The organism is Vibrio superstes, assembly GCF_003569005.1.
Taxonomy (GTDB): Bacteria; Pseudomonadota; Gammaproteobacteria; order Enterobacterales; family Vibrionaceae; genus Vibrio; species Vibrio superstes.
In genome coordinates, this window is sequence record NZ_BCUR01000002.1 from 92,162 (window position 1) to 149,832 (window position 57,671).

General features: G+C 45.2%; 49 protein-coding genes (2 of these 49 running past the window's edge). 26 read left to right on the top strand and 23 right to left on the bottom strand.

The genetic code is table 11. The annotated features are described in order from the left end of the window. The 9 genes from D5I41_RS07605 to fis form a co-directional block, all read left to right on the top strand. A protein-coding gene (locus D5I41_RS07605) for a DUF294 nucleotidyltransferase-like domain-containing protein (protein ID WP_119009318.1) crosses the window boundary here: on the top strand, positions 1–1,148 show its 3' portion. Its footprint begins 673 nt before the window's first position; 1,148 of the gene's 1,821 nt are visible here — the last part of the coding sequence; the start codon falls outside the window, past its left edge; its stop codon occupies positions 1,146–1,148. Positions 1,149–1,150: 2 nt separating this feature from the next. Continuing rightward, positions 1,151–1,783 carry a 3'-5' exonuclease gene (locus tag D5I41_RS07610; RefSeq protein WP_119009319.1) on the top strand — a complete coding sequence of 211 codons (633 nt, stop codon included), beginning with the start codon at positions 1,151–1,153 and terminating at the stop codon, positions 1,781–1,783. 192 nt (positions 1,784–1,975) lie between these two features. Next, positions 1,976–3,925 carry an acetate--CoA ligase gene (gene acs, locus D5I41_RS07615; RefSeq protein WP_119009320.1) on the top strand — a complete coding sequence of 650 codons (1,950 nt, stop codon included), beginning with the start codon at positions 1,976–1,978 and terminating at the stop codon, positions 3,923–3,925. A gap of 365 nt (positions 3,926–4,290) precedes the next feature. Beyond that, on the top strand, positions 4,291–4,740 hold the full coding sequence (gene aroQ / locus D5I41_RS07620; protein ID WP_119009321.1) for a type II 3-dehydroquinate dehydratase: 450 nt from the start codon (positions 4,291–4,293) through the stop codon (positions 4,738–4,740). 54 nt (positions 4,741–4,794) lie between these two features. Next, positions 4,795–5,250 carry an acetyl-CoA carboxylase biotin carboxyl carrier protein gene (accB, locus tag D5I41_RS07625; RefSeq protein WP_119009322.1) on the top strand — a complete coding sequence of 152 codons (456 nt, stop codon included), beginning with the start codon at positions 4,795–4,797 and terminating at the stop codon, positions 5,248–5,250. 14 nt (positions 5,251–5,264) lie between these two features. Beyond that, positions 5,265–6,608, top strand: coding sequence for an acetyl-CoA carboxylase biotin carboxylase subunit (gene accC / locus D5I41_RS07630; RefSeq protein ID WP_119009323.1), 1,344 nt, complete (start codon positions 5,265–5,267; stop codon positions 6,606–6,608). Positions 6,609–6,735: 127 nt separating this feature from the next. Continuing rightward, complete coding sequence (gene prmA / locus D5I41_RS07635; RefSeq protein ID WP_119009324.1) at positions 6,736–7,626, top strand: 50S ribosomal protein L11 methyltransferase; 891 nt, start codon at positions 6,736–6,738, stop codon at positions 7,624–7,626. Between the two features lie 131 nt (positions 7,627–7,757). Continuing rightward, positions 7,758–8,723, top strand: a complete 966-nt coding sequence (dusB, locus tag D5I41_RS07640) for a tRNA dihydrouridine synthase DusB (protein ID WP_119009325.1) — start codon at positions 7,758–7,760, stop codon at positions 8,721–8,723. A gap of 45 nt (positions 8,724–8,768) precedes the next feature. Next, entirely contained in the window at positions 8,769–9,065 is a 297-nt protein-coding gene (gene fis, locus D5I41_RS07645; RefSeq protein WP_017027299.1) for a DNA-binding transcriptional regulator Fis, read from the top strand. A 465-nt stretch (positions 9,066–9,530) separates the two neighbouring features. Here fis and yddG read toward each other — a convergent pair whose 3' ends face one another. The 3 genes from yddG to zntR all read right to left on the bottom strand — a co-directional run bounded on the left by yddG (position 9,531) and on the right by zntR (position 12,405). After that, positions 9,531–10,406: an aromatic amino acid DMT transporter YddG gene (yddG, locus tag D5I41_RS07650; protein WP_119009326.1), complete on the bottom strand. Its 876-nt coding sequence runs from the start codon at positions 10,404–10,406 to the stop codon at positions 9,531–9,533. Positions 10,407–10,873: 467 nt separating this feature from the next. Then, positions 10,874–11,980 (bottom strand): SO_0444 family Cu/Zn efflux transporter, encoded by a 1,107-nt coding sequence (locus D5I41_RS07660; protein WP_119009328.1) that lies wholly within the window; start codon positions 11,978–11,980, stop codon positions 10,874–10,876. Then, positions 11,980–12,405, bottom strand: coding sequence for a Zn(2+)-responsive transcriptional regulator (zntR, locus tag D5I41_RS07665; RefSeq protein ID WP_235868894.1), 426 nt, complete (start codon positions 12,403–12,405; stop codon positions 11,980–11,982). Before zntR ends, D5I41_RS07660 begins: the two co-directional genes overlap by 1 nt. 436 nt (positions 12,406–12,841) lie before the next feature. Between zntR and purH the strand changes: the two genes are divergently transcribed. The 4 genes from purH (at position 12,842) to D5I41_RS07685 (ending at position 17,289) form a co-directional block, all read left to right on the top strand. Next, the gene (gene purH / locus D5I41_RS07670; protein ID WP_119009330.1) at positions 12,842–14,434 is read left to right on the top strand and encodes a bifunctional phosphoribosylaminoimidazolecarboxamide formyltransferase/IMP cyclohydrolase; all 1,593 of its coding nucleotides are present in this window, start codon (positions 12,842–12,844) and stop codon (positions 14,432–14,434) included. 87 nt (positions 14,435–14,521) lie between these two features. Then, positions 14,522–15,811, top strand: coding sequence for a phosphoribosylamine--glycine ligase (gene purD / locus D5I41_RS07675; protein ID WP_119009331.1), 1,290 nt, complete (start codon positions 14,522–14,524; stop codon positions 15,809–15,811). Positions 15,812–15,990: 179 nt separating this feature from the next. Further along, positions 15,991–16,815, top strand: a complete 825-nt coding sequence (locus tag D5I41_RS07680; RefSeq protein ID WP_119009332.1) for a helix-turn-helix domain-containing protein — start codon at positions 15,991–15,993, stop codon at positions 16,813–16,815. A 126-nt stretch (positions 16,816–16,941) separates the two neighbouring features. Next, positions 16,942–17,289, top strand: coding sequence for a helix-turn-helix transcriptional regulator (locus tag D5I41_RS07685; protein WP_119009333.1), 348 nt, complete (start codon positions 16,942–16,944; stop codon positions 17,287–17,289). Positions 17,290–17,305: 16 nt separating this feature from the next. Here D5I41_RS07685 and D5I41_RS07690 read toward each other — a convergent pair whose 3' ends face one another. Both D5I41_RS07690 and hbs read right to left on the bottom strand, forming a co-directional pair. Next, on the bottom strand, positions 17,306–18,001 hold the full coding sequence (locus tag D5I41_RS07690; protein WP_119009334.1) for a DUF1481 domain-containing protein: 696 nt from the start codon (positions 17,999–18,001) through the stop codon (positions 17,306–17,308). Between the two features lie 39 nt (positions 18,002–18,040). Continuing rightward, positions 18,041–18,313 (bottom strand): non-specific DNA-binding protein Hbs, encoded by a 273-nt coding sequence (gene hbs / locus D5I41_RS07695; RefSeq protein ID WP_017027289.1) that lies wholly within the window; start codon positions 18,311–18,313, stop codon positions 18,041–18,043. A gap of 256 nt (positions 18,314–18,569) precedes the next feature. Between hbs and D5I41_RS07700 the strand changes: the two genes are divergently transcribed. Further along, positions 18,570–19,685 (top strand): CNNM domain-containing protein, encoded by a 1,116-nt coding sequence (locus D5I41_RS07700; protein WP_119009335.1) that lies wholly within the window; start codon positions 18,570–18,572, stop codon positions 19,683–19,685. A gap of 48 nt (positions 19,686–19,733) precedes the next feature. Here the strand turns inward: D5I41_RS07700 and D5I41_RS07705 are convergent, their stop codons facing one another. Beyond that, a complete protein-coding gene (locus D5I41_RS07705) occupies positions 19,734–20,321 on the bottom strand; it encodes a YjaG family protein (protein WP_119009336.1) in 588 nt (195 codons plus the stop codon). A gap of 79 nt (positions 20,322–20,400) precedes the next feature. On the opposite strand from D5I41_RS07705, the gene D5I41_RS07710 reads away from it, so the two are divergent. Continuing rightward, positions 20,401–21,327 carry a D-2-hydroxyacid dehydrogenase gene (locus D5I41_RS07710; protein ID WP_119009337.1) on the top strand — a complete coding sequence of 309 codons (927 nt, stop codon included), beginning with the start codon at positions 20,401–20,403 and terminating at the stop codon, positions 21,325–21,327. A gap of 52 nt (positions 21,328–21,379) precedes the next feature. Here the strand turns inward: D5I41_RS07710 and pyrE are convergent, their stop codons facing one another. Then, positions 21,380–22,021 (bottom strand): orotate phosphoribosyltransferase, encoded by a 642-nt coding sequence (gene pyrE, locus D5I41_RS07715; RefSeq protein WP_119009338.1) that lies wholly within the window; start codon positions 22,019–22,021, stop codon positions 21,380–21,382. Between the two features lie 92 nt (positions 22,022–22,113). Next, complete coding sequence (rph, locus tag D5I41_RS07720; protein ID WP_017032929.1) at positions 22,114–22,830, bottom strand: ribonuclease PH; 717 nt, start codon at positions 22,828–22,830, stop codon at positions 22,114–22,116. Positions 22,831–23,018: 188 nt separating this feature from the next. Between rph and D5I41_RS07725 the strand changes: the two genes are divergently transcribed. Next, a complete protein-coding gene (locus tag D5I41_RS07725) occupies positions 23,019–23,885 on the top strand; it encodes a YicC/YloC family endoribonuclease (protein WP_119009339.1) in 867 nt (288 codons plus the stop codon). 383 nt (positions 23,886–24,268) lie between these two features. On the opposite strand, the gene D5I41_RS07735 is transcribed toward D5I41_RS07725, so the two are convergent. Both D5I41_RS07735 and D5I41_RS07740 read right to left on the bottom strand, forming a co-directional pair. After that, complete coding sequence (locus D5I41_RS07735; RefSeq protein ID WP_119009341.1) at positions 24,269–24,703, bottom strand: hypothetical protein; 435 nt, start codon at positions 24,701–24,703, stop codon at positions 24,269–24,271. Beyond that, positions 24,694–31,044: an RHS repeat-associated core domain-containing protein gene (locus tag D5I41_RS07740; protein WP_119009342.1), complete on the bottom strand. Its 6,351-nt coding sequence runs from the start codon at positions 31,042–31,044 to the stop codon at positions 24,694–24,696. The genes D5I41_RS07735 and D5I41_RS07740 overlap by 10 nt, the downstream gene beginning before the upstream one ends. Positions 31,045–31,322: 278 nt before the next feature. Here D5I41_RS07740 and gmk point away from each other — a divergent pair, with 278 nt between their 5' ends. Genes gmk through trmH form a run of 4 tightly spaced genes read left to right on the top strand, consistent with a single transcriptional unit; the run spans position 31,323 to position 35,125 of the window. Further along, entirely contained in the window at positions 31,323–31,946 is a 624-nt protein-coding gene (gene gmk / locus D5I41_RS07745) for a guanylate kinase (protein ID WP_119009343.1), read from the top strand. 60 nt (positions 31,947–32,006) lie between these two features. Then, on the top strand, positions 32,007–32,279 hold the full coding sequence (rpoZ, locus tag D5I41_RS07750; protein WP_017027279.1) for a DNA-directed RNA polymerase subunit omega: 273 nt from the start codon (positions 32,007–32,009) through the stop codon (positions 32,277–32,279). A 36-nt stretch (positions 32,280–32,315) separates the two neighbouring features. Beyond that, positions 32,316–34,436 (top strand): bifunctional GTP diphosphokinase/guanosine-3',5'-bis pyrophosphate 3'-pyrophosphohydrolase, encoded by a 2,121-nt coding sequence (gene spoT / locus D5I41_RS07755; protein ID WP_119009344.1) that lies wholly within the window; start codon positions 32,316–32,318, stop codon positions 34,434–34,436. 2 nt (positions 34,437–34,438) lie between these two features. Beyond that, positions 34,439–35,125: a tRNA (guanosine(18)-2'-O)-methyltransferase TrmH gene (trmH, locus tag D5I41_RS07760; protein ID WP_119009345.1), complete on the top strand. Its 687-nt coding sequence runs from the start codon at positions 34,439–34,441 to the stop codon at positions 35,123–35,125. A gap of 19 nt (positions 35,126–35,144) precedes the next feature. Here the strand turns inward: trmH and radC are convergent, their stop codons facing one another. Next, positions 35,145–35,819, bottom strand: coding sequence for a RadC family protein (radC, locus tag D5I41_RS07765; protein ID WP_119009346.1), 675 nt, complete (start codon positions 35,817–35,819; stop codon positions 35,145–35,147). A gap of 176 nt (positions 35,820–35,995) precedes the next feature. Here radC and coaBC point away from each other — a divergent pair, with 176 nt between their 5' ends. From coaBC to lpxL (D5I41_RS07790), 5 genes are all read left to right on the top strand, one after another. After that, positions 35,996–37,198, top strand: coding sequence for a bifunctional phosphopantothenoylcysteine decarboxylase/phosphopantothenate--cysteine ligase CoaBC (gene coaBC / locus D5I41_RS07770; RefSeq protein ID WP_119009347.1), 1,203 nt, complete (start codon positions 35,996–35,998; stop codon positions 37,196–37,198). Positions 37,199–37,208: 10 nt separating this feature from the next. Continuing rightward, positions 37,209–37,664 (top strand): dUTP diphosphatase, encoded by a 456-nt coding sequence (dut, locus tag D5I41_RS07775; protein WP_017027274.1) that lies wholly within the window; start codon positions 37,209–37,211, stop codon positions 37,662–37,664. Between the two features lie 53 nt (positions 37,665–37,717). Beyond that, entirely contained in the window at positions 37,718–38,308 is a 591-nt protein-coding gene (gene slmA / locus D5I41_RS07780; RefSeq protein WP_017027273.1) for a nucleoid occlusion factor SlmA, read from the top strand. A 17-nt stretch (positions 38,309–38,325) separates the two neighbouring features. Further along, positions 38,326–39,270: an LpxL/LpxP family Kdo(2)-lipid IV(A) lauroyl/palmitoleoyl acyltransferase gene (lpxL, locus tag D5I41_RS07785; protein ID WP_119009348.1), complete on the top strand. Its 945-nt coding sequence runs from the start codon at positions 38,326–38,328 to the stop codon at positions 39,268–39,270. Positions 39,271–39,472: 202 nt separating this feature from the next. Further along, positions 39,473–40,420 carry an LpxL/LpxP family Kdo(2)-lipid IV(A) lauroyl/palmitoleoyl acyltransferase gene (lpxL, locus tag D5I41_RS07790; protein ID WP_119009349.1) on the top strand — a complete coding sequence of 316 codons (948 nt, stop codon included), beginning with the start codon at positions 39,473–39,475 and terminating at the stop codon, positions 40,418–40,420. 16 nt (positions 40,421–40,436) lie between these two features. On the opposite strand, the gene D5I41_RS07795 is transcribed toward lpxL (D5I41_RS07790), so the two are convergent. From D5I41_RS07795 to nudC, 3 genes are all read right to left on the bottom strand, one after another. Further along, entirely contained in the window at positions 40,437–41,516 is a 1,080-nt protein-coding gene (locus tag D5I41_RS07795) for a BspA family leucine-rich repeat surface protein (RefSeq protein ID WP_119009350.1), read from the bottom strand. Positions 41,517–41,870: 354 nt separating this feature from the next. Continuing rightward, positions 41,871–42,938 (bottom strand): uroporphyrinogen decarboxylase, encoded by a 1,068-nt coding sequence (hemE, locus tag D5I41_RS07800; protein WP_119009351.1) that lies wholly within the window; start codon positions 42,936–42,938, stop codon positions 41,871–41,873. 243 nt (positions 42,939–43,181) lie between these two features. Continuing rightward, entirely contained in the window at positions 43,182–43,973 is a 792-nt protein-coding gene (gene nudC / locus D5I41_RS07805; protein ID WP_119009352.1) for an NAD(+) diphosphatase, read from the bottom strand. 172 nt (positions 43,974–44,145) lie between these two features. On the opposite strand from nudC, the gene rsd reads away from it, so the two are divergent. After that, a complete protein-coding gene (rsd, locus tag D5I41_RS07810; protein ID WP_119009353.1) occupies positions 44,146–44,640 on the top strand; it encodes a sigma D regulator in 495 nt (164 codons plus the stop codon). Between the two features lie 261 nt (positions 44,641–44,901). On the opposite strand, the gene rpoC is transcribed toward rsd, so the two are convergent. The 9 genes from rpoC to tuf all read right to left on the bottom strand — a co-directional run. After that, entirely contained in the window at positions 44,902–49,110 is a 4,209-nt protein-coding gene (gene rpoC / locus D5I41_RS07815; protein WP_102329643.1) for a DNA-directed RNA polymerase subunit beta', read from the bottom strand. Positions 49,111–49,196: 86 nt separating this feature from the next. Continuing rightward, a complete protein-coding gene (gene rpoB, locus D5I41_RS07820) occupies positions 49,197–53,225 on the bottom strand; it encodes a DNA-directed RNA polymerase subunit beta (protein ID WP_119009354.1) in 4,029 nt (1,342 codons plus the stop codon). A 230-nt stretch (positions 53,226–53,455) separates the two neighbouring features. Next, positions 53,456–53,824, bottom strand: coding sequence for a 50S ribosomal protein L7/L12 (gene rplL / locus D5I41_RS07825; RefSeq protein WP_119009355.1), 369 nt, complete (start codon positions 53,822–53,824; stop codon positions 53,456–53,458). A gap of 57 nt (positions 53,825–53,881) precedes the next feature. Further along, positions 53,882–54,376 (bottom strand): 50S ribosomal protein L10, encoded by a 495-nt coding sequence (gene rplJ, locus D5I41_RS07830; protein WP_119009356.1) that lies wholly within the window; start codon positions 54,374–54,376, stop codon positions 53,882–53,884. Positions 54,377–54,652: 276 nt separating this feature from the next. Then, complete coding sequence (gene rplA, locus D5I41_RS07835) at positions 54,653–55,357, bottom strand: 50S ribosomal protein L1 (protein ID WP_119009357.1); 705 nt, start codon at positions 55,355–55,357, stop codon at positions 54,653–54,655. Between the two features lie 4 nt (positions 55,358–55,361). Continuing rightward, complete coding sequence (gene rplK, locus D5I41_RS07840; protein ID WP_021714674.1) at positions 55,362–55,790, bottom strand: 50S ribosomal protein L11; 429 nt, start codon at positions 55,788–55,790, stop codon at positions 55,362–55,364. A gap of 144 nt (positions 55,791–55,934) precedes the next feature. Next, positions 55,935–56,483, bottom strand: coding sequence for a transcription termination/antitermination protein NusG (gene nusG / locus D5I41_RS07845; RefSeq protein WP_119009358.1), 549 nt, complete (start codon positions 56,481–56,483; stop codon positions 55,935–55,937). A gap of 12 nt (positions 56,484–56,495) precedes the next feature. Then, a complete protein-coding gene (gene secE, locus D5I41_RS07850) occupies positions 56,496–56,873 on the bottom strand; it encodes a preprotein translocase subunit SecE (protein ID WP_017026983.1) in 378 nt (125 codons plus the stop codon). Positions 56,874–57,130: 257 nt separating this feature from the next. Beyond that, positions 57,131–57,671 carry the end of an elongation factor Tu gene (gene tuf / locus D5I41_RS07855; RefSeq protein ID WP_119009359.1) on the bottom strand. 644 nt of this gene lie beyond the right edge of the window, so only the last 541 of its 1,185 coding nucleotides appear in the window; the start codon falls outside the window, past its right edge; its stop codon occupies positions 57,131–57,133.

Here is a 57,671-nt window from a genome sequence, read left to right on the forward strand (position 1 = left end):
CAACGTTTCCTGTATTTGAGGTGCATGAGGGCGACTTTGTATTTAATGCCATGCTCACCATGACTAGAAATAAGATGAAGCGAGTGATGGTGGTTAATGAAAAGAAAGCAGTAGGAATGCTAGATCTGACCCAGATCCTAAGTGCTTTTTCTTCTCATTCTCACGTCCTTAGTTTGAGCATTGCTAGAGCTAAAAATATAGATGAACTGGCTCAAGCCTCTCAGAGGCAACATGATTTTGTTAAAAGCCTACTGATTAATGGCATCCGTACTCGGTTTATCATGGAGCTTATTTCTGTACTCAACGAGCAAATCATTGAGAAAGCCTTCCAATTAATCGTTCCCGAGGACGCGCAACAGCATTGTTGTCTGCTCGTTCTTGGCTCAGAAGGCCGTGGAGAGCAGGTTCTAAAAACAGACCAGGATAATGCACTGATCCTTGAGGATGGATTTGATTGGCCTGAATGTGGCCAGACAATGGATACGTTCACGGAGACCCTGCTAGAACTTGGTTACCCTCTTTGCCCCGGTAAGGTGATGGTTAATAACCCACTTTGGGTGTCTAGCCAAAGCGAGTGGAAGAAAAAAGTGGCAAAATGGATCGAGGTCAGTAATGCCGATTCAGTGATGCAACTGGCCATCTTTTCGGACGCACTGCCCGTCGCAGGTAATAAACGGTTAGTAGAGCCCGTTTTGAATTCTCTGCACGACGCGCTCACTGGTCGCATGCTGACCCTTTCAGACTTTGTTAGACCTGCCCTGCAGTTCTCAGTGCCTCTAACTCTGTTTGGTAATGTCAAAGCGCGTAAGGAAGGGCTGGATATCAAGCAAGGGGGGATATTCTCCATTGTTCATGGCATTCGCGCGCTCGCACTGGAGCACGACCTTCGTCAGCGCAATACCTTTGAAAGAATCGAAGCCCTGCATCAATTAGGCTGCCTCGAAGATGATACTGCGGATAATCTCAGCGAGTCCTTAAAACTATTCTTCAAACTCCGTCTCGCACAACAACTGGCTCATCAAGACTCATCCAATAACCTAGATCTCAATGCGCTGGATAGAACCGAGCGTGACTTACTCAGACACAGTCTTCATGTGGTGAAGAAGTTCAAACAGTTCCTCAGCTACCATTATCAGATCAGAGACTGACTATGAATTGGCTGACGAGACACTATTGGCACTGGAAACTAAAGGGCTCCCCTTTTCAATCTCTATTTTCAGAGTCTGATAGCAGTGAGTACGTGTCTATCGACTGCGAGACCACCAGCCTAGAACCAACACGAGCCGAGCTGGTGACTATTGCCGCCACCAAGATCATCAATAATCGCGTCATTACTAGCACCCCCTTTCATGTCAAACTCAAGGCACCCCAATCATTGGATGAGAATTCCATCAAGGTCCATCAAATCCGCCATCAAGACCTTGGTGACGGATTGGAAGAGAAAGAGGCCTTACTGCAGCTGCTCGACTTTATTGGTAGCCGCCCCATCGTGGGATACCACATTCGCTACGATAAGCGAATTCTCGATATTGCATTCAAGAAGCATTTTGGGTTTCCTCTGCCGAATACCATCATAGAGGTAAGCCATATCTATCAGCAGAAGCTGGAAAAACATCTACAAAACGCCTATTTCGACCTTAGCCTAGAGGCTATTTGTCGACATTTAGACCTGCCCATTCGTGACCAGCACAACGCGCTTCAAGATGCCATCACTGCTGCGCTGGTATTCGTTCGTCTCACTAAAGGCGACCTGCCAAGTCTCAATATGCCACATATTAAGTAGCGATTGAGTTCTCAGTTATCGAAATAACCCTTTAATTTCACAGCGATAGTTACCTTCTCATCCTAAAGTCTAATTGTGGAAATTCCGCAGGTAATAGAGAGTTATAACAGTTACCTCGAAATGCCTAACAGACCGTCAGATATTGAGCGACTGTCACAACTAATAGCGGCAGAGTTCACAAGGAGATCAGCAATGAGTGAAGCCCACATTTATCCAGTTAAACAGAACATCAAATCCGTTACCCATGCAGACAACGATACCTACCTAAGCATGTATCAACAGTCCGTTCAAAATCCAGAAATATTCTGGGCAGAGCATGGCAAGATCGTCGACTGGATTAAACCCTTCACTAAGGTCAAGGAAACCTCTTTTGATACTGGCCATGTGGGTATCAAGTGGTTTGAGGACGGAACATTGAACGTGTCAGCGAACTGTATCGATCGCCATCTTGCCGAGCGTGGTGATGAAGTCGCTATCATTTGGGAGGGCGATGACCCTGCCGATGACAAAACCCTTACCTTCAATGAACTGCATAAAGAAGTCTGCTTATTCTCTAACGCTTTAAAGGCTCAGGGCGTAAAAAAAGGCGATGTCGTGTGTCTCTACATGCCAATGGTGCCTGAAGCAGCCGTTGCAATGTTAGCCTGTACGCGCATAGGCGCAGTGCACACTGTTGTGTTTGGTGGCTTCTCTCCAGAGGCGCTTGCTGGTCGTATTGACGACTCTGATGCCAAGCTTGTTGTTACTGCCGATGAAGGTGTTCGTGGTGGTCGCGCTGTCCCTCTGAAGAAGAATGTGGACGAAGCGCTTCGTAACCCTAACGTCACCACCATTAGCAAGGTGATTGTATTCCAGCGCACGGGCGCTGATGTTGATTGGAACGCTGATGTGGATGTTTGGTGGCATGATGCCGTGGCTAACGTCGACGCCAACTGCCCACCTGAAGAAATGAACGCTGAAGACCCGCTGTTTATCTTATACACCTCTGGCTCTACTGGTAAACCAAAGGGCGTACTGCATACCACTGGGGGTTATCTAGTGTATGCCACTATGACCTTCAAGTACGTGTTTGATTACCAGCCCGATGACGTGTTCTGGTGTACTGCTGACGTAGGTTGGATCACTGGCCACTCTTACTTGGTATATGGACCTTTGGCCAACGGCGCGAAAACCATACTATTTGAAGGTGTACCAAACTACCCAAATACCAGCCGTATGAGTGAAGTCGTCGACAAGCACCAAGTCACCATTCTCTACACTGCCCCAACAGCCATCCGCGCATTAATGGCAAAAGGCGACGAAGCCATTCAAGGAACCAATCGTAATAGCCTTCGTATTATGGGTTCGGTGGGTGAGCCTATCAACCCTGAGGCATGGGAGTGGTATTACAACACCATAGGTGACGCGAAGTCACCAATCGTAGATACATGGTGGCAAACAGAAACAGGTGGAATACTGATTACTCCATTGCCAGGCGCAACTGAGCTAAAACCAGGCTCCGCAACTCGCCCATTCTTTGGTGTACAGCCCGCACTAGTAGACAATATGGGGAACCTCATAGAGGGTGAAGCCTCCGGAAACCTAGTCATCCTAGATTCTTGGCCGGGACAAATGCGCACTGTTTATGGAGATCATGACCGCTTTGAGCAAACCTACTTCTCAACCTTCCAAGGCATGTACTTTACGGGTGATGGCGCAAGGCGAGATGAAGATGGCTATTACTGGATTACCGGTCGTGTCGATGACGTACTCAATGTTTCAGGTCACCGAATGGGGACTGCGGAGCTGGAGTCAGCGCTAGTCGCACACGATAAGATTGCGGAAGCGGCGATTGTCGGCGTTCCTCATGACATCAAAGGTCAGGCCATTTACGCTTATATCACTCTAAATGCGGGTGAATACCCAAGCGCAGAGCTACACAAAGAGGTGAAGGATTGGGTTCGAAAAGAAATTGGTCCTATCGCGGTACCTGATACTTTGCACTGGACAGACTCTCTTCCTAAGACTCGCTCAGGTAAGATTATGCGAAGAATACTAAGGAAGATCGCAACAGGCGATACCAGTAATTTGGGAGATACCTCTACTTTGGCAGACCCAAGTGTGGTTGAGAAACTCATTTCAGAAAAAGGTGAACTGGTTTAGAACTGGTTTAGAACTGTCCCAGAACTGGTTTAACCACTTGCTTCAAAACCATTAGCCGTCACATCGTGACGGCTTTTTTGTTTAAACACGGTTACAAATTAAACATAATGAAAATAGACAGTTAGCCTATATTCATTACGTGAAGATTTTTTAGCCGATTTAACATTGACCCAACATTAGGTCACAGCTAACTCTTCTCTCACTACTGGTGATTAGACCAGTAAATTGCTGTTAATTTCGTTGAATTAGCTATAATCATGCGCTAATTTGCTTTTTTACAGAAATCTGACTGGAAATTATTCAGGATTCGTAAAATAATTAAAGGCAACAGTGAATAACTCACAATTACGGAAGATAGCGACAAGATGGCAACAAAATCACGCGTTCTACTCCTGAATGGCCCAAATCTAAATCTACTCGGTAAACGAGAGCCAGAGGTTTACGGTCACGCTACATTAAATGACATAGTCAATAACCTGCATACACAAGCAGAGCAATTGGATGTAGAACTCACTCATGTTCAATCGAATCGAGAATATGAGTTAATTGAAGCTATTCACGCTGCAATGGGAGAGATTGATTTTATTATCATCAATCCAGCAGCCTTTACTCACACCAGTGTCGCTCTGAGAGACGCACTACTTGGGGTAAGTATTCCGTTTATAGAGGTTCATTTATCTAACGTACATGCCCGAGAGACATTTCGTCACCACTCCTATCTTTCAGATAAAGCAGTTGGCGTGATATGTGGACTAGGTGCACAAGGTTACCAATTCGCATTGTCTGCAGCGATAGAACAGCTACAGGCAAAATAAATCTGAGCTATCTCGACGAATACGAGAGGCCACACACAAGACAAGAGAAGAATCATGGATATTCGCAAAATAAAAAAACTAATCGAACTTGTAGAAGAATCAGGAATTGCTGAGCTAGAAATTTCTGAAGGTGAAGAATCTGTACGCATCAGCCGCCACGGCAATGCACCTGTAGCTCCGATTCAATATGCAGCAGCACCTGCTCCAGTAGCAGCACCTGCTCCAGCGGCGGCTCCAGCAGCAGTTGAAGCACCTGCGGCACCTGCAGAAGCACCAGGTCACAAGGTTCTTTCTCCAATGGTAGGTACTTTCTACCGTGCACCTGGTCCTGATTCAAAACCATTCGTTGAAGTAGGCCAATCGGTAACTGCTGGTGAAACTATCTGTATCGTAGAAGCAATGAAGATGATGAACCAAATCGAAGCTGATAAGTCTGGTGTTGTAACGGCAATCCTTACTGAAGACGGTAGTGCAGTAGAGTTCGACCAACCGCTTATCGTTATCGAATAATAGAGGTCGATATTATGCTAGACAAATTAGTCATCGCGAACCGAGGCGAAATTGCGCTTCGTATCCTTCGCGCATGTAAAGAGCTAGGTATTAAAACCGTAGCCGTACACTCAACCGCTGACCGTGACCTTAAACACGTACTACTAGCGGATGAGTCTATCTGTATCGGTCCTGCTCGTGGTATCGATAGCTACCTGAACATTCCACGTATCATCTCAGCGGCAGAAGTATCTGGCGCTGTAGCGATTCACCCAGGTTACGGTTTCCTATCTGAAAATGCTGACTTTGCAGAACAAGTAGAGAAATCTGGTTTCATCTTCGTTGGTCCTAAAGCAGAAACAATCCGCATCATGGGTGACAAGGTTGCTGCAATCAACGCAATGAAAAAGGCAGGCGTACCTTGTGTTCCTGGTTCTGACGGTCCTCTAGATGACAACGAATCAGCTAACAAAGCTCACGCTAAGCGTATTGGTTACCCAGTAATCATCAAAGCGTCTGGTGGCGGCGGTGGTCGTGGTATGCGCGTGGTTCGCTCTGAGCCAGAGCTAATCGAAGCCATTGCAATGACTCGCGCTGAAGCAAAATCAGCCTTCAACAACGATATGGTTTACATGGAAAAATTCCTAGAAAACCCTCGTCATGTTGAGGTTCAGATTATTGCTGATGGTCAAGGCGGTGCTATTCATCTTGGTGAACGTGACTGTTCTATGCAGCGTCGTCACCAGAAGGTTGTTGAGGAAGCTCCGGCTCCAGGCATCACTGACGATATGCGTAAATACATTGGTGAGCGCTGTACTCGCGCTTGTCTTGAGATCAACTACCGTGGTGCAGGTACTTTTGAGTTCCTATATGAAAATGGCGAGTTCTACTTCATTGAAATGAACACCCGTATTCAAGTAGAGCACCCAGTCACTGAGATGGTAACAGGTGTAGACCTAATCAAAGAGCAGCTTCGTGTTGCTGCAGGTCAACCTCTGTCATTCACTCAGGATGATATTAAGCTACGTGGCCACTCTATCGAGTGTCGTATCAATGCTGAAGACCCAGTGCGCTTCCTACCTTGCCCAGGCAAGATCGAACGCTTCCACGCTCCTGGTGGTATGGGTATTCGTTGGGAATCTCACATCTACACGGGCTACACAGTACCACCTCATTACGATTCAATGATTGGTAAGCTGATCACCTTTGGTGAGAACCGTGACGTTGCGATTGCACGCATGAAAAATGCATTGAGTGAGATGATTGTTGAAGGCATCAAGACGAACATCCCTCTTCAACTAGAGATCATGAACGACGAGAACTTCCAACATGGTGGAGCAAACATCCACTACCTAGAGAAGAAGCTCGGCCTACAATAAGTTTTAATACTTATTCAAAGGGTCAGAACCAGCCATGCTGGTTCTGACCCTTTTTGTTTGCGTAGATGAAGTTGGTTAAAATTACTGCTAAAATCCACGCCAATTATCAATACTCAGAGTGAACTCCATGCCTTGGATTCAAATCAAGCTTAACGCCACTGACAAAAATGCCGAGCAAATCGGTGACATGTTGATGGAACAAACGGGTGCCCTATCCGTTACCTTTCTTGACGCTAAAGATACCCCTGTATTTGAGCCTCTACCGGGTGAGACTCGTCTTTGGGGTGAAACCGATATCCTAGCTCTGTACGACGCAGAAGCAGACACACAGTGGATTTTAGGGCAAATAGCCTCTAGTAATCTTCTAGAACAAGGGTTCGCACATAAAGTTGAGCAACTTGAAGATAAAGACTGGGAACGTGAGTGGATGGACAACTTCCACCCAATGAAGTTTGGTGAGCGTTTGTGGGTTTGCCCTAGCTGGCGTGAAATCCCAGAACCCGACGCTGTCAATGTTATGCTCGACCCTGGTTTAGCTTTTGGTACAGGCACACACCCAACCACCTCTCTATGTTTAGAGTGGTTAGAAGGGCTAGACCTTGAAGGCAAAACCGTAATCGACTTTGGTTGTGGCTCAGGCATCCTTGCGATCGCAGCGATCAAACTAGGTGCAAAAAAGGTAGTTGGGATCGACATTGATCCGCAAGCGATCATCGCCTCTAAAGCGAATGCAGAGCGTAACGGTGTGAAAGATAAACTTGAGGTGTTCCTACCACAAGATCAGCCTGAAAATCTTATCGCTGACGTTGTTGTCGCCAATATTTTAGCAGGCCCATTACGTGACCTTTCTGATGTGATTAAGTCTCTAGTTAAAGACGAAGGCGAGCTAGCTATGTCTGGTGTACTAGATACTCAAGCCGAAGATGTTGCTAACTATTACCGCGATCAGTTCGATATTGCTCCTATTGCAGAGATGCAAGAGTGGTGTCGCATCTCCGGAAAAAAGCACACTAGTTGAGACACATCATATTTTGAGCAAAAAACACCCAAATTATAGAATATTTTTTTAAATGCTCAAATATTAGGCTTTTCACCGGCCAAAAAAATGCGTAAAATGCGCGCCCTTGCTGTTAATAATGTGACCATGATTTGAAAATCGGAAATTACCAACTTAAGAACAATTTGATTGTAGCACCTATGGCTGGCGTTACAGACAGACCGTTTAGAGAGTTGTGTCTACGATATGGTGCTGGTATGGCTGTCAGTGAAATGATGCTAGCCAACCCTAAAACATGGAATACATCGAAATCACTGCAACGAAGAGTACATGAAGGTGAATCGGGCGTTCGCTCAGTACAGATTGCAGGATCGGATCCAAAGTTAATGGCAGAGGCAGCGCAATTTAATGTTGATAACGGTGCTCAAATCATCGATATCAATATGGGTTGCCCAGCTAAAAAAGTGAATAAAAAACTAGCAGGTTCAGCACTACTTAAGCATCCAGAGATTGTTCAGCAAATTCTGAAGGCGGTAGTAGATGCAGTAGATGTCCCAGTGACACTAAAAACTCGAACCGGTTGGGATACAGAACATAAGAACTGTGTCGAAATCGCTAAAATGGCCGAAGACTGCGGCATACAAGCTCTCGCCTTACATGGTAGGACGCGTACTTGTATGTACAAGGGAGAGGCAGAATACGAAAGCATCAAAGCGGTTAAGCAAGCTATTTCGATACCTGTCATTGCCAATGGTGATATAGATAGTCCAGAAAAAGCGAAGCATGTACTGGAGTTTACCGGTGCAGACGCCTTGATGATTGGTCGCCCTGCCCAGGGTCGTCCGTGGATTTTTCAAGAAATCCAACATTATTTAGAAAACGGCACCACGATGCCCGAGCCTCCTATGCAGGAAGTGAAAGACATCATGCTTGGTCACGTTCATGAACTTCATTTATTTTATGGTGAGTTCTTAGGTCCGCGCATTGCTAGAAAGCATGTGGGTTGGTACTTAAAAGAGCATGAACAAGCACGTGAGTTTCGCCGTATCTTCAATGCCATCGAAGTTGCAGAAGAGCAATTAGAAGCATTAGAAGAGTATTTCAATTCCTATCCTTGATAGGGATATGGTTGCATCATAATTACGAGAAGAGCTAGACTGAATATGTTCGAACAAAACCTGACTTCTGAAGCACTAACGGTTACTACTGTAACTGCTCAAGACCAAATCGCGCAAAAACCACTTCGCGACTCAGTAAAAGTTTCAGTAAAAAACTATCTTGCACAATTAAACGGTCAGGATGTAGACGACCTTTATGAACTAGTGCTAGCTGAGGTTGAACAACCACTACTAGACATGATCATGCAATACACTCGCGGCAACCAAACTCGCGCTGCATCTATGATGGGTATCAACCGTGGTACACTTCGTAAGAAACTTAAAAAATACGGCATGAACTAATATAAATTAGTTTAAGCATCTGAATTGAAAGGGCTTACCATTATTTGGTAAGCCCTTTTTTTATACAAATACACCAAAAATGATCACCAAAATTACCACTTTTATAGTTATTGGGTTTATATAGTCCATAAGGGTATAGAGCTGTTCTATGGTCATATTCGGTGCGAACCATAAATAAAAACTCTTTTATCAATGTTCTATAGATCTATCCATACCAACTCCTAAACTATCATTTATGATCTATTTTCATTTCATAAATATAGTTATTGGGTTTGATATTACCAAAAGCTAGCACACCTGCTCAGGGATAGCCGGGAGCTTAGATACCTGATGTAACGTTGATTTCCCTTTGAGAAAACAAACCATTAATGATCTCTTGAGTTTTCATATATATAGTTATTGAGCTCTATAACCCCAAAAGGGTACACAGCTGTCAGCAAGTAAAACTTACTCTTATCTTTAGGGTTATTTAGTTACTCGCCAACACACCAATGAGCCAATCACAACCATAACAACCCCTTGCCAAAAGCTGCCCGATAGAGCGACACCTAAGATAATTGAAGAAAATAACGTAGAGAAGATAGGTGTAAAGTAGGACAAGGTAGCAAGAAGTAGCATATTGCCTTTCATGATGCCGCTGTTCCATAGCCCATAACCACTAGCCATGATCACGGCAGCAAGTAGCAGGTACAAGCTAGACTCTAGATTAAGAGAAATGCTGGGTTCAGCACTTAAGCCATAATGGATCCACAGAACAATAGCAGTCATAGCAAAGAATAAGGTAATTGCATTCTTACCATTTGAAAGGCGCTTGGTAATATTACAGTAGATCGCCCATAGGAAGGCACCAATAAACGCCATTGCATAGGTTGCAGGGTTGCTTTGTACATTCTCGGCTAACTGAGTGAAAGAGAGCGATTGGTCGCCAGTGATCGCCCATGCAACGCCGATAAAGGCAAGCACCACACTTGGGTACACCCAAGGGTTAGTTTTCTTGCTACTGCTAATTACCGCAATCAGCACCGTTAGTGCAGGCCATAGGTAATTTATCACAGCCATATCAAGCGCCTGTTGCCTGTCATTTGCCATACCGATGGCTAAAGATAGGCACACTTCGTAGGCCGCAAATAAGCCACCAGCGACGATGACATACCGCTTAGGTAATGTGTTCAGCTTTGGACTGCCAACAACAAACAGTAAAATGATCGTAGCGACCGTATAAATGCTAGCCGCACCACCAATAGGTCCGAGTTGTTCTGCGACCTTTCGAGCAACGCCTATCACGCTACTCCACAAGAGAATGGCCGCGATACCATAGAGAGTGTATTTATGTTGGTTCACGATTGAATCATCAGTAATAAATGGACAATCGACTATATTATGACAAAAACAAAAAAACGCGTATAACTCACTAATGGGTCATACGCGCTTTTTTAAGACAGTTCTTGAATATTCTTTTCACCTTACTCTAAGCAGTCCGACTTATCCGAAGCTAAATCCTGCACGCTTTCGTCTGCAGCGCACGTTAAACGCTCTGAATCATCAACACTAGCTATCTCATCTGACTCTTGATTAACCGCTCCTGTATCAGGGAACAACGGTTCAACTTCGATAAAATACTCATTCGGTTGTTCAACTGAATCCGTAGTTACATCAAAAATTAAGCACCCAACATTTGATACCAACTCGTACCATTGATGAAAGTAAGCCTATCGCGAATTGGCATTTTTTATTTGCACTAAGGCTATACATTCTAGAAATAAAAAAGGCTTGCCTAGTGCAAGCCTTTGAAAGTTTCAACATATAAATCAATGAGCTACCTTGGCTTTCACTGTCATCTTAGAATACTTTATCCAGTAATAGCGAAGCATTAATCCTGCCAGTAACACTCCGGAACTAATAGATAACCAGTATGGCAAGACTTCATGATTAATCGCAGACAATGGAGCAACACTCAAAGAAAACTCCTCAACTAAGTAGTCGGTCAACAACCCAAATACAATAGCCATTCCCACAACCCCTACCAAATAAGCCACTAACGAACGCTTACCAAGTTCCTTTCCTACTACGCCTAAAGTAGCAATATTGGTAGCAGGGCCCGCAAGCATAAACACCAGGATAGCACCGGGGCTAATGCCTGACATCAATAGACCAGCCGCGATAGGTGTTGATGCTGTCGCACAGATATACATAGGCACGCTGATAGCCACCATCACCAACATACTCCAAATGCTTCCTCCCCACTCTGCGAGAAAATCTGTTTCTATATAAGTTTGGATCAGTGCTGCAAAAGACAGCCCGATTAGTAACCAAGTACTAATATCTTTCACTAAATCCGTTGCCGCGAATTTAAGCCCACTTTGTAGTTTCTCAATCGCCGTTTTGTTGAGCGGGGCTTGGGGCTTACTGGAACAGCAACTGGTTTTGACCTCCTCTTTCTGCTGCGCTCGCTTACTGCTACAACAGGATACTGTGGGTGTTTTTTCTCTGCTTATTGCTTGTTTATTAACGAATTCTTCGTCTTCCTTGCCTACTAGCAAACCCGCTAAAATTGCACTAGAAATAGCGGCAATAGGGCGGATGATTGCCATATATGGGCCAAGAAGCGCGTAAGAAACCGAAATAGAATCGATACCTGTTTCAGGAGTCGCAACTAAAAAAGAGGTAGTGGCACTTTTCGAAGCACCACTGCGTCTTAACCCCATAGCCGCAGGAATGACACCACAAGAGCACAAAGGCAATGGAGCGCCAATAAATGCAGCTTTAATCGTTGTTTTAGGGCCTTTTCCACCAAGATGTTTTGTTAATAGGTCTGTTGGAATCCACTCTTTAAGCAGTCCTGCAATGACCAACCCTAGTAACATCCATGGTGCTGATTCTAAGAAAAGGTCTATAAAATTGAGTAATAAGCTCATCATGCCTCCTTCAAAGCATGGCTATCAGCACTTTCTAGCGCCTCTAGAATGGAGCAATGGGTCGCAGGTTCACTGCCACCGCAACATGATGCACTGAGCTTTTGTAAAGAGTCCTGAAAAATTTGTAGCTCTTTAATACGCTGTTCAACCTGATGACATTTCATATCAACAATATCACGAGCCTCTTTACAGCTATGGCTTTCTTTGTCGAGCTGAATAGAGAGTAAATCCGTTATCTCCTGCAATGAAAAGCCTACTCGTTTCGCACGGATGATAAAGCCAAGCTTATCGGCATCCTCGAGGGTGTATACGCGATAGCCTGATTCACTGCGTGAGCTAGGCTTCAACAGTCCATGTTTTTCATAGAAGCGTAATGTGTCTGGCTTTATATCGAATCGATTAGCCAGCTCCCCAATCTTATACATTCCAATACCCACTCAATGTTTTGATACCCTATTAGTATGAACCTTGGATATAACTCCAAGGTCAAGTGCTTACTTCAGCATATTTGCTAGAAAAATCTAAGTTACTTTTTTCTACCTTCATCGCCTTAACTTTCCCAAATGGCACTTTTTTGACAATAAAATGCAAATGCCAAACGATTGCGCGAGCTTTTTAGAAAATTATTCGCTAGAATACGCGCCATTCGAATTGATGTTTTTTTGCACGCCGAAGATCTTTGTCAAAGTTGTTTCATGGTCATGATGCAGACTCAACTTTGACAAACATCTTTTCATCCAACTTGATTCCAAAATCAGCAGAAGTTGTGAGTATGCACCAGACGATCGAGCTAATGATTCGGGGCTTCTCATTTATTCTGTCGATAGCGGATAATCTTAAGTACTTGAGGAATATGGAAGCATGAGTAACGCTCGCCCAATTCGCCGCGCTCTTATCAGCGTATCTGATAAAACTGGCATCGTAGAATTTGCTAAAGCCCTAGCTGAACGCAATGTTGAACTTCTTTCTACTGGCGGTACAGCTCGCCTACTTGCAGAACAAGGCCTAGCAGTCACAGAAGTGTCTGACTACACAGGCTTCCCAGAAATGATGGACGGTCGTGTTAAGACCCTTCACCCTAAAGTACACGGTGGTGTACTTGGTCGTCGCGGACAAGACGATGAAGTGATGGAAAAACACGGCATCAATCCTATCGATATGGTTATTGTTAACCTGTACCCATTCGCTGAAACCGTAGCAAAAGAAGGTTGTACCCTTGCTGATGCTGTTGAGAACATCGATATCGGTGGTCCGACAATGGTTCGTTCTGCAGCGAAAAACCATAAAGACGTAACTATCGTTGTAAACGCTCACGATTACGACCGCGTAATTACGGAAATGGATGCAAACGACACTTCTCTAACTCTTGAGACTCGTTTTGACCTTGCGATTGCAGCGTTTGAGCACACTGCTTCTTACGATGGCATGATTGCTAACTACTTTGGCACTATGGTTCCTAGCTATGGTGAAAACAAAGAAGGCGACGAAGAGTCTAAGTTCCCTCGCACGTTCAACCAACAGTTCGAGAAGAAACAAGACATGCGCTACGGCGAAAACAGCCATCAAGCAGCGGCATTCTATGTTGAAGCAAACCCAGAAGAAGCGTCTGTATCAACAGCTCGCCAAATTCAAGGTAAGGCACTGTCTTACAACAACATCGCTGATACTGACGCTGCTCTTGAGTGTGTGAAAGAATTTGACGAGCCAGCATGTGTTATCGTTAAGCACGCTAACCCATGTGGTGTAGCGCTAGGCGAAAACATCCTAGAAGCTTACGACCGCGCGTTCAAAACAGACCCAACATCTGCATTTGGTGGCATCATCGCGTTTAACCGCGAACTAGACGCTGCAACAGCAACCGCTATCACTGAGCGCCAATTCGTTGAGGTTATCATTGCACCTTCTGTTTCAGCTGAAGCAGTAGAAATCGTTGCGGCTAAGAAGAACCTTCGCCTTCTAGAGTGTGGCGAATGGACAAGCAAGACTGCTGGCTTTGACGTTAAGCGTGTAAACGGTGGCCTGCTAGTTCAAGACCGCGACCAAGGTATGGTTTCTCAAGATGACCTGAAAGTAGTGTCTAAGCGCCAACCAACAGAAGAAGAGCTAAAAGATGCATTATTCTGCTGGAAAGTAGCCAAGTACGTGAAGTCAAATGCGATTGTTTACTCAAAAGGTGACATGACTATCGGTGTAGGCGCAGGCCAAATGAGCCGTGTTTACTCTGCGAAAATCGCTGGCATTAAAGCGGCTGACGAAGGTCTACAAGTTGAAGGTTGCGTAATGGCATCGGATGCTTTCTTCCCATTCCGCGATGGTATCGACGCAGCTGCTGATGCTGGCATCAAGTGTGTGATTCAGCCAGGTGGTTCAATGCGCGATCAAGAAGTTATCGATGCGGCTGACGAACATGGCATGGCGATGATATTTACTGGTATGCGTCACTTCCGCCACTAATCGCCCTGCATTAATTAGACGATTAGCAAATTACCAAGCCTCTCAACTTTGAGGGGCTTTTAAGAATTTAAAACTTGAGGATTAAACATGAACGTATTAATCATCGGTGCTGGCGGTCGCGAGCACGCACTTGGTTGGAAAGCAGCACAGAACCCAAAAGTTAACACTGTCTTCGTTGCTCCAGGTAACGCAGGTACAGCTCTAGAGCCAAAACTAGAGAATGTAAACATCGGTGTGGAAGACATCGACGCTCTGGTTGCATTTGCAAAAGAAAAAGCCATTGAGCTGACTATCGTAGGTCCAGAAGCACCATTAGTTATCGGTGTTGTAGACGCCTTCCGTGAAGCGGGACTGCCTATCTTTGGTCCGACTCAAGCTGCCGCTCAGCTTGAGGGCTCTAAAGCATTTACTAAAGACTTCTTAGCTCGCCACGACATTCCAACAGGTTCTTACGCAAACTTCACTGAAATTGAGCCAGCAATAGCTTACGTTCGTGAACAAGGCGCACCTATCGTTGTTAAGGCAGACGGCCTTGCTGCAGGTAAAGGCGTAATTGTTGCAATGACTCTTACCGAAGCAGAAGACGCCATCAAAGACATGCTGGCTGGCAATGCATTTGGTGAAGCTGGTAGCCGCGTAGTTATCGAAGAATTCCTAGAAGGCGAAGAAGCCAGCTTCATCGTTATGGTTGATGGCGCTAGCGTATTGCCTATGGCAACCAGCCAAGACCATAAGCGTGTTGGCGATAAAGATACCGGCCCTAACACTGGTGGTATGGGTGCGTACTCTCCTGCGCCGGTAGTAACGCCAGAGATCCACAACCGTATCCTAGAAGAAGTTATCTACCCTACTGTACGCGGTATGGACGCTGAAGGCGCACCATACACGGGCTTCCTATACGCAGGTCTAATGATCGACGCTGACGGTACACCTAAAGTAATCGAGTACAACTGCCGCTTCGGTGATCCAGAAACTCAACCTATCATGATGCGCATGGAGTCTGACCTTGTTGAGCTTTGCCTAATGGCAATCGATGAGAAGCTAGACGAAGCAGAATCTAAGTGGGATCCACGCGCTTCAATTGGTGTTGTTCTAGCTGCTGGTGGTTACCCTGCTGACTACGCTAAAGGCGATGTGATTTCTCTGCCATCAACTGATGCTGAAGACCAAAAGATCTTCCATGCAGGCACAGCTAACAATGAAACAGGCGAAGTTGTTACAAACGGCGGCCGTGTTCTTTGTGCGACAGCGCTAGGTAACACAGTTTCAGAGGCGCAGCAGCAAGCTTATGCACTCGCGAATCAAGTCAGCTGGAACGGCATGTTCCACCGCAATGATATTGGTTATCGTGCGATTGCTCGCGAGCAGCAAAAGTAATTTAGCTTTAACTCTAAGCAATACCAAAGCCACCCCAGTTACTGAGGTGGCTTTTTTAATATTCATACACTGAATTTATACATTCCCTAAAGGTTTCTCTCTGTTTACCCCAACCCAGCGCAGGTATAATGGTCATACCAGAAATTCATAACTACCGTGAATACCTCTAAGTATTATCAATGACCGTGAACAAGCAAAACTTCCATCAACGACTCAAAGCACTAAGAATTGAAACTGGTTTATCCCAAGGGGATCTCGCCAATCAACTTAGTGTAGAGCATCGTGTATTTGCTAATGTCACTCAATCGATGATCAGCCTGTGGGAGCGAGGAAAGGTTACCCCTTCAATCTTGCGTCGCGTGGGGCTTGCGCATTTTTTCTCTGCTAATTACCAATATGATCATGCCGAGCAACAACTCATGAAACGAGCAAAGACCTTTGAGATGTTGTTTGAAAAAGAGAATATGTTTTATGATTATCCGGTCACTAGCGAAGAGGTGATTCGATATTCACGCCTTAGCGAGTATCAGCGTGAATGGATAAAGAATGCGCATTTGTACTTACTTGGTGGCGAACTGGCTCTAGAAGAGTCAATGGCACTGCAAGATATCACCGACCCATGGGTTCGTATTTATTATCATCAAGGTGCTATAGTGGCAGCCTTAGTGTATGAAAAAACAGAAGATAAAATCACTATAGTCAGTATATCTGCTATTAATATTTTCATCTGGAAGCATGTGCATAAGGACATAGCAACCCTTCCGCCAAAAACACTGATTCGCACAAGAATACGAGAACCTAGCTTGTCTCTATTGCTAAGAGACTTGTATGTCGAACCTGAAGAATACTCTTGTGGTACTGAGATCTATGAAACCTCGATAGGCCATCTTTATCACAATACCTTTGTGAAGAATATGCTGGACAATGATGCCTACGACTTTCGCCTTCTGAGGTATGAGCTTCATAAGAATGAAGATGCACGGATTCTGCACGAAGTCATCTGAGACCCTCTCGTTTTCTGTACAAAATAATGCTATATATTTCATATATCTCGATATCGAAAAATATCGAATAGCGTGCCCTTTCTAACTCCATTATCGTGGCTCATCATCCAGATAAGGAAAGGGATTATGAGTAAAATAGAAAAAGCAGTGGACTACGTAAATCAACATTTCACAACAGCTCTAACTGCAGAAGCTGTAGCTGAAGCGTGTGACTGCTCTGTGTTTTACCTACCCAAACTATTTCGCAATAACCTAGGCATGTCTTATCAGCAGTATGTGATGTTTAAAAGAGTAGAGCGCGCCAAAAACCTGCTCGTAAACAAAAGGCATTACAAAGTATCAACCATTGCTATCGAATCTGGCTTTTTAGATGACACCTACTTTTGTCGTGTTTTTAAAAAACAGACAGGCATGACACCAATGGAATACAGAACTAGGCATATCAATATACAGAAGCTTCAACCCGCTTATTAGTTCCTACTCTATATCCTTAGCTTTGCGAGGACGGTCGCTCGATGCACTCATACCCGCCGTTCTTGAGCATCAGCATTTTATCAACGACAATTTTCTTGGCTTTGTACTCACCAATAAATGCAACAAAGTGGTCTTCGTCAATCAAACGGTCAATGACAAACGATGGAAGCTGGTCTTTAAACTCGATACTGGTGAATGTCTTTCCTTCACAGGTAACAAATTTCCCCTCTTCCCAATAACCTTGTATCAGCTCTAATCCTTGTTTCTGCTGATTTTTTCCCTTAGCTACCAAATCACTGGCTTGTTGCTTAACCTCATCAATCTGCTGCTTACGCATAGGCATAACCTTGTCATTAATGCGCAATCGTTGATAAACCGCTTCTCCAGTGCCACTGAAGCGCAAGGTCATTTGAAAAGGAATCAGATCACCGGAATTAGACAGTCTTTCACCTGTGCGGGACATTTCCCTAAGGTTATCGCTATCCCAAGTGTAATGGCTTTTGTACCAAGTCTTATCTTTGAAGATCACATCATCGGAGCTAGATTCTGGGGAATCAAAACGCTCAGTGAGCCAAAATAAAGAGGTTTTTGTGTTATCAATTTCGCCACCCGAAAACTCAGTAATCTGGGCAGATTGACGCAAAGGAGTTGTAGCAGAAGAACAACCCGCTAGGGTTAGAATAGCTAAAGCAGAAGCAATGAAGTGTTTCATAAAAAATACGCCGAGCGATGTCACTCGGCGTATTTTACATTAATTAACTGAATCTTTCAGTGCTTTACCAGCAGTAAATGCAGGAACATTTGCTGCAGCAATTTGAATCTCTTCACCAGTCTTAGGGTTACGACCAGTGCGTGCATTACGGTGAGATACTTTAAATGTGCCAAAACCAATTAGTTGAACTTGGTCGCCCTCTTTAAGAGCATCGGTTACGCCTTCAAGAGTAGCTTCAAGAGCTGCTTTTGCTTGTGCTTTTGATAGATCCGCTTTTTCAGCAATTGCATCGATTAATTGGGTCTTGTTCATTGGGGTTTCCCTTCTAAAGTGTTTGAAAACAAAGTCACTCTAAATCATAAAGACCCCATCTGGCAAAGGGTTGCGGGCGTTCTTTAGGTTCAAGCGAACATTTTTTAGCTCATTCTGCAATTCAACTCACAAATTGACCTAATCTGAAGGGGTTGATGCTTGTATTTTCAACACTTTCAACCTATTCAGCAGGCTATCATTTACTGAAAATGACTGTCATAATCCGCCTGTTTCATAAACAATTCACTAGGGTACCATGTTACTTCTTACAATCTATGTCTCCGTTGCTATCGGAGTCTCGTTCATCTGCTCAGTTTTAGAAGCTGTGCTTTTGAGTATTTCACCAAGCTATATTGCTCAGTTGCGACAGCAAGGACATCCTGCTGCCGACAAGCTAAGCAAGCTTAAGTCTGATATCGATCGCCCACTGGCTTCGATTCTGACACTAAATACCATTGCTCACACCATCGGTGCAGCAAGCGCAGGTGCACAAGCGTCTGTGGTATTTGGAAGCCAATGGCTAGGTGTGTTTTCTGCAGTGCTTACTCTTGGCATTCTGATTCTTTCAGAGATTGTGCCAAAAACTATTGGTGCGACCTACTGGCGCCAACTAGCACCATCTTCAGCAGGAATACTAAATTGGATGGTATGGATGCTACGACCTTTCGTTTGGTTCTCTGAGCAAATAACCAAGCGTCTATCTCGTGGCAACGTAGAGCCAAAGCTACGTGACGAAATCTCAGCGATGGCTATCCTAGCAAAAGATTCAGATGAGTTTGGTGAGGATGAAATTCGAATCCTTAATAACCTGCTGAACTTGCCAAATGTACCAGTAACTAAAGCAATGACACCGCGACCTGTGGTATTTCGTGTTGATGCAACGCTCTCTATTAATGAGTTCTTAGCAACCCACCATGATACGCCGTTCTCGCGTCCTCTGGTTTACATTGAGCAAAAAGACAATATCTGTGGCTTTGTGCACCGGTTGGAGCTGTATAAGCTACAACAGAAGGGCAGAGGCACTGAGGCGTTAGGCAGCGTCATGCGTCCTATCCATGTATTCCTAAACAATAGCGCTCTACCTAAGGTATTCGCGAACATGCTGGCTCAAAGACTGCATATCGCTTTGGTTGTCGATGAGTACGGTACAGTGCAAGGCATCGTAACCCTTGAGGATATCTTTGAGTTCCTGCTAGGAAAGCAGATCGTCGATGAAGCTGATAAGAACCGCGATATGCAAGTACTGGCTCAAGAGCGCTGGGAACAATGGACTAAGAAAAAAGGCGTAATCATCAACAATGATGATGAAGAGCCTATTGAAGAAGAACAAACCGAGGATAAACAGTCACCCGCTGAGTCTACGGAAAAATAAAAAAAACGGGAGCCATAAGGCTCCCGTTTTTTTTACTCAACACTCAGTTTATAGCTGAACACCGATATTGCTAACACTTTCTTCACGAAGCTCAGCACGCAAATCTTTAATTAGGTCTACATCGCGCTCGGTGCATTCACGCAGAGGACGGAAGATAGCCCACTGCACATCCCACTCGTCACACACGGCTTCATTGTCTTTCTGATTGTCATTGGTGATCTCTTCGCTGCCTTGAGCAACTTCAAGATCGGCCACTGTCATTACTGAATTCTGGCTAATTTTTTGTACTGACTCAGGTAATAGGTCACGATCAAGTAGAGAGTGAAGTAGCTCTGCTAGTCCCATGCACGCATCGATTGCAGGGTACACACCATAAAAGTCGAACTCTTCTGAACTAGGAACCAACTCTTCTAGCTTCTCTAGTTGGCGCTCAAAGTTTACCTTTGCGCTCTTTACTGTAAGTAGCTCCCAAACGCTATCGAGAATATCTCGGTAGATTCGTGCCTCGGCAAATTCCGTTGTCTGACAAAACATGGCATAGTTTGGGTACATACGTTCACACAAACTGACCATAAAAGTGATTTGTTGCCAAGGTTCTAGCTTATCAATACGAACCTGAAGAGGATTCTGTAACATAACGACTCACAATTGTGGGAAAACAGCAAAAGTGTACTTGATAACACCCAAATAACAAAGAAACAGGGACACGCTTTCAATGAAAACTGCCACTCAATACCTTTATGTATTGTCTAAAAACAAGCAAGAGTACCTAGAACTGCTAAAAAGTGCCGATTTGCCACAACTTGAGGTTACCGAAGACCCCTCTCTGGCGAATATCCTGCTTGCTTCTCCACCGATGGCCTCTGAGGTTATAAACGACTTCCCTAACCTTGAATGGGTGCAGTCCATCTATGCGGGTGTGGATGCGTTAACTCAGCCTGCGCCACGCAGTGATTACCAACTCACTAACGTTAAAGACATCTTCGGCCAACCTATCAGTGAATACGTATTAAGCTACTCTATTGCACACTTTCGTCACTTCGCTACCTATAAACAACAGCAAACCGAACAAGTGTGGCAACCCTACCCTTATGCTTGCTTGAACGAGAAGACCTTAGTCATCCTGGGCACTGGCTCTATCGGAGCTCATCTGTCGAACGTAGCAAAAGCGTTTGGCCTAACCACTATTGGGGTGAACTCTAGCGGTAAGGCCCCTGAAAATAGCCAGTTTGATTCTGTCTTTCCGATATCAAAGCTCAACCATGCGTTAAGTTTGGCGGATATCGTGGTGTCGGTATTACCGAAAACGACGCAAACTAAAGGCGTACTCAACAAGCAGAGCTTGAGCCATTGCAAACAAGCGCTACTGTTTAACGTAGGACGCGGTGACGCCATAGAAACAGAAGGGCTACTTAGCGCTCTAGAAGAGGGTTACCTTGAGCACGCTTATCTCGATGTATTTATCAATGAGCCTATCTCACAGCAATGCCCATATTGGCAAAACCCCAAGGTAACAGTAACACCGCACATTGCCGCGCACAGCTTCCCTAACCAGGTTATGGGGCTATTTAAAGACAACTATCAACGTTGGCTAAATGAAGAACCTTTAAAGGCTATCGTCGACTTTAATAAAGGCTACTAATACGCAAAACGCCACCCGAAGGTGGCGTTTTAGACTCTAATGTCAGGATCGATTAGATGCCGTATTGAGCGCGGTAAGCTTTTACCGACTCAAGCTGCTCATCATTCTCGCCTTTCTCTTCAAGAAAAGTGATTAGGTCAGTCAGGCTAACAATCGAGATGATAGAGCAGCCGAAATCACGCTCTACTTCTTGGATTGCTGAAAGCTCACCCTTACCTTTTTCTTGACGGTCAATAGCAACCAAAACACCCGCTAGGTCTGCACCGTTTGCTTGGATGATTTCCATTGACTCACGGATTGCTGTACCCGCAGTAATGACATCGTCCACCAGCATGATACGGCCTTCTAATGGGCTACCTACTAAGTTGCCACCTTCACCGTGATCTTTTGCTTCTTTACGATTGAAGCAGTATGGCTTATCCGTATCGTGATGATCCGCCAGCGCTACCGCTGTAGTGGTTGCGATTGGGATACCCTTGTACGCAGGGCCAAATAGCACATCATAATCAATGCCAGAATCCGCTAATGCCGCTGCATAAAAACGACCTAGGCGTGCCAAATCACGACCAGTGTTGAACAGGCCAGCGTTAAAGAAGTAAGGGCTAGTACGGCCAGACTTCAGAGTAAACTCACCAAACTTAAGAACCTGTTTCTCAAGTGCAAACTCAATAAATTCACGCTGGTATGCTTTCATTCTTTTCTCTCTTTATTACGGTTTAATCATTTGTAAATACGCCCCCCTTTCGGAGGCAAAAAAATAGCTCCCAAAGGAGCTATTTAATAAAACTATTCAGCCAGTGCAGCCTTTTGCACTTCGATGATGTCAGCAATGCCCTTTTGAGCCAGAGCCAGCAATTCCATCAATTCTTCATGAGAAAAGGGTTCGCCTTCTGCGGTGCCCTGAACCTCAATCATTTTACCTTCTTCAGTCATGACTACGTTCATGTCTGTGTCAGCAGCTGAGTCTTCAACATACTCTAGGTCGCACAGACCTTTACCATCGACGATACCCACTGAAACTGCAGATACGTGACCCTTCATAGGGTTCGCTTTTAGTTTGCCTTGTGCCACAAGCTTTTGGAATGCATCAGCCATAGCAACGCTTGCGCCAGAGATAGAGGCTGTGCGAGTGCCGCCATCCGCCTGAATCACGTCACAGTCAACAGTTACCATGATTTCGCCCATCGCTTCTAGGTCAACCACAGCACGAAGGCTACGTGCGATAAGGCGTTGGATTTCCATTGTACGGCCACCCTGCTTACCACTTGCCGCTTCACGACGGTTACGCGTATGCGTTGCGCGAGGTAGCATGCCGTATTCTGCTGTTACCCAACCCTTACCTTTGCCTTTCAACCAACGCGGAACATTCTCTTCTACAGAGGCGTTGCACAATACCTTAGTATTACCAAACTCCACCAATACAGAACCTTCTGCATAAGCGGTGTAGTTGCGAGTCATTTTAATAGGACGAACCTGATCTACTGCACGATCGTTTGGACGCATTGAGAGTCACCTAAATAATTGGGTATGGGATTGGGTCGAGATTATATAGGAACATGCCACAGGATGCGACCACGCAGGAGAGCTATGATTTGTATCAAGACGCTCGGTTTTGTGCGAAGAAGTGCGGTTTTGTGCTAAGATTGCCCGCAATATAGATGCACACCTATGTGATGAATAAAGGTATTTTAATGATTTACAGCATGACCGCTTACGCGCGCAAAGAAGTTAAAGGCGACTGGGGCAACGCAGTATGGGAAATCCGCTCAGTTAACCAACGTTACCTAGAAACCTATTTCCGCTTACCAGAACAGTTCCGAGGCCTAGAGCCTATCCTTCGCGAGCGTTTTCGTAAGCGTTTAGCACGCGGTAAAGTGGAATGTCACCTGCGCTTTGAAGCAAACCCAAGTGCTAAAGGCGAGCTAACCATCAACGAAGACCTAGCAAAGCAGGTTATCAACGCAGCAAACCAAGTAATGGCAATGACAGGCGAAACTAGCCGCATTAACCCATTCCAAGTAATGCAGTGGCAAGGTGTTATGGAAACACCTGAGCAAGACATGGACACGGTAAACAAAGACCTACTGGCTGGCTTTGAGGGTGCCATTGCTGACTTCATCGAAGCACGTGCAAGCGAAGGCGACAACATGAAGGCTCTAATCGATCAGCGTCTAGAAGCCATCACATCTGAAGTGGTTCGTGTACGCGCTCGCATGCCAGAAATCCTACAATGGCAACGTGACCGCCTGCTAAGCAAGTTTGAAGAAGCATCTATCGAGCTAGACTCATCTCGCGTAGAGCAAGAGCTTATCGTATTGGCTCAAAAATCTGACGTTGCCGAAGAGCTAGACCGCCTAGACTCTCACGTAAAAGAAACCACCAGCATTATGAAAAAAGGTGGCGCTGTTGGTCGCCGTCTAGACTTCATGATGCAAGAGTTCAACCGTGAGTCGAACACGTTAGCCTCTAAATCTATCAGTACAGACATCACCGCTTCTGGTGTTGAACTGAAAGTTCTGATTGAGCAAATGCGTGAGCAGATCCAGAATATTGAGTAATCGACTTTAGGTCATTCAATAAAATTAAGGCCCATTTATGGGCCTTAATTTTATTAAGTTTAGGAATCTTTAATTCGAACTCGAAATAGTACACTCGATATCGCAACAAAGAGGAAAAACTTCATCCAAAAGAATAAGTGGAAATTAATTTCTCCGCCGTATCTTCCTTTCTGTGGTATGCCATACTCATGAAACCACAAGTTGTAGAGTTGCCAGCCTAAATAACCACTAAGAAGACCCGTTACAGCTATTATAAAGCAAGCTTGATTGCGAGTTACATATAATATCTTTTCCAATCAACCATCCTTGTCACTTTAGAAAAAATCTATGGTACTCGTCGTATATCGTTGACAAGCCAAGAGCTATATATGATGACTATTTTGTCAATTATTGTAGCTACTATATCTATCACTGAAGGTAATCATCGTAGGAATTAAGCCGAAAGGTTCTGGGTTTATAGTGACAAACATCAAAGACCATTTTTTATCCATATCAAGATAAGTTTGTAATCTTAAAAAAGTAACTCCTTTCTCATAGTTAACAGCCAGAAACACTATCGAGACACGAGGAGTTATCTTCTCAGTAGCCATAGTGTCATAAGATATTGGTTTCCCATACAGTGTTTCATAACGAATCAATGCATTGGCGATCGGTGCCGAATCTCCGCTGTATGGAGCCCAACGTTCAGCAGTTTTTTCCGGAGAGTTTGTAAAGTGATACTTAATGCTCTCACTCACTAAATCATCAATAGAGTCATATGCGAGACCTGAAAATGATACGAGAAAAAGAAAAATAGTGACGCCTAACTTTAGTAGCATAATTTGTTTCCGATAAAAGTTCGTTCAAAGGCCTTATTAAAGGATGAAACGGCACGGTCAAAGTAATTTGTTTCAGTTAAATCAGGGCCTACAAGTGTTTCAGAGTAAGACGAAGATACATTGGCCGGAGAGGACAAACTAGGACCAACCTTAAGATTAAGACCTAACGTAAAATCACCATGCGCATCAATATCAATACTCCCACCAATGGCGGCAATAGGGCTTCTTAGGCCTACACTCAGACCGCCATCAATCGATGTACCAGCAAGTGTAGTAGGGTCATCAACGCCGGAAACAAGCTCTGCTGATAGTCCTGTCGTAGCTTCTACCGACGACATCACCTCAACCTGAACTCTTTGATAGGGGTGAACCCTTACATCTCCATTAACAATTCCCACTGCAAATCCACTATTACTTGATACTAAAGCCCCAGCCCCAAGAGTTGACTCCTCTGATAGCACCAAAACAGCAAGCCCTAATGGATCGATCCAGAAAAGAGGATTCCCACTTACATAACCATAGGCCATTTGTTGGCTAGGATCACGGAGTAGCATATCGGTGTTAAGCTGAGTTGCTCGTATGAGTTCATGCTGGATCTCTATAGGCAGATAAGTATTTTTTAGATTCCAATAGTCTGGCTGAACAAAGCGATTAGTATGTGGGTTGTACCATCGAGCATCTAGGTTAATAAGACCTGTACTGCTCTCCGTATATTGGCCTGTGTATTGGTATGGCATAAGCTGAGCTAATTGCTTGTTAGCATTCACTCCTGAGTTGATCTTCCAGAACGTTTTGTCGTTGTGCTTGCGATAAGTCTGACCAAACGGGCTGTAGCCCAGACGCATTGCTGTTGTTCCTGTCTCATCTAGTGAGTGTATAGCACTTCCCAAGCGGTCATGATGTACGTACAAATGGGCAATATCAGAGCCTTTATTACCGCTAGCTGCAAGCAAAGGGGAATCGAGGTCATATAGCTTTTGATGAAGCACATCGCCATAGGGAAGATCATCTCGCGGCAGTAGTGTCAATGAACGGAACGGGGAGTACTCATTGCCCTCAGTGAACCACTGACCTTGTTCCTGCCTACCATCATAGTAACTCTGCAAAGTGCTTATATTTTGCTGAGCTTTCTTGCTTGAATTTCCCTTTTGAGAAGCACTATAAACTCGTTGAGATTTTACACGCCTTGAGCGAGCATCATATCCATAACTGACAGAGCTACCGTCTGGATTAACAACACTCTTCAACCGCCCTAGCGCATCGTGACTGTAAACTTGCTGTGCGGCCCCATTGCGAACTATCACCAAGTGACCATTGGCGTCGTATTCGTACTCAAAGGCTTGGTTGAGAGCTTCTGCTTCATCATCACCTTCACAGCTTGCATCAGCACACACAAAGCCAGGTAGTCTGTGACCTTGCATCTCTATGAGCTGATTTGCCAAGTTGTAGTGATAGGTATAAGTGTGTGCTTTCGTTTTCTTGTGTAGCAGGTTGCCGGACTCATCCCACTCATATTCAAGATCTTCTTGGGTTGGGTAGTCCGCTCGAACTAGTCGGTTTACTTGGTCATACTCGAAATAAACCCACAGGTCATTGTCTGTAAATTCTGACTTCCTGTTTTGTGCTATAACATTGCCCGCAAGGTCATAGCGATACTTAAGGGCTTCAAGAGAATTCCAAGCCCCTCTCCAACGATTGCCTTTATACTCTTCCTGTTCGATGTTGACCTCAGTGATTCTACCTAGGGCATCATAGGCTATTGTTCGTCTACTGTGGTTAGGGTAGTCAATCTGTACTACCTGTCCCTTCTGATTATATGTGAGGTTGAAGACTCTAGACCCTTCACTGCTTTCTCGCTCAATCTGGATCACCCTACCCTCAGCATCATGCAGATAATACACCCCCTCTGTGCTGGTTGATTGACTGTAGGTGCGTTTGCCTACAGTGTTATATTCATATTGGAAGCTTTGCCCTAACTGTTGGTTATCCACCTGTATTAATCGACTAGTAGCATCATAGTGATATTGCTCCGTCAGCTCTGGGCTACTTATACTCGCTAGGCGCCCCAAGCCGTCATAGTTCAACCTTTCGCTAACCCAGCTACCTTGATGGTGATACTGACGCTCAGTCATATTACCGCGCTGATCATAGTGGAACTGAATGTCGGTATTATGCTCTGGCTGATAAACTTGGCTTACTTGCCCCGCGAGGTCATAGTCATAATGCCATTGCTCATCCAGCTCATTGCTAAATGAACTCAGTCTGGTTAACTCATCATAGGAAAACGACCGGCTGGCCCCGCTCGGCGATGTCACACGAGTCAGTTTATTGGCTTCATTAAACTGATATTTTGTAACGGATCCATTCGCCTGCGTAATCTGAGCTAGGTTTCCGAAATCAGCATATTGATATTCCGTCACCTGTGAGAGCTGATTGGTATAGGTCAGGACTTGATTTTGGTAGTTATATGTCCAGCTTTGACTGCCCCCTAGTGCATCAATCTCTATTGAGAGCCTGCCAAGTTCGTCGTATTTAAACTGAGTTGTATTTCCGAGGGAATCGGTTCTCGCTACTAGTTGGTCAAAGGCATCGAAGCTCTGACTGGTTTCTTCGCCAAGGCGGTTGCGAATAACAACAGGGCGACCTGCCGGATCGAGTTGGAAGTGTGTCGTGTTCCCTTCGGCATCCGTTAAACCTACAACTCTACCCAAACTATCGAGAATGTTTGACTTGCGATGTCCAAGAGGGTTGATGGTGGCAAGTAGCCTACCCATTACATCATATTGATACTGAGTAGCGGCTCCATTGCTGTTTTCTGGTTCCACCACGTATGTCAGTTGATTATCGGCGTTATAGTCGTACGCCCATATAAATCCATCTTGGTCTGTGTAACCAACAATGTTGTCGTTTGCATCATATTGCCAAGACTCTAGATACCCAAGAGGGTTCGATGCAGAAACCCTTCGGCCTGCCAAGTCGTAATAAAAGCGATGTGAGCTACCATCAGGCAAGGTAAACACCGTCACCTGACCCAGCTCGTTATAGCGGTATGTATTGACTACCCCTAAGCGATAATAGGGAAGTTGCTCCGTTATAACTCGGCCATTTCCATCATAGGTGTAATAACTTTCTCGCGACTCACCTTCACTGCTTGTCACAATCTCAGAGATCATATTCCCTGCAAGGTTATATTCTCGCTCTATAAGCACATCGTCAGGCGCAGTAATTGAAGCCGCTAACCCTTGTTGATTGTATTGGAATAGCCACTCTTGCCCAGTAGCATCCTCGTACTTAAGTAAGCGTCCTAGTAAGTCATAAGTTTTAATGCTAATTCGACTATTGCCCAACTCCATAACAGCACGACTGCTGTCAGACTCTACTTGTGTCACTACCAACTGATTTAGCTGTTGCTCAAATCTCCACTGTGCTATCAACCCTGACTTATTGATATGAAGGACTTTGCGCCCCAAAAGGTCATAAGCAAACTCCTCAATCCCCCCTTCGGAGTCGGTCACTCTGACAACTTGACCAAATGCATTGTATTCGTTGTCGAATACGCCACCAGCAGCATCACTTTGTTTTACTGTTAGGCCACGCCAGTTCAATTCATTTCGTATCCGGACTTGCCCATTATTGGGCACTGATATGGATACAACTTGTCCTAGGGAATCAACCTGATATTGAGCACTGCTGTGGTTGCCATCTTGAGCTTCAACAATATGGCCTAGTTCATTCCGCTTATATTGAACGAGATATGAACTGCGTTCATTGTCGTAAATGGCCTCCAAGTGACCAACATCGTCATAGAAATGTTCTGTGACATTGCCAAGAGGATTAGAGATGGATTGAATATTCCCATCAGAGTAATAGCTCCAATGTGAAGAATGATGAGTGCTGTCTGTTTCTGAGATTTGGCGACCGGCGAGATCATAGTCAAACGCCTTGCTTACCTCAGTCCCTTCCAAATACGAACCAATGAGTCGATTACGCGCGTCATATTGGTAATGCCAAATGGCACCATGAGGCAGGACCACCTTGACCAAGTTATTTTCTGCATCATAGTTATAGTGAGTAGAGTACTCACTGTTGCCATTTTCGCTTGGCATGACTACACGCTTGCTCGTGACTCGTTGACGTGAGGTATAGGAAAAGTAAGTTTTTACTCCAGAGAAGTCTTGATGAAAGGTAATGAGGCCATTGCTGTCATATCGATTGATCGCTTCCCTTCCCAAGGGGTCAACAATGCGGGTTGGTGAGCTTAAGCTTCGCCCATCTTCACTCAGGTACTCATAACGAGTTGTTCGCCATAGGGATTCTGGTGTGGATTCAGAGCCCTCAGAAACCCAAAGCAATCGGCCTATTTTGTCGAATTTCTGATGACGGATGAAAGACTGTTCAGGAAGTGTATTCACCCCGAAGCGTTCAATGCGAATGGGATACCCGAAATCATCATATTCAAATAGAGTGTGATTGCCCTGTTGATCGACTCGCTTGATAAGCAGATCATCAAGCCACTCTTCTTCAATTATTGAGCCGTCTGCTAGGGTCTTCGTCTCAAGTCGCCCATCCACATCATAATTGAAGTGTGTAGCGGCGCCCGCGTTGTTCGTTTCGGTTAATACTCGCCCTTGCTCATCTCGAGCATAATCCATTCTTCGACCAGCGGGATCCGTGCGCGATAACAAGCGCCCATGGTCGTCATAGCTATAGAGAAAAGCCTCTCCTAGCTCATTATACTCAGCGACTAAGTTCCCGCGATTATCGTATAGGTTGCTAACCTCACTACCATCGAACTCGAATACCTTAGAAACGATTTGGTTGTTCGCGTTGTACTGATATCGGGTGCGAGTTCCATTACGGTTAATCACCGTTGTAATTCGATTGGAAAAATCATATTCGTAAGAGAAGTCGTTTCCACTCGCATCAATTTGGGTATCAACAACAGTCTTTCCACTCTGCTGACGATAGATATAGTGCGCGCTGTTTCCCTCACCATCCGACTTCAGCGTCAGGGCTAATGGATTAGCTTGATAATCGTATTGATAGCTATGCTGCTCTCCATCAAATTGCACAACATCGGTCAGCATCCCTCGTTGATAGGAATAGCGAGTGATTCGACCTTCTTGATCGACCATCTCGGAGAGTCGGCCGTCAGCATAAGAAAAACGCAAACTACGCCCCAGTTCATCGGATAACGATACGGGTTGTTGCTTGCTATCTCTTTTAATATTTACTCGTCGACCATCATTGCCGATAACCACAACCAAAAACCCATGGACATTGTATTGGTAGCGCACCCCTTGAGTATCGGTAACAACATACTCCCCTTCATCGTTAATCTCTAAGCGTGCACTATGGCCGGAATGAGCGGTAATAGCGGTGCTATCGGCATCAAACGAAAACAGCTTGCGTGCTCCTTGAGGCGTTACCCACTTTATCGTGTGCAGGCCTATTTCATACTCAGGTGAAAAGTATGGATCAGCTGCGTAGCGATTTCTCTGTCGATAGACTTCAGACTGAGCGTTATTCCGGGTGAGTGTATCTAGGCTTGTTTGAGCACGTTCTCTCTTCTGAACATAGATATTTCTCAACGAGACAAGCTCAGATATCGCTTGCGCTAGCTTTTGTTGGACGCTGACCTCGTTGAAGGCAATGCGACCGGCAAATGAGGTCTCTAAAATGGCGAGACTGGCTTCAATATCATCGATAATCCCTTGATATTGATTAACCACAGCTTGGTTTGCCTCAATAAGAGAGGTCGCATCAATGTCGACTCCCCATAAAATGCGGCTATCTAAGGCACTGTGCCAACCAGCACCTAGCGACCATGCAGAGCCTTGGTTCAGCCTATGCTGCCGAGTAAGAGAAAACAGTGGATGAGCATAATCTTGCTCGCGAGTTATCTTACACCCCGAGTACAGCTCCACTGGACAGTCACTGTCATCGCCTTCAAGCCCTTGCTCGGTATTTTGTTGTTGCTGTTGTTCGTTATCATCTTGACTATCAGCCGTTTGAGTCTCTGTTTCTGCAGCATTTTGATCTGCCTCTATCCCAGCACTGGAAGCGGCATCTACGGTCTGCGTCGAAATATCAGTAACCTCAGTTTGAATAGCATCGGCATCCTCTTTGACGGGATCAGGCTCTGAGTCAGGATCTTCATTGTCCTTGTCGTTGTCGTTGTCATCATTTTCATCGTTGTCTGGAATCGTAGGTTCCCTTCCGCCATCACAGGAAAGTGCTCCTTGGCACTCACTCAAGAGAGAAATCTCTAACGCACTCACCGTTCTTGTCATGCTAGATAACAACAAGAACATCACCAACAACCCAAACAGTTTTTTCATACTCGACCCAAGACACTAAAGCGGTTTGCTTGTTAGTGTATGAATCACTGGATATTTGCAGGTTTGATTCGTTTGGAGCTAGGTTCCAGATTCTCTCCGTTATCGGCACAGAAACTTACAGACCATCGTCCTGAATATTATTCGCAGTTGTGATCTGGCGTTTTTCCGTGCTATCCTTCGCAACCATTTTTCTAGGGTTATCGAGATGTTAACTCTAGTGCTATCTTTATTGATGCTTATTCAATAACACTGTTCATCACTATTTCGGAGCTCTACGAATGGGAAAAGGCACCCTATATATCGTTTCTGCACCTAGCGGAGCAGGCAAATCTAGCCTGATATCAGCTATGCTGGAAAAAAACCCGGTGTACGCAATGAAGGTTTCTGTTTCTCACACTACGCGCGGAGCTCGCCCTGGTGAGGAAGATGGTGTTCACTATCATTTTGTTGAACGCAATGAATTTGAAACATTGATAGAGCAAGGTATCTTTTTAGAGCACGCAGAAGTATTTGGTAACTACTATGGTACGTCTCGTGTTTGGATTGAAGAGAACCTAGATAGAGGCATTGATGTGTTCTTGGATATTGATTGGCAGGGTGCTCGTCAAATCCGTAATCAAATGCCACACGCGAAAAGCGTCTTTATTCTTCCGCCATCTAATGGTGAACTTGAGCGTCGCCTAAATGTGCGCGGTCAAGACAGTACCGAGATTATCGCTAAGCGAATGAGTGAGGCGAAATCGGAAATGTCACACTATGATGAATATGACTACATCATAGTTAATGACGATTTCGACGCTGCTTTGATGGACTTTAGAGCCATTCTGCGTGCAGAACGCCTTAAACAAGACAAACAAACAGCGAAATACAGTGGAATGCTATCAGCTTTACTAGCAGAGTAATCTAGAAAGCTGTATAATTTCCCGTCATTTAAAATAGTAATTTAGTAAATTGGAGTCCTCATGGCACGCGTAACTGTACAAGATGCTGTTGAAAAAGTTGGTAACCGTTTCGACCTTGTTCTAATTTCTGCTCGTCGCGCACGTCAAATGCAAACTGGCGGTAAAGATGCACTTGTGCCAGAAGAGAACGATAAGCAAACAGTAATCGCTCTTCGCGAAATCGAAGAGGGTTTGATTACTAAGGAAATCTTGGACGCTAAAGACCGTCAAGAACAACAAGAGCAGGAAGCAGCAGAACTAGCAGCCGTAAGCAGCATCGCTCACACTCGCTAATCTGCACAACACCTCGTAACCTTTTGGGCCCGTAATTTGTATCTATTTGATAGCCTTAAAGATGTTGCCAAAGAATATTTAACAGAGCCTCAAGTTGAGGCTCTACGTCATTCTTATTCGGTAGCAAAAGAAGCACACGAAGGGCAAACGCGCTCTAGTGGCGAACCCTATATAATCCACCCAGTGGCCGTTGCAAGAATCCTTGCAGAAATGCGCCTCGATCTTGAAACCCTCCAAGCAGCACTTCTTCATGATGTTATTGAAGATACCGAAGTCACCAAAGAAGAACTTGAAGACCTTTTTGGTACAGCCGTAGCTGAACTCGTTGATGGTGTTTCGAAACTCGACAAGCTGAAATTCCGAGACCGTAAAGAAGCTCAAGCGGAAAACTTCCGTAAGATGGTTCTCGCTATGGTTCAGGATATCCGCGTTATCTTGATTAAGCTTTCTGACCGCACGCACAACATGCGTACGCTTGGCGCGCTTCGTCCAGATAAACGTCGCCGCATTGCTCGTGAGACTCTTGAGATCTACTCACCACTGGCTCATAGACTGGGTATCCATAACATCAAAACTGAGCTTGAAGAGCTTGGCTTTGAAGCTCTCTATCCCAACCGTTATCGCGTCTTAAAAGAAGTGGTGAAAACCGCTCGTGGTAACCGTAAGGAGATGATCCAACGCATTCACTCAGAGATTGAGGGACGCTTGGAAGAGTGTGGTATCCACTTTAAGGTCTTAGGTCGCGAGAAGAATCTTTATTCCATCTACAACAAGATGAAGACCAAGGAACAGCGCTTCCATACCATTATGGATATCTACGCGTTCCGAGTAATTGTTGATGATGCAGATACCTGCTATCGCGTGCTTGGCCAAGCTCATAGCTTATACAAGCCACGTCCTGGCAGAATGAAAGACTACATCGCGGTACCAAAAGCGAACGGCTATCAATCGCTACACACTTCTATGGTTGGCCCTCATGGTGTTCCCGTTGAAGTGCAGATTCGTACTGAAGACATGGATCAAATGGCAGACAAGGGTGTTGCTGCACACTGGTCTTACAAAAACAATGGTCAACGCTCTGGCACTACTGCGCAGATTAAAGCTCAGCGCTGGATGCAGAGTCTGCTTGAGCTTCAACAAAGTGCCGGTAACTCTTTTGAGTTCATCGAGAACGTTAAGTCTGATCTATTCCCTGATGAGATTTACGTATTCACGCCGAAAGGCCGCATTGTTGAACTACCAGTAGGTGCGACTGCCGTAGATTTTGCTTATGCCGTACATACTGATGTAGGTAATACCTGTGTGGGTACGCGCGTTGACAGAAATCCATACCCTCTAAGTAAGTCACTGAAAAACGGTCAAACGATCGAGATCATCAGTGCACCAGGTGCAAGACCAAACGCCGCTTGGCTTAACTATGTTGTGACTTCTCGAGCTCGCACTAAGATCCGTCAGGTTCTTAAAACTATGCGTCGCGAAGAATCGGTTGCCTTGGGTCGTCGTTTGTTGAATCACGCCTTGGGTCGCCACTCTATCGATACTATCTACCCAGAGAATATCGCGCAGGTTCTCAGTGACCTCAAACTAGAGTCGGTGGACGATATGCTAGCGGCTATCGGTCTAGGCGAACTGATGAGTATCATCGTTGCGCGCAGACTATTAGGTGATGCTGATTTACTTACCGAAACCAGTTCTGTAGAGCCTCGTTCTGATAAGAAGCTATCTATTAAAGGCGCTGACGGTATCCTTCTGACTTATGCCAACTGTTGTCATCCAATTCCTGGTGACCATATTTTGGCACACGTATCTCCAGGTCGAGGCTTGGTTATCCATAGGGAAACTTGTCCAAATATCCGTGGTTATCAGAAAGAACCTGACAAATACATGGCGGTTGAATGGTCTGAGAGTCATGAGCAAGAGTTCATTACCGAGCTACAGATCGATATGCAAAACAGCCAAGGTGCACTTGCAGAGCTGACCAATGTTATCTCTCGCACTGGATCAAATATCCATGGTATTTCTACTGAAGAAAAAGATGGCCGTTTGTACACAGTGACCGTTGCCTTAACCACTAAGGACAGGGTTCACCTTGCCGGCATCATGAAGAAGATTCGTGTAATGCCACATGCCCTTAAAGTTCGTCGTCGTCGCAGGTAACAATGAGTCCAGAACGTTATCAAAAAATTGTTTCCGTTCTTAAGGCTCGCCAGCCGGATTTAACCCTCTGCTTAGAGGAAGTGCACAAGCCCAATAACGTATCTGCAGTAATAAGAACTGCAGATGCAGTTGGGTTGCACAAGATACATGCTGTTTGGCCCAACAAAAAAATGCGTACCTTGAGCCACACTTCCGCTGGAGCACGCAATTGGGTTGAAGTAGAGACTCACGACACCACCCAGCAAGCTTACCAAGCACTAAAAGCTCAAGGTATGCAAATTCTAGTGACTCACCTGTCAGACACCGCTGTTGATTTTCGCGAAGTGGATTACACCAAACCCACCGCTATCGTCCTCGGTGGTGAAAAAGATGGAACCAGTAGAATGGCTATAGAGATGGCCGACCAAGATATTATTGTGCCTATGGTAGGGATGGTGCAGTCCTTGAATGTATCAGTGGCAAGCGCTTTGATCTTATTTGAAGCACAGCGTCAGCGCCAAAACAAAGACATGTACAATAATCCGCCACAGCCACTCTCTGAGCGTATTATTCAGAAGACACTGTTCGAGCGCGGTCATCCCGTATTAGCCAAAGTCGCTAAAAGGAAAGACCTGCCTTATCCTGAGCTTGATGATGCAGGGCAAATTGTCGCTGATTCAAATTGGTGGGCAGAGATGCAGTGCCGGTAACAACAACTAATCTGCATTGCTACATCCAACCTCTCTCCGCAAACGACACTACCTCACCATCCCCCACAACAAAATGATCCAGTATTCGAATGTCCACCAGCGCAAGTGCATCGATTAAACGACGTGTGATGCGTTTGTCTGCCTGACTAGGCTCAGCAACACCCGACGGATGATTGTGTGCGAGGATCAAGGCGCAGGCATTGTGTTGCAGTGATCGCTTAACCACCTCTCTAGGGTAAACGTTCGCCGCATCTATCGTACCTTCAAACAGGCTTTCATGATTGATGACTCGATGCTGATTATCGAGGAAGAGTACATAGAAGACCTCGCGCTGTTTATCCCGCAGTAAACTTAGCAAAAACAGCTTAGTCTGTTGTGGGCTAGTCAGTGCATCACCTTTTTCTAAGGTTTCAGCAAGATAGCGCTGGGTCATTTCGATAAAGGCCTGCAGCTGCACATATTTAGCCTGCCCTAGCCCTTTATGTTGGCAAAACTTATCTTGTGGTGCGGTTAATATGTGCCGTAATGAGCCAAAGGACTTCAACAGATGATCAGCAAGTTCTATGACATTCATCCCCGGACATCCTGTGCGTAAGAAAATAGCGAGCAATTCAGCATCCGTTAACGAGCTTGGACCATGATTGATTAACTTTTCTCTAGGGAGAGACTCTTTAGGCAGTGCTTTTAATGTCATCTTATCCCCTTGCTGATCATGGTTAGCCTTGTAGTATTGATGCAAAATCGTCACTCAGAAGATGAGTTAAAACAGAATTTGCACCCAAATCGCAAGCAATCAGTCCACTTGTCAAACTCTAACTCCAGCCCAATATATGGTATGGTTACCTTATTAATTTAATTGAGAAAATGAGCATGCAACCTCTTGAAGGGAAAAAAATAGTTCTCGGTATCAGCGGTGGTATCGCAGCCTACAAATGTGCTGAATTGACTCGACGCTTGTCTGAACGAGGCGCTCAGGTCAAAGTTGTCATGACCAAAGCAGCCAAAGAATTTATCACGCCATTGACCATGCAAGCCGTTTCGGGACAACCCGTATCTGAAAGCTTATTAGACCCAGCGGCAGAAGCGTCTATGGGGCATATTGAAATTGCAAAATGGGCCGACCTAGTCTTGCTTGCCCCTGCAACTGCAGATCTTATCGCACGTATGGCTGCAGGTATGGGTAATGACCTTCTGACGACAGTGGTGCTAGCCACCGACGCACCAGTTGCGGTTGCTCCAGCCATGAATCAACAGATGTACAGGAACGTGGCAACCCAAGAGAATATTGCCACGCTACAACGTCGTGGAATGACCATCTGGGGTCCAGCGTCCGGCGAACAAGCCTGTGGCGATATCGGTGCAGGTCGAATGTTAGAGCCAATGCAGTTAGTTGAGCGATGCATTGCTCAATTTCAGCCTAAACTATTGCAAGGTAAGAAGATTGTAATTACCGCAGGCCCTACTCAAGAGGCTATAGACCCTGTGCGATTTATCTCTAATCACAGCTCAGGAAAGATGGGTTACGCTCTGGCAGAACAAGCAGCTAGACTGGGTGCTGAGGTTACGTTAATCAGTGGTCCGGTAAGCCTGCTAATTCCGGCTAATGTCACGCGCATCAACGTATTGAGCGCTGAACAAATGCATCAAGCTGCGATAGAGCAAGCTCCTCTGAGTGATGTGTTCATTGGCTGTGCCGCAGTAGCAGATTATCGGCCGGCTGAAATCGCCGAGCAGAAGATGAAAAAAGTCGACGGTAGCGATGAGCTTGTCGTTCGAATGGTGAAGAATCCCGATATTATTGCAGACGTTGCAAGTCTTACGCAAAACAGACCATTTACCGTTGGCTTTGCCGCTGAAACTCAAGACGTTGAGAAATATGCTATGGATAAACTATCGAGAAAGAAACTCGACCTTATCTGTGCCAATGATGTTTCTAAAGCGGGTATCGGCTTTAACTCAAACGACAATGCGTTGAATTTATACTGGCCAAATGGCCACAAGAACTTCCCTCTAGCAAGCAAACAAGCATTAGCTCAAAGCATACTAGAGCAGATTAACGAACTTACTCAATAAGCATCAAGCAATGAAAAAAATCGATTTAAAGATCCTAGACTCTCGTATTGGCAAGCAATTCCCATTACCTCAGTACGCCACTGAGGGTTCAGCAGGGCTAGACCTTCGCGCCTGCCTAGACGAAGCCTTAATTGTCACCCCGGGAAAAACGCATCTTGTGCCTACTGGACTCGCCATTCATATCGGCGACCCTAGCCTGGCTGCGACTATTCTGCCTCGTTCAGGTCTTGGCCATAAGCACGGTATTGTATTGGGCAATCTAGTTGGCTTGATTGATTCCGACTATCAAGGCCAGTTAATGGTTTCGGTGTGGAACCGAGGACAAGATACCTTCACCATAGAGCCAGGGGATCGCATCGCTCAGCTGGTTTTTGTTCCTGTGGTACAAGCTGAGTTCAACTTGGTTGAAGACTTCGACGCCTCTCATCGAGGTGAAGGTGGCTTTGGTCATTCTGGTAAAAACTAACTCTCTAACATAATTACTACAGTCAAAGAATAAACAGAAAAAGGACGTGATTAATGACAGGCAAACGTAGTTCAAATCGTCGCGACGAGATTTTGCAAGCACTTGCTTTGATGTTGGAATCCAGCGATGGTACTTCCAGAATTACTACTGCTAAATTAGCGCAACAAGTGGGCGTATCGGAAGCAGCTCTTTATCGACACTTCCCAAGTAAAGCTCGCATGTTTGAGGGGTTAATCGAGTTTATAGAGCAATCAGTTTTAGCTCGTATTAACCAGATTATGGATCAAGAAAAAGACACCATGAATCGATTGCATGAAGTTCTGCGATTCGTTCTCCTTTTTGCGGAGCATAACAAAGGTCTCTCTCGCATCCTTTCTGGTCATGCGCTAATGTTTGAAAATGAAAGGCTTAGAGAACGCATTAACCAGCTTTTTGGTAAAATAGAAAGCCAACTTAAGCAAATTCTAAGAGAAAGAATGCTACGCGAGGGCAAAGGCTTTGCTGTGGATGAGAAAGTTCTGGCTGCTATCGTGCTGAGTTATGTTGAGGGTCGCTTAAACCGCTTTGTGCGTAGTGACTTCGAAATTAAACCATCCGCTGATTTTGACGAGTATTGGACACTGTTAAGCCAGCAACTAGCTTAAAATCCTGGAAGGGGATCATGAATAAATACGCTCCGCCTCAGTTTTCACTCAAATTGCTCCACCCTAAATACTGGGGCGTTTGGATTAGTTTTGGTGTTCTTGCACTGCTTGTCAATCTGCTGCCCTATGCCGCTCTTTATAAATTAGGGCGTGCGTTTGGTAAATACTCAAGTAGGTTGGCGAAAAGCCGAGTTAAGGTCATAAAGCGCAATATTGAACTCGCCTTCCCTGACAAAACGGCTGAAGACGTTGAGCGTATTGTAGAAGAGAATATAAAGAATACAGGGCTTGCCTTTGTTGAGATGGGCATAACTTGGTTCTGGCCCACTTGGCGACTAAAGCGTCGCATACGCACCGTTAACCTGCAGCAAGCGATTGACTTTGAAAACGAAGGGCGTGGTGTACTCCTGTGTCATCCGCACACGTTAAACCTAGAAATCAGTGCTCGCGCCTTCGCGATATTGGGCTATCCCGGTAGTGGCGTATATCGTCCAAATAACAACCCTGCCTACGACTTCATTCAGTATTGGGGCAGAACTCACAACGGCAACAAATTGGTGGATCGCAAGAACGTCAAAGAGATGATTCGTGTTCTGAAACGTGGCGAACGCCTATTTTACTTAGGCGATCATGACTATGGCCGAAATAAGTCTGTATTCGTTCCATTCTTTGCTGTAAAAGAGGCCTGTACAACGACTGGCGCCAATATGCTGTACAGTCTGACCAATTGCGCCATGATCCCTGTAACAGGCTTTAGAGGCGACAAGGGACAGTATGAATTAAACCTTGCTGATTCCATTCATGATGAGTTTCCAAAGAAAGATCTTGAAGCAGGCGCTACGTTGATGAACCAAGCTTACGAGAAAGTCATCTTACGTCAGGTTGACCAATGGATGTGGGTACACAAACGTTACAAGACAATGAAAGATGAAAGCCTGTCTAAAGGCTATCGATACAAGTAATAACACAAGATACATTTAATAATCGTGTTCAAGAATACGTGACTTGATCTGTACAATCACTGATAGTGAGAGCATTAAGCGTCATTTAAAATACCTCACTATTAGTGATGATTCACACTACTCCATTTTGAATTTATACATAATTCCGTGGCTTATTGGATCGTATATCTAGTGACTAACTAATCCGCTTTAAAAGGAATTTATGAGTAAATACGATGGTCCCACCTTTAGCATCGCGCTGCTGCACCCTAAATACTGGGGAGTTTGGTTTGGCTTTGGGCTTCTAGCTCTACTGGTTAATGTTCTTCCTTTTCGTGCCCAATTACTATTAGGCCGAGGCTTGGGAAGAATGGCGATGCCATTCGCAAAGAAACGAGTAAAGGTGGCGCATAGGAACCTTGAGCTTGCTTTCCCTACTATGCCTCAGGACGAGATCCAGCGTACTGTCATCGAGAACTTCAAGAATACTGGCTTCGCTCTTTTTGAAACCGGCATCACTTGGTTTTGGCCAACGTGGAGGCTAAAGCGTCACCTTAAGGTGCACAATGCAGAGCCAATCAAAGCGTTTGCGGCACAGAAAAGAGGGGTACTGGTTTGCCATCCTCACGCCCTTAACCTTGAAGTAAGCGCACGTGCCTTTGCTGTATTAGGATACCCAGGTCACGGCGTATACCGCCCACACTCGAATCCAGCATACGATTTTATTCAGTATTGGGGGCGCACGCACAACGGCAATAAAGTTATCGACCGTAAAAACCTCAAGGAGATGATTCGCACTCTGAAAAGTGGCGAGCGTCTATTCTATTTGGGAGACCACGACTACGGCCCAAATAAATCCGTATTTGTGCCCTTCTTCGCCATCCAAGATGCCTGCACAGTAACTGGAGCCAATATCCTAGTCAAAATGACTGACTGTGCGATTATTCCAATGACTGGCTTTCGCGACACTGATGGAAAATGGGAACTGTATTTTGATGACCCAATTCACGAGAATTTTCCTAAAGACGATCTCGAAGCGGGAGCAACCTACATGAACAAAGCTCTAGAGATAGCCATTCTCAGAAAGCTTGACCAGTGGATGTGGCTACACAAGCGTTATAAAACAATGAAAGATAAAAGCTTGCCTAAAGGCTGCCGTTATCAAAACTAAATGTCACTAGCCCCGATTAAGGGGCAAGGCCACCATCGGTAATCGTCCAGCTATGTTCCGTGATTAACTTATCTCTGGCGGCTTCTGCATAGATTGAGTATTGACTGTTGCCCGCATCAAAGATGACGCTGTTTTGCACCGGCTGCTGGCTCCATTTGTTCAGTATTTGATCGTAGGTTTCGGTAGGCAAGACAACGCCGTTAAACATACCTCTCATATTTTCCACGTTACTCACATCCCAGTCGCTGATATTGAACTCAAAACTGGTTGCATCCTCAAACATATAATAGAAGGTAGTGGCTTTACTGGTATCCCAAAGGCTCAAGTCTGTATTAAATAATTTCGCATTTGCAAAGGTGTAGCTGAAATGCTCGACTAATCTCAAATCTGGTAAGTCGGTTGCGTTATTGGTTATATTCTCGGCGCCATAGAAAATATCAGCCATCGATTCCCACTTAATATCCCCCCATTGCTCGAGAGTTAGCATATTGATTTTCTCACCAGGCGCTTGGATAGATAGGTTTGGAAAGGCACCATTAATGCTTATGGTGTAAACCCCTGGTTCGTTATAGATATGGCTCACGCTTCCAGTTAGACCCTCCTCAATAGTGCCGTCTCCCCAATCAATAATGAAATTATAGGTAAAAGTGCTAGCTCTTGTTGAGATATCAATCTGTTCATTAGCCGCATCTATTTGCCAAGTCGTGATGAAGGGGCGGGGTTCCACGACACTCACTGTGCGTATAACTGAGCTTTCGTTACCTGCCGAGTCCCTCGCAGTATAAACCAATGTGTAATCGCCAAGAGTTTCTGTATCTACCTCTTGGGGGGAAAGCTCTACGTTAATCTCACCATCTACATCATCTACTGCTGTGGCATGAAGTTCTATATAAGGCCGACCTTGCCCAACAATGATCACACTATCACCGTTCAAGGTAATCACCGGAGCCTGGGAATCGACAAACGCACCGTTAGTCGATTCATCATCACTGCCACAAGCGAGGAGTAAAAACGAGGTGATAACAAGGCAGGACAGTTTAAAAACGCGAATAAGATCTGCCCCATAATAGAAGGGGGTAATACTGACAAAAGGCATACTCTACACATCCTTGTGTAACGGATTGGTCCAAATTCTGAATCAAAAGTGTAGAAGAAAATCTAAACAATAGGCATTTTTACTTCATGAAAAATGAGTAGGACGAGAAAATTGCACTTGCAACTTACTGAAGATAACCATTAAGGGTGTACTCCTAAACATCTAAAAATTCTACAAATTCTACAAATTCTACAAATTCTACAAATAGACTTATAACACCCCATTTTTTGGATAAAGAAACGCCCCAAGCCTAATCGACCTGGGGCGACAAAGATATCAAAGACTCGGTGTCTCGCTCATCGTAATCCTGCTTCTCTTAAATGGACTACATTGCTCACTCGAGGGGCTTTTCAGTTACTTATGGTATGGCCTAGATAGCTCATGTACCGCTTCAACAAACACACCAGCGTTTTCAGGTGGCACGTCTAGGTGGATACCGTGACCCAAGTTAAACACATGACCGGTACCTCCCTCACCAAAGCCTTCAAGAATTGTCCCAACTTCTTGACGAATACGCTCAGGTTGCGCATAAAGCATTGAAGGATCCATATTGCCTTGCAGGGCAACCTTGTCACCAATACGTTTCTTTGCATCCGCGATATTGATAGTCCAATCAAGACCTACTGCATCACAGCCCGTTGCTGCGATAGATTCTAGCCACATTCCACCATTCTTGGTGAACAAGGTCACAGGGACACGGCGGCCTTCATTTTCACGGATCAGTCCATCCACAATCTTGTGCATGTAACGCAGCGAGAACTCATTGTAGTCGCGAGGGGTCAATACACCACCCCAAGTATCAAAGACCATCACAGACTGCGCTCCAGCCTTAATTTGAGCGTTCAAGTACTCAATCACGCTGTCAGCTAACTTATCGAGTAGTAGATGCAATGTTGCAGGCTCTGCGTACATCATCTTCTTGATCTTGGTGAATGCTTTAGAGCTTCCACCTTCGACCATGTAAGTAGCGAGTGTCCAAGGGCTTCCAGAGAAACCAATCAGAGGCACTTCACCTTGTAGATCTTTGCGAATCTGACGAACTGCATTCATTACGTATTGCAATTCACCTTCAGGATCAGGCAGACCAATCTTCTCTACATCCGCTTTGCAGGTAATCGGACGCTCAAACTTGGGCCCTTCGCCTGTTTCAAAGTACAGACCTAATCCCATCGCATCTGGGATGGTCAGGATATCAGAGAATAGTATTGCCGCATCCAAAGGAAAACGACGCAACGGTTGTAAAGTCACTTCAGAAGCGAGTTCGGCATTTTTGCACAGGGACATGAAGTCGCCGGCAACAGACCTTGTTGCACGATATTCTGGCAGGTAGCGACCTGCTTGACGCATCATCCATACAGGCGTGTAATCAACGGGTTGCTTCAATAAAGCACGCAGGTAACGATCATTTTTTAATTCAGTCATTTTCTAGGTCTTAGTCCCTTACTACGAAAGCGCTATCTTAACACTTTTTACTTATTGGCAATATTTGAGGATTGAGCGGTTGATCATGTTATGCACACTTAGACAAAGGAAATCCTTTGCTCAGTTTGCAACCACATGTTAATAATTTGTTCTCTAGCGAAAAACACAAAAATCTAAAATAAGAGCAACGCTTGCTCATAACAGTTTACCGTTGCCCTCCACTTGTGGAGGGTATTTTTTTGCCTATTGTTCTGAGGCGATGGAATCAACGGTAGATTGAATCAAGGCCCTGGCGATGGTTCCTTCTGGAGCGACCTCAGGCAATGCATCGATGTTAAACCATTTTGCATCACTTAACTCGGTGTAATCTGGCTTAATGACGCCATCTTTATAATCGGCTAAAAAGCCCATCATCATACTGCTTGGAAACGCCCAAGGCTGACTTCCAAAATAGCGAATGTTTTGTACATCGATACCCGTTTCTTCTTTTACTTCTCGCGCGACACACTGCTCTAGAGTTTCGCCAACTTCAAGGAATCCAGCGATAACGGTATACATATTGCCTTTGTGTCTTGGGTGCTGTGCGAGAAGTATTTGTGACTCTTTGCGTACCGCGACAATAATGCACGGAAAAATACGAGGGTAATGCAACGTTCGGCACTGCTGACACTGCATAGCCAGTTGATTATGATTAAGGCTGTTTCTGCCACCACACTGGCCGCAGAAGCGCATAGTTTGCGTCATATGGCCATACTGCACCGCTTTACTTACTAATAAGAATAAATCGTCTGCGAGATGCAGTAGCTCGCGCAAAGAGACCATAGGTAAAGAGGCTTCAACATCGGCATCATTCATCCAATACACTGGATGCTCTTCATAGCGACCAATTTCAATTGCACTCTCAGTTGGCAATGAAAATCCTTGGCCTACATCATTAGCACTACCAAAAGGCAGTTGGTCATCTTTCAACCATACATCGCTACCATTGACCACTAACCAATAGCCAACCGCTTGATGTTTACTTTTTTTTAACATCCCGTTATCTCTTTGCTTGCAGTTCTACCATTTTACTGGCAATCTAAATCTATACCAGTCGTATAGACGAATTGATTCAAAGCTATTGGTATAACACACAATTTTGCTATTAATATGGAACCCTCTCGGTGTGTTCGAGAGCTTTACCTGACCGGTAAAGGATCATGAGGACATGGTCATGCTAAAGAAATTCAAACAAGTACAACAAGAATGGGGTGGCTCTAGTGAAGTCATTGACCATTGGCTAGAGACGCGCCAAGCATTGCTTGTCGAGTATATAAAACTAGCGGCTTTACAACCATCTTCAACTCCATCTAACGTCATCACGCTACCCACTAAAGATGAGCTTCAAAATTTCTCTCAGCATCTTGTAGATTATATTTCTGAAGGTCACTTTAAGATCTATGACATGGTAATGGATAAGTGGAACTCCACTGGTTTTCAAACCACAGAAGAGATCAGCCAAACTTACGCGAAGATTGTGCTCACCACTGAACCACTCCTTAGCTTTACTGATAAATATGCAGAAATCGGCGAAGGTGAGGAACTCGAATCATTTGAAAGCGACATGTCTAACGTTGGAGAAGTTCTAGAGCTTCGCTTTGAGGTAGAAGATAAGCTTATTCAATTGATCGCTGATAGCCTAGCAATGCCTCCTGGCGCTTAGCTAACTGCGCTCTACATATGACCTAGGGAGCCTCAGCAGCTTTCTAGGTTTTATCGATTAAAATATTCTCACTAGCATTAATACCAATCTCAGTAAGTGGTCAGAAATAGCGTAGGAAAAACGCCGTTATCGAGTATTTTAACAAGCTAGGATGAGCAGTTATTTACTACGATGGGTATAAGCACTCTGAAAATTTCGTAATCAACAGACATTAAAAAAGGCACCCTAGGGTGCCTTTTTGCTATCAGCTAAACAGCTCGATTACTCGTCAGAGAAACCTGCGTTTAGAAGTGCAGCCAAGTTATCCGTTGCTTGTTCAGCAGATGGACCTGGTTGCTCTTCACGGCTAGCTTGACGATTTTGGTGGTAAGCGAAACCTGTACCCGCTGGGATCAGACGACCCACGATTACGTTTTCTTTCAGACCACGAAGCTCATCACGCTTACCAGAAACAGCAGCTTCTGTTAGTACGCGAGTTGTCTCCTGGAACGATGCCGCAGAGATGAACGACTCAGTTGCAAGAGATGCTTTAGTGATACCTAGTAGCTCACGCTCAAAGCCTGCTGGCTCTTTACCTTCTGCTTCTAGTGCACGGTTAGCAATCTTAACTTGTGAGTATTCCACTTGCTCGCCAGGTAGGAACTCAGAGTCACCAGCGTGTGTAATAGTACACTTACGTAGCATTTGACGAACGATAGTCTCAATGTGCTTATCGTTAATCTTAACGCCCTGTAGTCGGTAAACTTCTTGTACTTCGTTAGCGATGTACTGAGTCATAGCATGGATGCCACGTAGACGTAGGATGTCATGCGGAGTCTCAGGACCGTCGGCGATTACATCACCGCGCTCAACCTTCTCACCTTCGAACACGTTCAGTTGGCGATGTTTAGGAATCATCTCTTCGTAAGCGTCTCCGCCTTCACGAGTGATTACTAGACGACGCTTACCTTTGGTTTCTTTACCAAACGACACAGTACCTGTGTGCTCAGCAAGAATCGCAGGCTCTTTAGGCTTACGAGCTTCAAACAAGTCAGCAACGCGTGGTAGACCACCGGTGATATCTTTGTTTCCGCCAGATTTCTGAGGGATACGTGCAAGAGTGTCACCAACGCCTACTTCAGCGCCATCTTCGATGTTTACAATCGCTTTACCAGGTAGGAAGTACTGAGCTGGCATATCAGTGCCAGGGATCATTACATCGTTACCTTTCGCATCAACAAGTTTGATAGCTGGACGCATGTCTTTACCCGCAGCAGGACGTGCTGCAGGGTCAGTTACTTCGCTTGAAGATAGACCTGTAAGGTCATCTGTTTGACGAGAAACTGTTACGCCGTCAATCATGTCAACGTACTGGATGCTACCTGCCACTTCAGTGATGATTGGCAGTGTGTGAGCTTCCCAGTTTGCGATTACATAACCAGAATCTAGCTTCGCTGATTCAAGATCGCTTTCTTTAATGTTAAGAATCGTACCGTATGGAAGTTTGTGCTTCTCTTTCGTACGACCTAACTCATCAACGATGGTTAGTTCAGACGCACGAGAAGTAATCACTAGCTTACCTTCTTTGTTCACAACGTACTTAGCGTTATGAAGGAAAGGTGTACCGTCATTCTTAGTCTGGATGCTGTTTTCAGCAGCCGCTGTCGATGCCGCACCACCGATGTGGAACGTACGCATGGTAAGCTGTGTACCTGGTTCACCGATAGACTGAGCAGCGATAACACCTACTGCTTCACCTTGGTTCACTAGGTGACCACGTGCTAGGTCACGACCGTAACATAGTGCACAACAACCGAAGTCTGCATCACAGGTAACTACTGAGCGCACTTTCATGCTGTCTACAGAGTTTTCTTCCATGATCTGACACCACTTCTCATCAATTAGAGTATTACGTGGGATCAGTACTTCTTCAGTACCAGGCTTAATAACATCTTCAGCTACAACACGACCTAGAGCTAGCTCAGAAAGTGCAACTTTAACGTCACCACCCTCGATATGAGGCATCATTTCAACGCCTTCATGAGTGCCACAGTCATGTTCGTGAACTACAACGTCCTGTGCAACGTCTACTAGACGACGCGTTAGGTAACCGGAGTTCGCTGTTTTCAGTGCTGTATCCGCAAGACCCTTACGAGCACCGTGCGTTGAGATAAAGTACTGAAGTACGTTTAGACCTTCTTTAAAGTTCGCTGTGATTGGCGTCTCGATGATTGAACCATCTGGACGTGCCATCAGGCCACGCATACCAGCAAGCTGACGAATCTGCGCAGCAGAACCACGAGCACCGGAGTCGGCCATCATGTAGATGCTGTTGAACGACTCTTGTTGTTCTTCTTCACCGTCACGGTTAACCACAGTTTCAGAAGATAGGTTATCCATCATCGCTTTCGCAACGCGGTCGTTGGTAGACGCCCAAATATCGATAACTTTGTTGTAACGCTCACCCGCAGTTACCAGACCTGATTGGTACTGGTCTTGGATTTCGCGTACTTCTTCTTCAGCTGATTCGATCTCATCGTACTTAGCTTGAGGAACAACCATATCGTCGATACCAACAGATACGCCAGATAGTGCCGCGTAAGCAAAACCTGTGTACATGATTTGGTCAGCGAAGATAACTGTGTCTTTAAGACCAAGCTTACGGTAAGCCTCATCTAGAAGCTTAGAAATCTGCTTCTTGCCTAGCTTTTGGTTTACTAGATCAAACGGTAGGCCCGTTGGAACGATCTGCCAAAGCATTGCACGACCGACAGTAGTATCTACCATCTTAGTTTCTGTCGTGCTATTACCGTCTTCATCTTTGATGGTTTCAGTAATACGAACTTTTACACGTGCGTGAAGTTCAGCGCTCTTAGTGCGGTATGCCTTCTCAGCCTCTTCTGGGCCAGCAAGGTACATGCCTTCACCTTTCACGTTGATCTTGTCACGAGTCATGTAATAAAGACCCAATACAACGTCCTGAGAAGGTACGATGATAGGATCACCTGACGCTGGCGACAGAATGTTATTCGTCGACATCATCAGTGTACGTGCTTCAAGCTGAGCTTCCAGAGTTAGAGGTACGTGTACCGCCATCTGGTCACCATCGAAGTCGGCGTTGTACGCAGCACACACAAGTGGGTGTAGCTGGATCGCTTTACCTTCGATTAGTACAGGTTCGAACGCCTGGATACCTAGACGGTGAAGTGTAGGTGCACGGTTCAATAGTACTGGGTGTTCGCGAATAACTTCGTCTAGGATATCCCAAACTACCGCTTCTTCACGCTCTACCATTTTCTTAGCTGCTTTGATCGTTGTCGCTAGACCACGAAGCTCAAGCTTGCTGTAGATGAATGGCTTAAATAGCTCAAGTGCCATCTTCTTAGGAAGACCACACTGGTGCAGACGAAGGTATGGACCTACTGTGATTACAGAGCGGCCAGAATAGTCTACACGCTTACCAAGAAGGTTCTGACGGAAACGACCTTGTTTACCCTTGATCATATCAGCAAGAGATTTCAGAGGACGCTTGTTAGAGCCTGTAATAGCACGACCGCGACGACCGTTATCTAGAAGCGCATCAACAGACTCTTGCAGCATACGTTTTTCGTTACGTACGATGATGTCCGGAGCAGATAGCTCTAGTAGACGCTTCAAACGGTTGTTACGGTTGATAACACGACGGTATAGGTCGTTCAGATCTGAAGTCGCAAAGCGACCGCCATCTAGTGGTACTAGAGGTCGTAGATCTGGCGGAAGTACTGGAAGTACAGTCAGAATCATCCACTCAGGGTTGTTACCTGATGCTACGAATGCTTCAACCAACTTCAAGCGCTTAGTAACTTTCTTACGCTTAGTTTCAGAGTTAGTCGTTTCTAACTCTTCGCGCATTAGTTCAGCTTCTTGCACAAGATCCATGGTAGAAAGCAGATCTTTGATCGCTTCTGCACCCATCTTCGCAGTGAACTCGTCACCCCACTCTTCTAGTTTGTCCAGATACTCTTCTTCAGTAAGCATCTGACCTTTTTCTAGATCAGTCATACCCGCTTCTGTTACTACGTACATTTCGAAGTAAAGAACGCGTTCGATATCACGCAGTGGGATATCCATTAGTAGACCGATACGAGACGGTAGTGATTTTAGGAACCAAATGTGCGCTACAGGCGACGCTAGCTCGATGTGGCCCATGCGGTCACGACGAACTTTAGTTTGTGTAACTTCTACGCCACACTTCTCACAGATAACTCCGCGGTGCTTCAGACGCTTGTATTTGCCACATAGACATTCGTAATCTTTAACTGGGCCAAAGATACGTGCACAGAACAGACCATCGCGCTCAGGTTTGAACGTACGATAGTTGATTGTCTCAGGCTTTTTAACTTCACCAAAAGACCATGAACGAATCATGTCTGGTGAAGATAGACCGATTTTGATTGCATCAAATTCTTCAGTCTTATGCTGTGCTTTTAGAAAGTTTAATAAGTCTTTCACGATCAGCTCCTGTAAGGAGTTAAAAGGGGCTCACCTATCGGTGAGCACCTTCTTACCAATAACCACTTTTCTTTAAAAGAAAGGGATTACTCTTCGTCTTCTAGCTCGATGTTAATACCTAGCGAGCGAATCTCTTTCAACAATACGTTGAACGATTCAGGCATGCCTGGTTCCATCGCGTGGTTGCCATCTACGATGTTCTTATACATCTTAGTACGGCCATTCACGTCATCCGACTTAACGGTTAGCATTTCTTGAAGGGTGTAAGCAGCACCGTATGCTTCTAGTGCCCATACTTCCATCTCACCGAAACGCTGACCACCGAACTGAGCTTTACCACCAAGTGGCTGCTGAGTTACTAGGCTGTACGAACCAGTCGAACGTGCGTGCATCTTGTCATCAACAAGGTGGTTTAGTTTCAGCATGTACATGTAACCTACAGTTACAGGACGCTCAAACGAATCACCAGTGCGACCATCAAACAGAGTTAGCTGACCAGATTCTGGTAGGTCACCCAGTTTAAGTAGATCTTTGATGTTTCTCTCAGATGCACCGTCAAATACTGGAGTCGCGATTGGTAGACCGCCACGTAGATTCTTGATAAGCGTACGAACTTGATCGTCCGATAGCTCAGCAATATCTACTTCTTGACGAGAGTCACCTAGATCATAAACCTTCTGTAAGAACTCACGGAACTTAGCAAGCTCCTGTTGTTCTTTAACCATCTGGTTGATCTTGTCGCCGATACCTTTCGCAGCTAGACCCAAGTGTACTTCTAGGATCTGACCGATGTTCATACGCGAAGGTACACCCAGTGGGTTAAGAACGATATCGACCGGTTGACCTTTCTCATCGTAAGGCATGTCTTCAACAGGGTTAATCTTAGAGATAACACCCTTGTTACCGTGACGACCCGCCATCTTATCACCAGGCTGGATGCGACGTTTAACCGCTAGGTAAACCTTAACAATCTTAAGAACGCCAGGTGCTAGGTCATCGCCTTGAGTGATCTTACGACGCTTAGTTTCGAACTTCTTATCGAAGTCAGCTTTAAGTTCGTCGTTCTGCTCTGCAAGTTGCTCAAGTTGAGATTGCAGTGCGTCATCTTCAAGAGTCTGCTCTAACCACTGTTTGCGGTTAATGCTGTCAAGTTTCGCTTCCGAGTAACCACCAGCGATCAATACAGCACGAACACGGTTAAGAAGGCCACCCTCAAGAATCTGGAACTCTTCAGTTAGGTCTTTCTTCGCTTCTTTCAGCTGCATTTGCTCAATTTCTAGAGCACGCTTGTCTTTCTCTACGCCATCGCGAGTGAAGACTTGAACGTCAATGATGGTACCTGAAACAGAGTTAGGTACACGCAGTGAAGTATCTTTAACGTCAGATGCTTTTTCACCGAAGATTGCACGTAGTAGCTTCTCTTCAGGAGTTAGCTGAGTTTCGCCTTTCGGAGTTACCTTACCAACTAGGATGTCGCCACCCTTAACTTCAGCACCAATGTAAACGATACCTGACTCATCTAGTTTAGATAGAGCAGCTTCACCTACGTTTGGAATATCAGCAGTGATCTCTTCAGAGCCAAGCTTAGTATCACGAGCCACACAAGATAGTTCTTGGATGTGGATAGTAGTAAAGCGATCTTCTTGTACTACACGCTCAGAAACTAAGATTGAATCCTCAAAGTTGTAACCGTTCCAAGGCATAAATGCGATACGCATGTTCTGACCAAGAGCCAGTTCACCAAGGTCGGTAGAAGGACCATCTGCTAGAACGTCACCTTTTGCTACTGGTTCGCCAGGTAGCACGGTAGGACGCTGGTTAATACAAGTGTTCTGGTTAGAACGCGTGTATTTAGTTAGGTTGTAAATGTCGATACCGGCTTCGCCTGGTACCAATTCATTTTCATTAACCTTAACTACGATGCGAGATGCGTCTACAGACTGAACCGAACCGCCACGCTTAGCTACCGCAGTAACACCAGAGTCAACCGCAATGTTGCGCTCAACACCAGTACCTACAAGTGGCTTATCAGCACGTAGAGTTGGAACTGCCTGACGTTGCATGTTTGCACCCATCAATGCACGGTTTGCATCATCGTGCTCTAGGAATGGGATCAAAGATGCAGCGATAGATACTACCTGGTTCGTAGCAACATCCATATAGCTCACGTTTTCACGTGGGTGCAGACCTGATTCACCCTTCAAGCGGGCTGTGATCAGTTCTTCTGTAAAGGTGTTGCCTTCAGACAGTACGGTGTTCGCCTGAGCGATAACGTATTGACCTTCTTCGATAGCAGATAGGTAATCAACTTCTTCGGTTACTACACCATCAACAACACGACGGTATGGGGTTTCTAGGAAACCATACTCATTACAACGTGCGTAAGCAGATAGTGAGTTAATTAGACCGATGTTTGGACCTTCAGGAGTTTCGATCGGACATAGACGACCGTAGTGCGTAACGTGAACGTCACGAACCTCAAAGCCAGCACGCTCACGAGTTAGACCACCAGGACCTAACGCAGAGATACGACGCTTGTGAGTAACTTCTGAAAGCGGGTTGTTCTGATCCATAAACTGAGACAGCTGAGAAGAGCCAAAGAACTCTTTAACTGCCGCAGAAATTGGCTTAGCGTTGATCAGATCTTGAGGCATGATTGCATCAAGGTCACCAAGGCTCAAACGCTCTTTAACAGCACGCTCAACACGAACTAGACCTACACGGAATTGGTTTTCAGCCATTTCGCCCACAGAGCGAATACGACGGTTACCAAGGTGGTCGATATCATCCACTTCACCTTTACCATTACGGATAGAGATAAGCTTCTTCATCACTTCGATGATATCAGTTTCGTCTAGGATGCCTTGCTCACCAGCGTCTTCACGCATGATAGAGCTGTTGAACTTCATACGGCCTACAGTTGATAGGTCGTAGCGCTCTTCAGAGAAGAACAAGCTTTGGAACAGAGCTTCAGCAGCTTCTTTCGTTGGCGGCTCGCCAGGACGCATCATGCGGTAGATTTCTACCAATGCAGAGATACGGTCTGTAGTGCTGTCGCTGCGAACTGTGTCTGACATGAATGGACCATGATCTAGATCATTCGTGAACAGAACTTCAAGCTTAGTGTGACCTGCTTGTGCAAGGTTCGCTAGGCTCTCTAGGCTGAACTCTTGGTTCGCGCCCACAACGATTTCGCCAGTGCTCTCGTCAATGTAATCTTTTGAAGCCACTTTGCCTACGATGTAGTCAACTGGTACTTCAATGAACTCAACGCCATCTTTTTCAAGAGAGCGGATATGACGAGCTGTAACACGACGGCCAGCTTCAACGTAAGTTTTGCCGTTTGCTTCAACATCAAATGAAGCAGTTTCGCCACGCAGACGCTCAGGAACCAACTCCATCATTAGAGTTTGGTTTTGAACTTCAAAGCGTACTTTTTCGAAGAACAGATCTAGGATCTCTTCTGTCGTTTTACCCAATGCACGTAGGATAATAGACGCTGGAAGCTTACGACGACGGTCGATACGAACGAACAGGCTATCCTTTGGATCGAACTCAAAGTCTAACCATGAGCCACGGTAAGGAATAACACGTGCGTTATATAAAACTTTACCAGAAGAGTGAGTCTTACCCTTATCGCTGTCGAAGAATACACCTGGGCTTCTGTGCAGCTGGGATACGATAACCCTCTCGGTACCATTGATCACGAAGGTACCATTGTCTGTCATGAGTGGAATTTCACCCATGTAGACTTCTTGTTCTTTAATATCTTTTACAGTACCAGCTGGTGCATCTTTGTCGAATACGACTAGACGCAGTTTAACGCGCAGCGGTTTTGAATAAGTGACACCTCGAATTTGACATTCTTTAACATCAAATACTGGTTCACCAAGACGGTAGCTAACGTATTGCAGCTCAGAATTGCCGTTGTAGCTCTGAATTGGAAAAACAGAACGAAAAGCAGCTTCTAGACCGTATTGTCCTTCAGGATCCTGCTCGATAAATTTATCGAAAGAATCAAGCTGGATCGATAGCAGGTACGGGACGTCCAAAACTTGTGGACGAGTACCAAAATCCTTACGGATGCGCTTTTTCTCGGTATAAGAGTAAACCATGGGGTTCCTCAGCTCGCTGATAAGTGACCCAACTGTCTAATATTCGCTCAAAAATAAAAGACAGAGACTAACAACTGTTTAATATACAAACACTTCGATAAATAATCGAAGTGTTATGCGCGGATACAGGTGGCTAAACAGAGAAAAACACCCGTGCCCTACAGCGCAAAAAGGCCGGTGGTTAATAAACCACCAGCCATTAGCCATTCGGCTAAGAAACTAAGTAATAATTACTTAACTTCAACAGAAGCACCAGCTTCTTCTAGAGTAGCTTTAAGAGCTTCTGCTTCTTCTTTAGAAACAGCTTCTTTAAGCGGTGCTGGAGCACCATCAACTAGAGCTTTAGCTTCTTTAAGGCCTAGACCTGTAGCGCCACGTACTGCTTTGATAACAGATACTTTGTTACCGCCGATAGCAGTAAGAACTACGTCAAATTCAGTTTGCTCTTCAGCAGCGTCGCCGCCAGCTGCGCCGCCAGCAACTACTGCAGCTGCAGCAGATACGCCGAATTTTTCTTCCATAGCTTCGATAAGCTCAACAACTTGCATTACAGACATTTCTGCAACTGCGTCTAGGATTTGCTCGTTAGTAATAGACATAACAATTCTCTTTTAAGTCAACAATAAGTTTATTTTGCAACCAGTAAAAAGCAAGGCTTAAGCCGCTGCTTCTTCTTTTTGATCGCGTAGTGCAGCGATAGTACGTACCAGCTTGCCTGCAGAAGCTTCTTTCATGCACATCATTAGGCGTGCGATAGCTTCGTCGTAAGTTGGTAGTGTCGCTAGTACGTCTGCGTCAGTAACCGCGCCTTCAAATGCAGCAGCTTTGATCTCGAAATCTTTGTTCTCTTTAGCGAAGTCTTTAAAAAGACGCGCTGCAGCACCTGGGTGCTCATTAGAGAATGCAAGTAGAGTAGGACCAGAGAAAGTGTCAGTTAGACACTCGTACTCAGTACCTTCCATTGCACGGCGTGCTAGTGTGTTACGCACAACTCTCATGTAAACGCCAGCTTCACGAGCTTGTTTACGTAGAGAAGTCATTGCGCCAACAGGAACGCCACGAGAATCAGCTACAACTGCAGAAAGTGCACCACTGGCAGCTTCGTTGACTTCAGCAACAATTGCTTTTTTGTCTTGAAGGTTTAAAGCCATTTTGGATTTACTCCTGGTTGTCGTTACACCACTCACCAAAATTGGTGAGAGTAAAAACGGTGCAGTCCCAGAAGAAAGGCAATCTTTTTCAAGTTTGGCTTTCTGTCAGTTCGGGCACCATCTACGTAGGTATACTATTAAGCTACATAGCTAAAAATAACTTGTAACACCTACGGTCTTGGACGGAGACTCACTCTTACATCGAGATGTTAAAGTCAGCCCCAACCACAAATATTAGGCGCGAAATTATACACTAATTCCGCGCCTAAGCAAGTATTAGCTTGCTTGAGTGTTCAGGCTAGCCTGATCAACAGCAACACCAGCACCCATAGTAGTAGAGATGCTTACTTTCTTCAGGAAAGTACCTTTCGCTGAAGATGGCTTAGCTTTCTTAAGAGCAACTAGAAGTGATTCTAGGTTCTCTTGAAGCTGTGCAGCTTCGAAAGATGCTTTACCGATAGTAGTGTGGATGATGCCATTTTTGTCGTTACGGTAACGAACCTGACCAGCTTTAGCGTTCTTAACCGCTTGAGCAACGTTAGGAGTTACAGTACCAACTTTAGGGTTTGGCATTAGACCGCGTGGACCTAGGATAGTACCTAGTTGACCAACTACGCGCATTGCATCTGGAGAAGCAACAACTACGTCGAAGTTCATTTCGCCCTTCTTAACTTGCTCAGCTAGGTCTTCCATACCAACGATGTCAGCACCAGCTTCTTTAGCAGCTTCTGCGTTTGCACCTTGGGTGAACACAGCAACACGGATTTCACGACCAGTACCGTGAGGTAGTACAGTTGCACCACGTACGTTCTGATCTGATTTACGAGCGTCAATGCCAAGGTTAACAGCAACGTCAACACTTTCATTGAATTTAGCAGTTGCTAGTTCTTTTAGAAGAGCAACAGCTTCGTTGATTTCGTACTCTTTAGTTACGTCAACTTTTTCGCGAATAACGCGCATACGCTTAGTAAGTTTTGCCATCTTATTAACCCTCTACCACTAGGCCCATTGAACGAGCAGTACCCGCGATAGAACGCTTCATCGCTTCGATGTCAGCGCCAGTCATGTCTGCAGCTTTAGTTTCTGCGATCTCTTGAACTTGAGCGTCAGTTACAGTACCAACTTTCTCAGTGTTCGGACGACCAGAACCAGACTTAATGCCAGCTGCTTTAAGCAGAAGAACTGCTGCAGGTGGAGTCTTAGTTTCGAACGTGAAAGAACGGTCGTTGTATACAGAGATAACAACTGGGATTGGTAGACCTTTCTCAACAGATTCTGTTTTTGCGTTGAACGCTTTACAGAATTCCATGATGTTCACACCGTGTTGACCTAGAGCAGGACCAACCGGTGGCGACGGGTTCGCCATACCTGCTGCAACTTGCAGTTTGATATAAGCTTCAACTTTCTTAGCCATGATATTTCCTAATTTTGGGTAGTAACGCTCTGCCTTACGGCCAGCTCCCCGTTGTTTTAAAAACACTTTACTTCACACAAGGAAGTAAAGAGGCGCGAATTATAGATACAATTCACGCCTCAAACAAGCCCTAAAGCCTATTTTTTAGTCAACTTTTTCAACTTGACCGAATTCGAGTTCTACCGGTGTTGCACGACCAAAGATCGATACAGACACTTTTAGGCGGCTCTTCTCATAATCCACTTCTTCAACGGTACCGTTGAAGTCAGCAAATGGACCATCGTTAACACGAACGACTTCACCCGCTTCGTACATTGTACGTGGACGAGGAGCTTCGCTAGCCTTCTCTAGACGGTTCAAGATAGCGTCAGCTTCTTTATTTGTAATAGGTGCAGGTTTATCTGAAGTTCCACCAATAAAGCCCATAACGCGTGGAACGCTACGCACAAGGTGCCATGATTCGTCGTTCATAACCATTTGAACAAGTACATAGCCTGGGAAGAATTTGCGTTCACTTTTGCGACGCTGACCAGCGCGCATTTCGACAACTTCTTCTGTCGGAACTAATACTTCACCAAAATACTCTTCCATATCATGCATTCTGATATATTCGCGAAGAGTGGTAGCAACACGGCCTTCAAAACCAGAAAAAGCCTGAACTACATACCAACGTTTCTTTGGAGCTTCACTCATGAATTAAAACCCTCACACCCCAGTCGCTAGAGCAACAAGACGAACCATAATTCCGTCAATGCCCCAAAGCGCTAGAGCCATAACAATACTTACAGCCAATACGATCAATGTAGTTTGCAGAGTTTCTTGGCGAGTTGGCCAAACAACCTTGCGGATCTCCATACGAGATTCACGTGCAAACACGATCGCAGCTTTACCTTTAGTAGTCGTAGCGGCTACACCTAGAGCGATTGCAATTAATACAACCACACCAGCAGCGCGAGCTACTACTGACATTTCACCATACAGGTAATTTCCCACAACAGCAGCGGCTAGCAGAGCAAAAGCGACAATCCACTTGAAGATGTCTGCTGCACTTGAGCTATCAGGAGTTTCTGCATTTGCTTTCATAAAACTAACCTGTGACAAGTCTTACTATAGACGACAATAACCCCGCTGTTGCAGGGCCTATTCATTAGTGTTGAAAATCAACACCTTCTTTCCGAACTTTCTTTCTAATACAGGCTATAAAACCCACAATAGAAATGAAAATTCTCAAAATTCTTTGCTTGTTAGACGATAAAAAGACCATTTTATCTTCTAATCATAAACAGTAGCGCAGAAAAAGGGCATCAAATGATGCCCTTTTGTTTAGATTTCGTCAATTATTAATCGAAAATCTTAGCAACAACACCAGCACCAACGGTACGGCCACCTTCGCGGATTGCGAAACGTAGACCTTCGTCCATTGCGATTGGAGCGATTAGCTCAACAGTCATTTGAACGTTGTCACCTGGCATTACCATCTCTACGCCTTCAGGTAGAGTGATGTCGCCTGTTACGTCAGTTGTACGGAAGTAGAACTGTGGACGGTAACCCTTGAAGAAAGGAGTGTGACGGCCGCCTTCGTCTTTAGAAAGTACGTATACTTCAGACTCAAACTTAGTGTGTGGGTTGATAGAACCTTTAGCAGCAAGTACTTGGCCACGTTCAACGTCATCACGCTTAGTACCACGTAGAAGTGCACCAACGTTCTCACCTGCACGACCTTCGTCAAGCAGCTTACGGAACATTTCAACACCAGTACAAGTAGTAAGAGTAGTTTCTTTGATACCAACGATTTCTACTTCGTCACCTACACGTAGGATACCGCGCTCGATACGACCAGTAACAACAGTACCACGACCTTGAATTGAGAATACATCTTCA

Excerpts from the sequence above, each read along its gene's own strand:
- rplA (WP_119009357.1), bottom strand. The coding sequence starts at position 55,357 with ATGGCAAAACTTACTAAGCGTATGCGCGTTATTCGCGAAAAAGTTGAC.
- slmA (WP_017027273.1), top strand. The coding sequence starts at position 37,718 with ATGACAGGCAAACGTAGTTCAAATCGTCGCGACGAGATTTTGCAAGCA.
- zntR (WP_235868894.1), bottom strand. The coding sequence starts at position 12,405 with ATGTATAAGATTGGGGAGCTGGCTAATCGATTCGATATAAAGCCAGAC.
- lpxL (WP_119009349.1), top strand. The coding sequence starts at position 39,473 with ATGAGTAAATACGATGGTCCCACCTTTAGCATCGCGCTGCTGCACCCT.
- purH (WP_119009330.1), top strand. The coding sequence starts at position 12,842 with ATGAGTAACGCTCGCCCAATTCGCCGCGCTCTTATCAGCGTATCTGAT.
- radC (WP_119009346.1), bottom strand. The coding sequence starts at position 35,819 with ATGACATTAAAAGCACTGCCTAAAGAGTCTCTCCCTAGAGAAAAGTTA.
- D5I41_RS07610 (WP_119009319.1), top strand. The coding sequence starts at position 1,151 with ATGAATTGGCTGACGAGACACTATTGGCACTGGAAACTAAAGGGCTCC.
- hemE (WP_119009351.1), bottom strand. The coding sequence starts at position 42,938 with ATGACTGAATTAAAAAATGATCGTTACCTGCGTGCTTTATTGAAGCAA.
- secE (WP_017026983.1), bottom strand. The coding sequence starts at position 56,873 with ATGAAAGCAAATGCAGAAACTCCTGATAGCTCAAGTGCAGCAGACATC.
- accB (WP_119009322.1), top strand. The coding sequence starts at position 4,795 with ATGGATATTCGCAAAATAAAAAAACTAATCGAACTTGTAGAAGAATCA.
- hbs (WP_017027289.1), bottom strand. The coding sequence starts at position 18,313 with ATGAACAAGACCCAATTAATCGATGCAATTGCTGAAAAAGCGGATCTA.
- rsd (WP_119009353.1), top strand. The coding sequence starts at position 44,146 with ATGGTCATGCTAAAGAAATTCAAACAAGTACAACAAGAATGGGGTGGC.
- trmH (WP_119009345.1), top strand. The coding sequence starts at position 34,439 with ATGAGTCCAGAACGTTATCAAAAAATTGTTTCCGTTCTTAAGGCTCGC.
- D5I41_RS07660 (WP_119009328.1), bottom strand. The coding sequence starts at position 11,980 with ATGAGCTTATTACTCAATTTTATAGACCTTTTCTTAGAATCAGCACCA.
- purD (WP_119009331.1), top strand. The coding sequence starts at position 14,522 with ATGAACGTATTAATCATCGGTGCTGGCGGTCGCGAGCACGCACTTGGT.
- D5I41_RS07705 (WP_119009336.1), bottom strand. The coding sequence starts at position 20,321 with ATGTTACAGAATCCTCTTCAGGTTCGTATTGATAAGCTAGAACCTTGG.
- gmk (WP_119009343.1), top strand. The coding sequence starts at position 31,323 with ATGGGAAAAGGCACCCTATATATCGTTTCTGCACCTAGCGGAGCAGGC.
- nudC (WP_119009352.1), bottom strand. The coding sequence starts at position 43,973 with ATGTTAAAAAAAAGTAAACATCAAGCGGTTGGCTATTGGTTAGTGGTC.
- D5I41_RS07690 (WP_119009334.1), bottom strand. The coding sequence starts at position 18,001 with ATGAAACACTTCATTGCTTCTGCTTTAGCTATTCTAACCCTAGCGGGT.
- pyrE (WP_119009338.1), bottom strand. The coding sequence starts at position 22,021 with ATGAAAGCATACCAGCGTGAATTTATTGAGTTTGCACTTGAGAAACAG.
- coaBC (WP_119009347.1), top strand. The coding sequence starts at position 35,996 with ATGCAACCTCTTGAAGGGAAAAAAATAGTTCTCGGTATCAGCGGTGGT.
- prmA (WP_119009324.1), top strand. The coding sequence starts at position 6,736 with ATGCCTTGGATTCAAATCAAGCTTAACGCCACTGACAAAAATGCCGAG.
- lpxL (WP_119009348.1), top strand. The coding sequence starts at position 38,326 with ATGAATAAATACGCTCCGCCTCAGTTTTCACTCAAATTGCTCCACCCT.
- D5I41_RS07795 (WP_119009350.1), bottom strand. The coding sequence starts at position 41,516 with ATGCCTTTTGTCAGTATTACCCCCTTCTATTATGGGGCAGATCTTATT.
- rplL (WP_119009355.1), bottom strand. The coding sequence starts at position 53,824 with ATGTCTATTACTAACGAGCAAATCCTAGACGCAGTTGCAGAAATGTCT.
- D5I41_RS07700 (WP_119009335.1), top strand. The coding sequence starts at position 18,570 with ATGTTACTTCTTACAATCTATGTCTCCGTTGCTATCGGAGTCTCGTTC.
- D5I41_RS07725 (WP_119009339.1), top strand. The coding sequence starts at position 23,019 with ATGATTTACAGCATGACCGCTTACGCGCGCAAAGAAGTTAAAGGCGAC.
- dut (WP_017027274.1), top strand. The coding sequence starts at position 37,209 with ATGAAAAAAATCGATTTAAAGATCCTAGACTCTCGTATTGGCAAGCAA.
- rplJ (WP_119009356.1), bottom strand. The coding sequence starts at position 54,376 with ATGGCTTTAAACCTTCAAGACAAAAAAGCAATTGTTGCTGAAGTCAAC.
- D5I41_RS07685 (WP_119009333.1), top strand. The coding sequence starts at position 16,942 with ATGAGTAAAATAGAAAAAGCAGTGGACTACGTAAATCAACATTTCACA.
- fis (WP_017027299.1), top strand. The coding sequence starts at position 8,769 with ATGTTCGAACAAAACCTGACTTCTGAAGCACTAACGGTTACTACTGTA.
- nusG (WP_119009358.1), bottom strand. The coding sequence starts at position 56,483 with ATGAGTGAAGCTCCAAAGAAACGTTGGTATGTAGTTCAGGCTTTTTCT.
- rph (WP_017032929.1), bottom strand. The coding sequence starts at position 22,830 with ATGCGTCCAAACGATCGTGCAGTAGATCAGGTTCGTCCTATTAAAATG.
- acs (WP_119009320.1), top strand. The coding sequence starts at position 1,976 with ATGAGTGAAGCCCACATTTATCCAGTTAAACAGAACATCAAATCCGTT.
- rpoZ (WP_017027279.1), top strand. The coding sequence starts at position 32,007 with ATGGCACGCGTAACTGTACAAGATGCTGTTGAAAAAGTTGGTAACCGT.
- D5I41_RS07680 (WP_119009332.1), top strand. The coding sequence starts at position 15,991 with ATGACCGTGAACAAGCAAAACTTCCATCAACGACTCAAAGCACTAAGA.
- rpoB (WP_119009354.1), bottom strand. The coding sequence starts at position 53,225 with ATGGTTTACTCTTATACCGAGAAAAAGCGCATCCGTAAGGATTTTGGT.
- D5I41_RS07735 (WP_119009341.1), bottom strand. The coding sequence starts at position 24,703 with ATGCTACTAAAGTTAGGCGTCACTATTTTTCTTTTTCTCGTATCATTT.
- accC (WP_119009323.1), top strand. The coding sequence starts at position 5,265 with ATGCTAGACAAATTAGTCATCGCGAACCGAGGCGAAATTGCGCTTCGT.
- aroQ (WP_119009321.1), top strand. The coding sequence starts at position 4,291 with ATGGCAACAAAATCACGCGTTCTACTCCTGAATGGCCCAAATCTAAAT.
- rplK (WP_021714674.1), bottom strand. The coding sequence starts at position 55,790 with ATGGCTAAGAAAGTTGAAGCTTATATCAAACTGCAAGTTGCAGCAGGT.
- D5I41_RS07710 (WP_119009337.1), top strand. The coding sequence starts at position 20,401 with ATGAAAACTGCCACTCAATACCTTTATGTATTGTCTAAAAACAAGCAA.
- D5I41_RS07740 (WP_119009342.1), bottom strand. The coding sequence starts at position 31,044 with ATGAAAAAACTGTTTGGGTTGTTGGTGATGTTCTTGTTGTTATCTAGC.